Raw genomic sequence first — 54,852 nt, 5'->3', positions numbered from 1 at the left:
CTTCGATCGGCGCGAGCCAGGTCTGGACGAGCACGAAGATCGTGAACGCGATCTGGATCGATGCACGTTCCCAGCCGAAGGTCTGCTGGATTTCAGGAACGAAGAGGGTCCAGGCGTACTGAATGTTGGCCGTCGCGATCATGCAGACGACGCCGACGACGAGCTGGAGCCAGCGGGTGCTTTCGGACACCTGCGGGCGCAGAGAGGGATCGGATTTTTCACTCACGGACGTTTCTCCTAGTCTTGGGATGCGGAAATGCCGCGCTCTGTGGCCGGCTTATTGGTCTTGGAAGCTCAGTAGAGCGTCTGGAAAAGCTCGAGCGCCGCGAATTCCAGCGGCTGTCGAGGAAGATCTGCGGTCAGCGCGTAGGTGTCGGATACGAGCTGCCAGTAAGCGGTGGGTTCTGCGGTGTTCTTCGCGATCGTCGGCAGCACGATGCCGACGTCACGGGTATGGCGGGCCAGCAGGGACAGCCGGCCGAACTCGGGCGTCTCGAAGGTCATCTGCACCCCGGTGCCGCCACCGGACTGGACGATCTCGGCGCCGACGACCTTCCAGCCGGCCGGCACGCGCGGCAGCTTCACGTCGAGCGCCTGGCCCAGCTTGGCCGGGTCGAAGCTCATCGCGACGTGGTTGAGGCCATGCGCGGCGGGAGTGACGGAGCTCGACGACTGCGTGCTGACGGTCTGCGCCGACGGCTTCTTCAACTCGGTCCAGCCGGTATGCGCGCTCCATCCGAGCGCGAATATGGCAACCGCCGCTGCGAGGCGCTGCAGCGGAACCGCGAAACGACGGAAGTTCAGAGCCTTCGACAGACGGTCGGCGGCCACGATGTTGCGCGGCTCGACCACCGTACGCTGGTTGGTGAAGGCCAGGCGGAGCGCATCGCGCGCCCGCATGTCGGACATCACGCGGGCGGCGAGTTCCGGATGCCGGGACAAATGGTCCTCGACCTCGAGCCGGCCCGCGACATCGAGCTGACCGTCGACATACGCATGAAGTTCGGCATCACCCACGCGTTCAACGCTCGTCATCGCTACCTCCAACAAGCCGCAGGGGAACGACCTTCGCATCGGCGCTTTCGAGGGCGCGGAGCGCGGCACGGGCGCGGCCTAGACGCGACATCAGCGTGCCAAGGGGAATGGAGAGAGTGGCAGCAGCCTCCTGGTAGGCCATGCCTTCGATCGCCACGAGGTGAAGGACCTCGCGCTGATCGGCCGGCAGTGCCGTGAAGGCGGTGCGGATCTGCGCAAGCCGAAGCCGCGCTTCCTGCTCCGGCTCGACCTGCGTGTCGGCGAGTTCGGCCACATGGCCGATCCGCGCATCGTAGGCCCGGCGACTGCGGATCTTGGAAATGAAGGTGTTGTGCAGGACCGAGAACAGCCAGGTCTTCAGGTCGCCATCGGCCTTGAAGCTCGCTCGGCCCTCATAGGCGCGCACCAGCGTGTCGTGAACGAGGTCTTCTGCCTCGTGCTCGTCACGCGTCAGCGACCAGGCATAGCGCTTGAGCGCTCCCAGTTCGCCGGCGACATCGAAGGTCTGATCTTTCCCCATTGGTCCGTATACGTAGCGACGTAAAACTTTAATCCCGACGTCATGGAAATTTTTTTCCGGCGTCGCGTTAACCGGTTCCGCGGCCTACGATTCGCGGTTGCGCCGCCTTTGCCGTATCTTGGAGCGTTTCCAAGACAAGACTGGGCAAATGCCTGAACTGACCGTCCGGCACGTCACGACCTATCGCTACCGTCATCCGGTGGCGTTTGGCGAGCATCGCATGATGTTCCGGCCGATGGAGAGCTACGACCAGCGCCTGCTCGACATCCGGGTCGACATCGATCCGAAGCCGGTCGACCTGCGCTGGATCCACGACACGTTCGGTAATTGTGTGGCCATCGCCCGGTTCGGCGAGCACTCAGATCAATTGCGTTTCGAGAGCAATGTCCGGCTCGAGCATCTGCCGCAGAACACGCCCGACTTTCGAATGGAGACCTACGCCCGGACCTATCCCTTCACCTACGGCCCGGAGGAGATGCCCGATCTCGCGAGGTCGATCGAGCGGCATTATTTCGATCCGGACCACGAGGTCGATCACTGGGTCCGCCAGTTCCTCGACCGCGACGCCGAGACGCCGACCGGCGAACTCCTGATGACGATCACCCACGCCATCAAGGAGAGTTTCACCTACGTCCATCGCTATGAGCTAGGTTCGCAGGATCCGATCACCACGCTGACGAGCGGAAGAGGCACCTGCCGGGACTTCGCGGTGCTGATGATGGAGGCGGTGAGGGCGCTCGGTCTCGCCGCGCGCTTCGTCTCCGGCTACCTCTATTCGCCGGTCGAGGGCGGCCGTTTCGGCGGCGGCAATACCCATGCTTGGGTTCAGATCTATCTGCCAGGTGCCGGCTGGGTCGAGTTCGATCCCACCAACGGTATCATCGGCAATCGCGATCTGATCCGGGTTGCGGTCGCGCGCGATCCGCGGCAGGCGGTTCCGCTCTACGGCACCTGGGTCGGCTCGCGTTCCGACAGCCTTGGAATGACCGTCGAGGTCGAGGTGCGAGACGTCAGTGACGAAAGCGAGACGAGCTACGCCGCTGAATAGGAACGCCTAACGGCCAACCGCGTTCTCAGAACTGCCGATCGCTTCGGCACCCGTCTTGCTTCTACCGGAATGTCCGGCCGCAAGGATCGGGCAGTGGATCTCAGAGAGGCCTAGATGAAAATACGCTGCGGGTTCGACATCGCCTTCGAGCACCCCCAGCCGACGCCCATGCTCTTGATGCTGAGCGTCCACCCAACCCGGCTGAAGGATCTCCTGTCGCCACAGCATTTCTCCTACAGCCCGCAGGTGAACGCCGCCGATTATCGCGACAGTTTCGGCAATATCTGCACCCGCGTTCTGGCGCCCGCCGGCCGCTTCGAAATCAGGACCGACTTTCTGATCCACGATTCCGGCGAACTTGACGAATACGCGCCGGATGCCGAGCAGCACCGCGTCGAGGATCTTCCCGACGAGGTGCTCGTCTACCTGCTCGGCAGCCGCTACTGCGACACCGAGCACTTGCTGAACATCGCCTGGAACCTGTTCGGGAATACGCCGCCGGGCTGGCCGCGTGTGCAGGCGATCGTCGACTACGTCCACACCCGCATCAAGTTCAACTACAAGGACGCCTGCGCCACGCGCACGGCGTGGAACGGCTATAACGAGCAGATCGGCGTTTGCCGCGATTTCGCGCACTTGGCCGTCACGCTCTGCCGCTGCATGAACATCCCTGCGCGTTACGCGACCGGCTATCTCGGGGATATCGGCGTTCCGAAAGACCCGGCGCCGATGGATTTCTCGGCCTGGTTCGAGGTCTTCCTCGGCGGACGCTGGTACACGTTCGACGCACGCCACAACAAACCGCGCATCGGCCGCATCGTCATGGCTCGGGGCCGCGACGCGACCGATTGTGCGCTATCGACGATCTTCGGACCCTCGAATCTAGTGAAGTTCGAGGTGATCACCGACGAGGTGCTGGACGACGCGGCCTAGTGAGGCTGCGGCCCGGGTTCCTCGTAGCGGACGTGGAGCCGCCGCGACCAGGTGTCGACCTCCTTCTCGGCCTGCTCCCTCGCACAGCCGTATCGTTCCTGGATCTTGCCGACGAGCCGATCCCGCCTGCCTTCGAGCACATCGAGATCGTCGTCCGTCAGCTTGCCCCAGGTTTCCTTGGCATTGCCTTTGAACTGCTTCCAACGGCCTTGGACCATGTCCCAATCCATGCGGACCTCCTCGTTCTCTTTTGAAGCAACGTCTTGTTTCCGTAGGGGTTCCTGGAATACCAGGCATGCTGTGCGGTCAGTCTCCGCGTTGCTTTCCAAGAGGAGCTTAGCCTTCCGCGCTGGAAAGTGAATGCAGAATTCAGTTTTCCCCGTGCACGAAACGTCAACGACTCACGGTTTAGCTCGCTATGTTCGATATGCTCAGGGGGCTGGGTCTCGGGCAGGGGGCTGCGATGGCCATCGGCGGCAGCGGGCTCGCTTTCGCGGCGAGTCTCAGGGCGCGTGTGATCATTCTGACGATTGTGGCCATGACGTTGGTCGCAGTGCCGGCGGCGTTCGCTTTCGTCTGGATCGTCAACACGACCGTGGTGAAGATCGGTACTCTGTTCGCCGAGAACCAGATCCTCTTCGATCGCTATCGCGGCCTCGAATCCCTCATGCGGGAAGTTTCGCTGGCCGAAACCCTGGCCCGCTCGCCGACCATCGTGGAATGGGCCAAGAACCCGTCGTCGATCTCGGCGGAGAACCGTGGCGTCGCGGAGCTGGAGCACTTCCGGATATCATTCCGCGACAAAAGCTATTTCGCGGTCATCGGCTCGACCGGTGACTATTATTTCAATGACAAGGACGCGACCTATCTCGGCAACCAGAAGCGCTACACGGTCTCAGCCGACAATCCGCGCGACGGCTGGTACTTCAAGACGGCGGGATATGGTTCCGGCTGCCATCTGAACGTGGACCGCGACGACAACCTGAACGTCACCAAGGTCTGGATCAATTGCATCATCAGCGAGGGCGGCCGGGTCCTTGGCATCATCGGCACCGGCGTCGATCTCAGCTGGTTCATTCGCGAGGTCGTCGACTTTCCGCAGAACGGCGTCCAGAGCATGTTCGTCGATCGCGCCGGCGCCGTGCAGGCCCACCGCGATCCCCGCTTCGTCGACTTCCACAGCCTGACCAAGGACATCAAGGCCAAGAAGACGATCTACGGGCTGATCGACGACGACGAGGGCCGGAATGCGCTGTCCGGCATGATGCAGGACGTCGCCGACGGCCGCGCGCTCGTGAAATCGAGCTATCTGCGCATCGGCGGGCACGATTATCTCGTTGGCGTCGGCTATCTCGACCGCCTCGGCTGGTTCAACGTCACGCTTATGGACATCGACGAGATCGTCGACTGGCGGATGTTCGCGCCGATCGCGCTGCTTCTCGCCGCGATCCTCATCGGCGTCGTGGCGCTCTTATCCCTGCTGTTCCGCCGCAGCGTCCTCGACCGCCTGGAGCGGGTCGAGCGCGGAATCCGCTTCATGCAGGCGGGCGATTTCTCAAATCCGATCCGTGACGACAGCCCCGACGAGATCGGGCGTCTATCGCGAGCCTTCGGCGACCTTGCGGAATCAATCGGTACCCAGACGGGCGTTCTCGAAAAGCTCGTCTGCGAGCGCACCGAGAAACTCGAACATCTCGCCTCGCTCGACCCGCTGACCGAGATTTCCAACCGCCGCGGCTTCATCCGCCGGTTCGGCCAGGAGAAGAAGCGGCGCCTGCGCCGCGGCCGCCATCTGGGTCTGCTCCTGATCGACGTCGATCATTTCAAGACGATCAACGACAGTCTCGGCCACGAAATCGGCGATCGTGTCCTGCTTGAATTCTCCCGTCGGATTTCTTCGGCGCTGTCGAGTTACGACATCTGCGCGCGCTGGGGTGGCGACGAGTTCATAGTGCTGCTTGCCGACTGCAATGCGAAGTCGCTGGAGACGATGGCCGAGCGCCTGCTCAACGCTTTCCGTCAGGCCTCGCTGCCGATTCATGACGGCGGCACCCTGTCGTTGACCGCGAGCATCGGCGGCTATCTCGTCACGGCCGAGGACGAACTGCCGAAAGCGGCCGAACGGGCCGACGCCGCTCTTTATGCCGCCAAACGGGAAGGGCGGAACCGCTTTGCCCTCTATTGCCCGTCCCACGCGCTCCGCATGGTCGTCTAGCTGCCACAGGCTTCCGCCCTTTCGAGAAGGAAGGCCTTCTCGCGGTCGTTGCGGGTAAGCTCCGCCGCACGTTCGAATTGGCCCCTGGCTTCCGCCAGCCGGCCGGCCCGGAACAGGAAATCTCCCTTGGCGGCGGGCAGGGGCGCGTAGTTCCGCAAGGCCGCGACCCCGGCGATCTCGTCGACGAGCTTAAGTCCGGCCTCCGGACCGAAGGCCATGCTGTAGGCGACTGCCCGGTTCAGATCGACGATAGGCGATGGCATCGCCTCGCGCAGCGTGTCGTAAAGCACCGCGATCTTGTTCCAGTCCGTATCCTCCACCTTGCGCGCCCTCGCATGACAGGCGGCGAGCGCCGCCTGTAGCGTATATGGGCCCTTGGCCCCTCCCAGCGCTTCGGCACGTTCCAGGGCGGCGAGCCCGCGGCGGATCAGGAACTGGTCCCAGCGGGCACGGTTCTGCTCGGTCAGTGACACGAAAGAGCCGTCCGCCGCCGTGCGGGCGGCCAGCCGCGAGGCCTGGATTTCCATCAGCGCAAGGAGACCGAAGACCTCGGGCTCGTCGCGCGCCAGCCCGGCAAGGATCCGGCCCAGGCGCTGGGCCTCGGCGCACAATGCCGGGCGGATCAGGTCCTCGCCGGCCGTGGCCGCATAACCCTCGTTGAAAATCAGATAAACGACCTCCAGCACCGAAGCGAGGCGCTGCTTCCGCTCCTTGCCACGTGGCACCTCGAAGGTCAGTCCGGCGTTGCCGATCGTCTTCTTCGCCCGGACGATGCGCTGGGCGATGGTCGGCTCGGCCGACAGAAAGGCACGGGCGATCTCTTCCGTGGTCAGCCCGCCGATCAGGCGCAGAGTGAGGGCCGCGCGCGCCTCCGCCGACAGGATCGGATGGCAGGCGGTGAAGATGAGACTCAGAAGCTCGTCGCCCACATCGTCGTCCATGGCGGCCTCGATGTCCCCGACCGGATCGATCTCCTCGTCGAGTTCTTGGGCGATCTGGGAATGCTTTCGCGCGAGCATCTTGTCGCGGCGCAGCCCGTCGATGGCCCGGCGCTTGGCGGCAGCCATCAACCAGGCGCCGGGGTTTAGGGGAACGCCGGTCTTCGGCCATTCGGAGAGGGCCATCAGGAGGGCGTCCTGCGCCAGCTCCTCCGCCCGATCTAGATCGCGTACGACGCGAGTCAGGCCGCCGATGAGCCTCGCCCGCTCGATCCGGAAGACCGCCTCGATCGCCTGATGTGTTTCGGTCGCCGCCACGCTTCCCGCTTAAGGAAGCGAACTCCTACAGGCAAGCTGTGGCGGCGACCGACGCATGTCAGCGATCGGAAAGCTTTTCGCGAAGCTCTTCTTCCTGCGCGACGATCTCCGGCGTCACGATCCCTTCGAAGTCGGCCATCTCATAGATCGGCCGGATTTCGATCTCGCTCGGCCCGAACATCGGATTGGGGCAGCGCTTCACCCACTCGACGGCTTCGGCCATGTCCTTGACCTCCCAGAGCCAGTAGCCGGCGACAAGCTCACGGGTTTCGGCGAAGGGACCATCGATGACGGTGCGGCTCGGGCCGTCGAACGCCACGCGCTTGCCTTCCGAAGAGGGCTTCAGGCCCTCGCCGGCCAGCATGACGCCGGCTTTGACCAGTTCCTCGTTGAACTTGCCCATGGCCTCGAACATTTCGGTCAGTTTGGCCGAGGGCTTCATTCCCTCTTCGCTGTCCGCCGTCGCCTTCACGAAAACCATCACGCGCATTGTCTTGCTCCTATGATCGTGGAGACCTCTCTGGTCCCATACCAAGGCGACGAACGAGGTTTGCCAGGATCGACATCGCGCCGAAATTTTTTGCGATCGTTCAGCGGCCCGCCTGTTTCACCATGTCCGCATCGGGATAGCAGGTCGCCGCGCGGCCGTTCGCCTGCTGCCAGACGCCGATCGCGACACGCGTGCGGAAGCCGACCAGTCCGTCGGCGGTGCCGACATCCTGTCCCTTCTTCTCGAGCCGAAGCTGCATCTCGCGGACATCGTTGCGGGTGAAGCCGCTGAGCGTGTTCCACGGCGCCCGGATCGTCGCATCGCCGCGCAGCTTGTCGGCGAGGTGGCCGATGAACAGCGCGTACATATCTGACTCGTTGTAGCTCTTGAGAACGTAGAAGTTCTCCGACACCAGGAAGGCCGGTCCCTGCCGCCCGGCGGGCATCAGGAGATGGCCGGCGAGGTCGGGGGTCTTGGACATCACCGCCGAGACGGGTTTCACGCCCATTCCGAGCCATTCCTTCACCGGTCGCGGCTTGTCCGGTCCCTCATAGGTGCAGGACGCCGCCTGCGGCGCGTCGATCTCGGTGCCCCACCAGCGCCCTCGTACCCAGCCATGAGCCGCGAGGAAATTGCCGATCGAGCCCAAAGTGTCCGGTACGGATTTCCAGATGTCGCGCTTGCCGTCGCCGTCCTGGTCCACGGCATAGGCGAGGAACTTCGAGGGCAGGAATTGCGGCTGGCCCATCGCGCCGGCCCATGAGCTTTTGAGGTCGGCAAGGGCGATGTGGTCGCCTTCGAGGATCTCCAGCGCCGCGATCAGCTCTGGATAGAAGTAGTTCTTCCGCGCGCCGATATAGCCGAGCGTCGCCAGCGCTTGGATGGCGTTCTTGTTGGGCTTCGCCGCGCCGAACCCGGATTCCCGGCCCCAGATCGCGACGATGATCTCGCGCGGCACGCCGGATTTCTTCTCCACGGCGTCGAGGGTCCTGGCGTACTGCTGGAGTAGCGCCCGGCCTTTCGGCACGAGTGGAGCGAACTTGGTCTCGGCGACATACGCGCCCGGCGTCTGGAATTCCGGCTGGCGCTGTTCCTTCGCCGGCGGCGCGCCCGGCGCGGCGAGGTCGGGCAGGGTCCAGTCGAGCGTCACGCCCGAGAAAGCGGTGTCGAACGTCGCCTTCGACACCTTCTTCTTCTGCGCGTCGGGCCAGACCTTTGTCGTCAGCCATGTCCGGAAACCGGCCTCGATCGCGGCCTTGTCCTGCGCGAAAGCGGGAAGGGAGGTTGCGGCGAGTACGAAAAGGGCAAGCAGAAGGGCCGGCACGAAGACCTCGAATCCGAAGAATTATTGAACCGCGCTTTGGCCGGACATTGCCGCCGGAATTATGGCTTCGCCAAGCAAAGCGTGCAGGTCCTGCACATATCCGCTACCGCGTTCATAGTGGCCGGTGTCCGACATCATCACGACGGTTAGCCCGATATCCGGAACGACGTAGAGCATCTGGCCGCCGAATCCCCAGCCGTAGTGCACCTTGTGGCCGCCGATGTCGGTCTCGAACCAGCCATAGCCATAGCCGTGCCCGGTGAAGAAGCTCTGCGTCACCGGCGTCCACGACGCGTCGATCCACCCTTTCGACAGCACCCTTCTGCCGCCGGCCATGCCGCCGTTCCGGTACATCTCGCCGATCTTCACCAGCGCATGCGGCGAGAGCGACATGTTGTTGCCACCGAGATAGATGCCCTGCGGATCGCGGTCCCAAGACGGGATAGCGATGCCGAGCGGCCCGCCCAGCCAGTCGCGGGCGAGCTGCAGCGTGGTCTTGCCGGAGGCCTTGGTCAGGATCGCCGAGAGAAGATGCGTGTTGCCGGTCGAATAGAGCATCCGCCCGCCGGGCTGGTCGACGAACGGCCGATCCAGCGCGTCGCGCACCCAGTTCGCGCTCGAAATCCACGTCCCGTAGTTCTGCCCGGATGTCCGCTCCAGCCCGGAACGCATGGTCAGGAGATCACCGACGGTAATCTCGTTCAGCCGCGGATCGCCGTTCTTCGGCAGGCTCGAGGACAGGATCGGCGCGATCTTCTCGTCAGGTCCGCTCAGCACGCCTTTGTCGACCGCGATGCCGACCAGCGCCGAGATGACCGATTTTGACAGCGACTTGATGTTCGTCGGCCGATCGACCGGACCGCGCTCATAGACGATGGTTCCATTCTGAGAGACGACCACGCTTTCGAGCCGCTTCAGATCCTCAGCCCGCTGCTCGACCGCGACGAAGCGTGGGTCGATGCCCGCACGTGCGGCAAGGGGCAAGAGGAAGATCAGGCAGGCGAGGGGGAGGATTCGTCGGAGCATCCCGACGAATTTGGCGATCCCGGCTCGTTTTGCAATCCGTGATGTTCGGGTGGGCGGAGCCGAGGCCCCGCCCACGAAATGTCAGGCCAGGGCCTCAGCTGACGAGCAGAAGCGCGCGATCTCCCGCACATGGCGGTGGTCGGTGCCGCAACAGCCGCCCAGCATGGTGAGATGCCCGAAACTCCGACGCAGATCGCGATATTGCCGGCCGAGTTCGATCGGATCGCCAGCATCGAGATCCGGCGAGGAATCGAGTTCGGCATGGCTCCGCCTCGATGCATTCGCTCGCAAGCCGCGAATGCGCTGGGTCCAGGCGGCGTTGGCCTTGAGCGCGTCCTCGAAATGGGTCGGGTGCGCGCAGTTGATCATGAAGTAGGCCGCCGCGCCGCCGGTCTCCGCATCGGTTGTCTCGATCGCCTCCTGCAGCGTCTGCCCGGTCGGCAGCCTGCCGTCGGTCTCCAGCGTGAACGAGATCACGGACGGGACCTCCAGGCGCTTCGCCGCGCGTACGATGCCGACCGCCTCCGGGACGTTGTTGATGGTGAAGCCGGAGATGAAATCGGCCTCGGTCCAGGACAGGGTATCGATCTGGGTGCAGTGATAATCCTCGGCTTCGGCCGCGCTCATCAGCCTGCCGGGGTCATAGCCGTCGCCGCGCGGGCCGAGATTGCCGGAGATCACCATGGGCGAGGCCGGCGTCTCGAACTCTCTGCGGATGTCGACCAGCATGTCGATCGCGTCGCGGTTGGCGAAGGCGAGCGAACGCGCATCGTAACCGAGTTTCTTCGCCCAATCGGGATTGGCGCGCCAAGTCACGCTTTCGAGCACGAAACCCATGCGGTTCTCGACCGCCGTGCGGGCATGCAATTCGTAATAGTCGCGCAACCGCTTGCGTCCGGCCGCTGTCTTCAGAAGGTCGAAGCTCGCGAAATGTGGCAGCTCCATCCCGTCATGGAAGATCAGGGTAGTCTCAAGGCCGCTGTCGGTCAGGAACAGCGTGTCGCCGAGCTGCGGCAGGTCATTTCTGTATTTGGGCATTTTTGCTCCGTTCGGGTTTCCCCTCCCGGCGCGGACCCTAGGTCGGTGGTCCATCTTCAGCTAGAAAGCGCACGGTGCGGTTTGTCATATTTATAAATTGACGTTGGATATCAAGTGCTTGAAACAGGTTCCTTGGCAATCTGGTTCAGCCGGATCGCCAGACATGTGGGGGAGGACTGCACTCGTGGTACAGTTGCGTATGATCGAGGCTCCCACACGCAAGGGTTCGGATACACGCGAACGCCTGCTCGCTACTGCCGAGATGGCAGTGCTGGCGAAGGGTTTCGCCTCGACCTCGATCGAGGAACTGATCGCCGAGGTCGGTATCACCAAGTCCGGCTTCTTCTACCATTTCAAGGACAAGACCGAACTCGCCCGCGCCCTGATGGAGCGATACATGATCCACGATCGGGAAGTGCTCGATGAGCTCTTCCGCCGTGGCGACGAACTGAACGACGATCCGCTGCACGGCTTCCTCGTCGGCCTGCGTCTCTTCGCCGAGATGATGGGGCAATTGCCCGAAGCGCATCCGGGCTGCCTGGCCGCAAGCTTCTGCTATCAGGACCAACTCTTCGATCAGCAGATTCGCGATCTCAACGCCGAGGCGCTGCTGGTCTGGCGTCGCCGCTTCCGCGCCCGGTTCGATCAAATTTCGGAGCGCTATCCGCCTCGTCACAAAGTCGATCTGGACGCGCTTTCGGACATGGCCTCGACGCTTGTCGAGGGTGGTCTGATCCTCGGTCGTGCCCTCAAGGACGTGACCATTTTGCCGCGCCAGATTCTCCTCTATCGCGACTTGGTCAGGTTCACTTTCCAGCCCTGATGGGGCATTTCCCGTAGGTTTACGATCCTTGCCAATCCGGCCCGACTGCTCCATTTAAAGGCAGTCGGGGCGCTGATTTGCCGATGTTGTGAGCGGCCCCCGCGAGTAGAATTTGGACTGCCTTACTGCCGTACCCGAGTTTGGGATGTGCGTTCAGGTTCCCAAATTCCAGAGAGCGGCACGCGCCTGTCGGGTGCGTTTTTGAGGAGGCCAGTTCATGGCTACCGTTGGTACTGTTAAGTTCTACAATTCCCAGAAGGGTTTCGGCTTCATCCAGCCCGAGACGGGCGGCCCGGACGTATTTGTCCACGCCACCGCTCTTGAGGCGGCCGGCCTTTATACCCTCAACGAGGGCCAGAAGGTTGAATTCGACGTCGTTCCGGATCGCGGCAAGAGCAAGGCTGCGAACCTGAAGACCGTCTGATCCTGTCAGGGATCGAGGACTGAAAAGCCCGGCTCAGCCGGGCTTTTTTTGTTTCGGCAAGAACCTTGCAGGTTTATAGGCAAGCGCGGGCGTAAAGCCCGTGTTTGACTCGTAGTTCCGGCGACAACAGACTGGAACTGGAGTTCGCAGCGGAGAGTGTGTCCTGGCGTCGTCCAATGCTGTTCCGGCCCTGCAGGCCAAAGGTATCAAGAAGAGATATGGCAACCTGGAAGTCCTGAAGGGCATCGATATCGAGGCCCACACAGGCGAAGTGATTGCCATCATCGGCACGTCCGGTTCCGGCAAAAGCACACTGCTTCGTTGCCTCAATCTGCTCGACAATCCGGACGAGGGCGAGATCACCGTCCACGGCGAATCCATCCGCATGAAGCGCCAGCGCAATGGTACGCTCTGCGCCGCGGACTCGAAGCAGATTTCGCGGCTGCGATCCGATATTGGCTTCGTCTTCCAGAGCTTCAATCTCTGGCCGCACATGACGGTGATGGAGAACATTATCGAGGCGCCGATTCAGGTGCTTGGCCTGAGCTATCCCGAGGCGGTCGCCCGGGCCGAAAAGCTCCTGATGAAGGTTGGCATCGCCGGGAAGGCCGAGAGCTATCCGATGATGTTGTCGGGCGGCCAGCAGCAGCGTGCGGCCATCGCGCGCACGCTCGCCATGGAGCCCAAGGTCATACTCTTCGACGAGCCGACATCCGCGCTCGACCCCGAAATGGTCGGCGAGGTCCTGGGCGTCATCCAGCAACTCGCCCAGGAAGGGCGCACGATGCTCCTCGTGACGCATGAGATGCGGTTCGCGCGGAATGTCTCGACGAGAGCGATTTTTCTCGATGCGGGCCGCATCGAGCAGCAGGGAACCCCGGCGGAAGTCTTCGACCACCCCACCTCGGCTCGCTGCCGTCAGTTCATGGCCAGTCAAAATCATCAAGACAGGGAGTACCAACCGCAATGACCGTTCGCATGCTCGCCAAAGCCGTTCTGGCTGCCGCGCTCGCGCTTGGCGCCGTTTCCGCGGCCCACGCGGACAAGCTCCGCATCGGCACCGAGGGTGCCTATGCCCCCTTCAACATGAAGGACTCAAAAGGTGAGGTCGTCGGGTTCGACATAGACATCGCCAAGGCGCTCTGCGCCGAAATGAAGGCCGAGTGCACCATCGTCACCCAGGACTGGGACGGCATCATCCCGGCTCTGCAGAACAAGAAGTTCGACTTCATCGCCGCCTCGATGTCGATCACCGAGGAGCGTTCGAAGGTCGTCAGCTTCACCGACCCGTACTACCGCAACAAGCTTCAGTTCATCGGCAAGAAGGGCGTCGACCTCGATACCTCGGTCGACGCGCTGAAGAAGAAGACGATCGGTGCCCAGCGCGCGACCATCGCTTCCGAATGGCTCGAGAAGAATCTCGGCACCACCGACAACGTCAAGCTCTATGACACCCAGGAGAACGCCTGGCTCGACCTGAGCTCGGGCCGCACCGATGTCGTGCTCGCCGACTCCTTCCTCGCCTATGACTGGCTGCAGGGCGACGCCGGCAAGGGTTTCGAGTTCAAGAACAAGCCGGTGTTCGATGACGACAAGATCGGTATCGCCGTCCGCAAGAGCGACACCCAGCTCCTGGCTCGTCTCAATACGGCGCTGAAGACGATCATCGACAACGGCACCTACGACAAGATCAACGCAAAATACTTCCCCTTCAGCATCCGCTGATCAACAGTGAAGGGGCCGCCGCCGAGGCGGCCCTTTTTCTATCCCCATGATCGATCTTCAAGGTTTCGGAGCGCAGCTCGCGCTCGGCACATGGATGACGGTGCGCATCGCGTTCGCCGCGCTGATGCTCGGCCTCGCTTTGGGTCTGCTCGGCGCGATGGCGAAGGTGTCGCCGATCCGCTGGGTGCGCTGGCTTGGCGACATCTATTCCACGATCTTCCGTGGCGTCCCCGAACTCGTCATCATCCTGCTCGTCTATTTTGGCTCTGCCGCCGTGCTGAACGGCATCGGCGAGATGTTCGATCTCGACTACATGGAGCTCAACCCGTTCGCGGCGGGCACGCTCGCGCTCGGCTCCACCTTTGGCGCCTATGCGACCGAGGTCTTCCGCGGCGCGCTCCTGACCATCCCGCCCGGCCATATCGAAGCGGGAATGGCGCTCGGGCTCTCGAAAGGCCGCATCTTCCGCCGCATCGTGCTCCCGCAGATGTGGCGCATCGCACTGCCTGGCCTCGGCAATCTCTTCATGGTGCTGATGAAGGACACCGCGCTCGTCTCGGTCATCGGGCTCGAGGAGGTGATGCGCAAGGCGCAGATCGCGACCAGCGTCACCAAGCAGCCCTTCACCTTCTATTTCGCGGCGGCGGCGATCTATCTCTGCATCACCATAGTGTCGATGACGGCGCTCCAGTTCATGGAGAAGCGGGCCAATCGCGGCATCCGGCGGTCGCGCGCATGATCAATCTCGAACTGATCCTGCATTCGCTGCCTCAGCTTCTCTGGGGCGCGCTCCTCAGCATCCAGCTCGTCATCGTCTCGGGCATTCTCGGGCTCATCATCGCGATTCCGCTCGCGCTCGCCCGCGTCTCGCCGAACCCGCTGATCTCGGCCGGCCCCTATGCCTATGCCTTCTTCTTCCGTGGCACGCCGCTGCTCGTGCAGCTCTTCCTCGTCTATTACGGCCTCGGCCAGTTCGAGTTCATCAGGAACAGCGTGCTCTGGCCCTTCCTGCGCGAGCCGTACTATTGCGCGATCCTGACCATGGGCCTGCACACGGGCGGCTACATCGCCGAGATCCTGCGCGGCGCGATCCAGGCCGTTCCGGTGGGGGAGGTGGAAGCCGCGCGCACGCTCGGAATGTCGATGTCCAAGGCCTATCGCCGCATCATCCTGCCTCGTGCCGCCCGGATCGCACTGCCTGCCTACAGCAACGAGGTCATCCTGATGCTGAAGGGCTCCTCGCTCGCATCGACGATCACGCTGCTCGATCTGACGGGCATGTCGCGAACAATCATCGCGCGCACCTACGATCCGATCTCGATCTTCTTCGCGGCTGGTGTTCTCTACCTCATCATTTCGTTCATCCTGGTCCAGGGCTTCAGGCTGCTGGAGAGGCGCTGGAACAAGCATCTCGTTAGGGCGTGAGGCTCAGTCGTTGCTTTCGGGACGCCAGCTGAACAACTCGCCCCCGCGATCATCCAATATTCTCAAGCCATCCGGTTTCTGCGGTAGGTCGGCCGTTTCGAAGAAACGCTTGGCCCTCGGGATGACCTTCTGGAGGTCGTCGGCGGCCAGCGGAATGCGATCGAGAACGGCACGAGCGCCATCGCTCTCGCGCACCCGGATCAGTTCGACCGTTAAGTCGAAGCCGCTGTTCGCTGGATCGAGATTATTCGTGAAGCGGCGGACCTGTCGCAGGCCTTTGTAGAAGCCCTTGCCGGTGCCGCGGGGGCCCGTTCCTCCATACCGATATTGCCCATCCTCCCAGACCTCGAAGAGCTCGAACTCCGGAGACAGGGCCAACATTACGAAATCGAAGGCTCCTTGTGGGTCGTCGAAATGGGCATGAACGCCAGCGTCGCCACAATAAGCGATCCACTCATCGCATTCGAAAGTCACTTCGATCGAGAAGCCCGTCGGATCGGTCGGCCGTATGCGAAGGCGTTCCGGTGAAATCTGGACAGAGAGCTCGACTTGGTGAGCCAGCTTCTCGTAAAGCGCCTTCATCGGATCCATTGTAGTTCGTGCGCCTGTGGAAAAGCCGGTCCGCCACCTTTCGGCTCGATCCTACGCTATAACCATACTATGGCCTTCACACCCGACTTTCTTGACGAGATCCGCGCACGCCTGCCGGTGTCGGACGTCGTCGGCCGCCGGGTGAAGCTGAAGAAGCAGGGCCGCGAATGGGCCGGCCTGTCTCCCTTCAACAAGGAGAAGACGCCGAGCTTCTTCGTCAACGACCAGAAGGGCTTCTATCACTGCTTCTCCAGCGGCAAGCACGGCGACATCTTCCGCTTCCTGATGGAGACTGAGGGCGTCACGTTTCCTGAAGCGGTGGAGCGTCTGGCCGGAATGGCCGGCCTCGAAGTCCCGAAATCCGCGCCGCAGGAGATCGAGCGCGCCCAGCGCCGCGCCAGCCTAAACGACGTCATGGACATGGCCGCGGCCTTCTTTCAGGCGAGCCTCGCGGGACGGGCAGGGACCAATGCCCGCGCCTATCTCGACAAGCGCGGACTGAGCCAAGAGACGCGCACCAATTTCCGCCTCGGTTACGCGCCTTCCGACCGCACCGCACTGAAATCGCACCTCGCCGCGCAGAACGTGTCCGTCGGCGATATGATCGAGGCCGGGCTTCTTGTCCACGGCGATGACGTCGCCGAGCCGTTCGACCGCTTCCGCGACCGCATCATGTTCCCGATCCACGATGTGCGCGGGCGGATCATCGCCTTCGGCGGCCGTGCCATGCAGGCCGACGCCCCGGCGAAATATCTCAACTCGCCCGAGACCTCGCTCTTCCACAAGGGCGCGGTTCTCTTCAACCACCACCGCGCCCGCGCCGCCGTCCACCAAACCGATACCGTCATCGCAGTCGAGGGCTATATGGACGTGATCGCTCTGGCCCAGGCCGGCATCGCCAACGTGGTCGCCTCGCTGGGGACCGCGCTCACCGAGAGCCAGTTCGATATTCTCTGGAAGATGGCGCCCGAGCCGATCCTCTGCCTGGACGGCGACAAAGCCGGCCAGCGCGCCGCCCACCGCGCCATCGACGTCGCCCTGCCGCATCTCAAGCCCGGCCGTTCACTTCGCTTCGCGTTCCTGCCGGATGGGCAGGATCCAGACGATCTCGTCCGCTCGTCAGGGCGTGAGGCGGTCGACATGGTGCTGTCGCGCGCCCGCCCGCTGGTCGAGGTGCTGTGGGAGCGCGAGATCGACGCCCAGCCGGTCGATACGCCGGAGCGCCGTGCCGCCCTTGAGTCACGTCTGCGCGAATTGGTCCGCGCCATCTCCGACGAAAGCGTGCGCCGCCATTACGGCAATGCCATCGCCGAGAAGCTGCAGATATTCGCGCCGCCGGTGCCGGTGGCTTATCAGCGACGTGGTGGACCGCGCGGGCAGGGCGGTTTTTCCGACCGCCGCCCTTCGCGTGTCGGTCATCGAGTCGAGCCGCTCCGCGCAAGTTCGAGCCTGCGCCAGAGCCCGCAATTCTCGGGAGCCATCACCAAGGTCCGCGAGGCGGCGCTGCTCATCGCGCTGATCCGCCATCCACGTCTGCTCGACCGTCACGCCGAAACCCTATCGGAACTCGAACTGACCTCGCCCGAACTCGATCGTCTGCGGCGCGTCGCCATCGATGCCGCGGCCCACGACGAGGCCCAGAGTTCCGAAATGATGGAGGGCGCGGTTGCCCGCGCCGGCCTCTCGGCCTCGCTCGCGCGCGCCGAGGCCGCGCTGACGCCGGGCCTTTGGTGGGCGGCCGCCACAGCGGATGATCTGGACGCGGAGACCGGCTTCCTGCATAGCCTCGCCTTGCACCAGAAGGCCCATGCGCTACATAAGGAGCTGCGAGCGGCCGAGGCCGCTCTGGGGCAGGATACGACCGAGGAGAATTTTTCCCACCTCGTCGATATTCAAAACCAATTGAGCAAAGTCGAAGGCACCGAAGCCGCTATCGAGGGTTTCGGCGCTGCATCAGGGCGGCCTGCACGGAGTCTCTGATGTGGCTTGCGTTTTCGGCACGGTTAATTCGCGCTTAACGCAGCCGGCGGACAGTCGGATATAGTGATTCGCTGCGGATGTTTCCGAGCGCGGTTCGCGCTATATAGCTGAACGGTACATGAACGCCGGGCACCCCCGCGCCCCGCGAGAGATACGGACGACATGGTAGCAAACAAAGTCGCGACCAAGGAAGAAACGCAGGAAGCCCCGGCCGCTGATGCGCCCGATGGTGCTGTCCTCGACCTCAACGATCAGTCGGTACGTCGGATGATCAAAGCCGCGAAGAAGCGCGGCTATGTCACCCATGACGAACTGAACGAGGTCCTTCCTTCCGACCAGACGGACCCCGACAAGATCGAAGACATCATGTCGATGCTCAACGAGATGGGCATCAATGTCGTCGACGCCGAAGAGGCGGAAGCCGAGGAAGCCGCCGAGCGGAGCAGTGACGACGACGACGACGATGACGGCGGCGATATCGTCGAGGCGTCGCCGCGCGCTGTCGCGACGTCCAGTGCCAAAGAACCGTCCGATCGCACCGACGATCCGGTCCGCATGTATCTGCGCGAGATGGGCTCGGTCGAGCTGCTGTCTCGCGAGGGCGAGATCGCGATCGCCAAGCGCATCGAGGCCGGTCGCGAGGCGATGATCGCGGGTCTCTGCGAAAGCCCTCTGACCTTCCAGGCCATCATCATCTGGCGCGACGAATTGGCGGAAGCCAAGATCCTGCTGCGCGACATCATCGATCTCGAGGCCACCTATGCGGGCCCAGAGGGCAAGGCCATCCCGGCTCCCGTCGGTGGCGATGCCATGGCCGAAGAGGCGCTGCCGGAAGCCGACGCGCCACCGATCGACGGCGACATGGACGAGGATGAGGAGGGCAATCCCTCGCTCGCCGCCATGGAAGCCGAGCTGAAGCCGCAGGTCGTCGAGACTTTCGATAGCATCGCCGACAACTACAAGAAGCTCCGCCGCCTGCAGGACCAGAACGTCGAGCAGCGCATGCTCAATGCGCGCCTGACGCCGGCCCAGGAGCGGAAGTACAAGACGCTCAAGGATCAGATCGTCGTCGACGTGAAGTCCCTGTCGCTGAATAACAACCGCATCGAAGCGCTCGTCGAGCAGCTTTACGACATCAACAAGCGCCTCGTGTCGCTCGAAGGCCGGCTGATGCGTCTAGCCGACAGCTACGGCGTCGACCGCGTCCAGTTCCTCAAGGAGCATCAGGGCTCCGAGCTCGATCCGAACTGGCTTCGCCGCGTCGGCAAGCTGGGCGGTCGCGGCTGGAAGGAATTCGTCGCCGGCGACAAGGACGTCATCAAGGACATCCGTGGCGAGGTGCAGACTCTCGCGGCCGAGACCGGTCTCGAGATCGCCGAGTTCCGCAAGATCGTCCAGATGGTGCAGAAGGGCGAAAAGGAAGCCCGTCAGGCCAAGAAGGAAATGGTCGAGGCGAACCTCCGCCTCGTCATCTCGATCGCCAAGAAGTACACCAACCGCGGCCTGCAGTTCCTGGATCTCATCCAGGAAGGCAATATCGGCCTGATGAAGGCCGTCGATAAGTTCGAATACCGTCGCGGCTACAAGTTCTCGACGTACGCCACTTGGTGGATCCGGCAGGCCATCACCCGCTCGATCGCCGACCAGGCGCGTACGATCCGCATCCCGGTGCACATGATCGAGACGATCAACAAGATCGTCCGCACCTCGCGCCAGATGCTGCACGAGATCGGCCGCGAGCCGACTCCGGAAGAGCTGGCCGAGAAGTTGGCCATGCCGCTGGAGAAGGTGCGGAAGGTCCTGAAGATCGCCAAGGAGCCGATCTCCCTCGAAACGCCGATCGGCGACGAGGAGGATTCACACCTCGGCGACTTCATTGAGGACAAGAACGCGATCCTGCCGATCGACGCCGCGATCCAGTCGAATCTGCGCGAGACGACGACCCGCGTGCTGGCGACGCTCACGCCGCGCGAAGAGCGCGTGCTGCGCATGCGCTTTGGCATCGGCATGAACACCGACCACACGCTGGAAGAAGTCGGCCAGCAGTTCTCGGTGACGCGCGAACGCATTCGTCAGATCGAGGCAAAGGCGCTGCGCAAGCTGAAGCACCCGTCGCGCTCGCGTAAGCTCCGCAGCTTCCTCGACAATTGATTTGAGCGTCGTCCTCCGGCTTGACCGGAGGACGCATCCACCGTCCGATGCGCGCTCCGGTCCCACCGGAGCATGACGGCCCCAATGCTCACCCGCTTCGAACGCAGCAATCAGAAAGTCATCACCCGCCGCCAGTTCGCCAATCGCATGGCGAAGGCGGTCGGTATCTGGTTCGGGCTGACAGCGTTCGGCCTCGCGATAGGCATCGCCGGCTACATGCTGTCGGAAGGCATGTCGCTCATCGACGCCTTCGTGAACGCGGCGATGATCCTGTCCCGCATGGGCCCGGTCGGCGAACTCCACACCGAAGCCGGCAAGATATTCGCCGGCTGCTACGCCATCTTCTCCGGCCTGATGATCGTCATCGCCACTGGCTTCGTCCTGTCGCCGATCTTCCACCGGGTGCTGCACCACTTCCATGTGGAGATGAAGGGCGAGGATTGAGCCGATCCGTGTTGCGGCGGCTCTATTCGAATCGACGCCATCTCTGTCCATGATCTGGGTTGGTGTTGAGGCTGCGGCCTAGGGAGGGGACGCCGTCATGTCGCTGCCGCTCAGGCTTGGCTATCTCGGTTGGGTCCTCGCGGTCATCGGGGCCGGCCTGTTGCTTCGTAACGGCTATTTTGATCTGAGCCTGTCCGTCGAGAGGTGGGGCGGCTCGGTTATGTGGGGCGCGCTCTTCCTGCTCATCCTGCTGGTCATTGTGCCGAACGGCCGGCTGATCATCCTGGGTTTCGTCGCGCTTATTCTCGCCGCCGTGGTCGAGCTGAGCCAACTCTGGCATCTGCCCATGCTGGAAGCGGTCCGCGCCACCAAGGTCGGCGCGATCATGCTCGGCCGTACTTTCTCCTGGTGGGACATCGTCTGCTACTGGATCGGCATCGCGGTGGTCTGGTTCGTCGACAGTCGGGTGCGCTGACTGGAGATGTTTGCAGATGACGATCATCCGCCGAAATCGCTCCAATCGCGTCGGCGTCGCCGGGGGACTTCTCGATCGAGGACTGTGATGGCGGCGTCGACTCTCTCAGCGGGCGGCGAGGTTACAATTTCCTCGACCTCCATCGCGCGGGCCGCGTGGCAACTGCAGCGCTGGACACGGATGGCCGCCACGCAGTCCAGGGGAAGCGTGGCGGCCCGCCTGCTCGACGGGGATGCTTGAGGGGTCAGCAGGCAATTTGCGCCCGTCAGCAGAGCCTCTCAGACCAACGGGTTAAGCCAAAGCCTCATTTCTTATCGCGCGTTTAACCACACGAAGTTGGTCCGCTCTTTATCGTCCACCGTTGAAGGTAGAGGCGCATTGGATGCCAACGCCGGCTTTGCATGTGAGGGTGGCGGAAATCGCTAGCGAAGAGCGCGGCCGGCATCGTGGTTCAAGACAGCACGCGTCGGCTGGCCGGAGGCATCGGCAATTCCGAGGGTGTGAGTCCGGACGATAGATCGTCCGCAGACCAGCGGAGGAGAGTGAGGGCGGCTTGAACGAGGTTCACTCCTCAAACATCACCGGAACGCCCTTCTTCACCATTCCCGCCAGTTCCTCGACGTCCCAGTTCGTCAGGCGCACGCAGCCGCTCGACTGGTTCTTGCCGACTTTCTCGGGTTCAGGCGTGCCGTGGATGCCGAAATGATCCCGGTCGAGCGCGATCCACACAACGCCGACCGGATTGTTCGGACCGGGCTTCACCGTCATCGGCTCGTCGGGGCGGTCCTTTTCGCCTTCGAGCTTCAGCTTCGGGTCGTAGTTCCAGGTCGGCACTCTGGCGACGCGAGTGATCTTGGTCTCGCCGTCCGGTGCCGGGTTGTCCTTGCTGCCGATGGTCGCGGGGAAGAGGGCGATCAGCTTGTTGTCCTTGCCGAAGACACGAAGCGTCCGCTCGCTCTTGTCGACGACGAGGCGTTCGGCCGCGGCCTCGGAACTGGAGGCGCGGCCCTCTTGTTTTTCGACGGAGACCACATCGATCTCGGTGCCGTCCTTGCCGAAATCGGCGTCAGGATTCAGAGCCTTGAGAAGTTCCTCGTCCATGTGGAAGCGTTCGGCCAGCTCTTCCCGCAGGCTCGTGTAGGAGAGGCGATCCAGTTTCGCCTTCTCGGCGATGTCGTCGGGAATTTTCTCGGCGAACGGGCCCTTCAAGTCCTGGGCGGTGATCGTGTAACGCATCATAATCGGGGCGGAGTCGGCCTCCGTCAGCTTGCCGAGCGTGTCGGCATCGAGCTTGCCGGTCGGCTTCAATTCTTTGTCGACCTGAAATGCTTTCAGGGCGATCTCGGTGGCGTCGCCGCTGATCCCGTCGATCGCGCCGGGCGAATAGCGTGCCCGGTCGAGCAGGACCTGCGCCTTCAGGATGGCGGCCTTCGACGGCTCGCCGTTCTCCAGGCTGGCGCCGTTCACGTCGTCGGGCGACAGCCCCTTTGCCACGGCTGGCGAAGCCAAGGCCGCGAGAACCGCAATTCCCAATCCGAGATGTCTCATCGCATTCTCCCGTGCCGGAAAGAACGGCGCGGCGGGCAAACGGTTGCGTGTATAAGCGCGTGATGTTTCCGCTCTTTGTCTACGACCCCGATGACCCCCGCATTTCAGCCTTCCGCGCCGTGCGCGAGCGCGACCTCGTTGGCCGCGAGGGCCAGTTCATCGCAGAGGGCGAGGTTGTGCTTCGCATGCTCATCCGTTCGACGCGCCACAAGCCAAAGGCGGTTCTGATCGACGGCAAGAGGATCGAAAAGCTCGCGGCCCTTCTGTCCGAGCTTCCTTATGACGTCCCGGTCTATGCCGGGACTCAGGCAGTCCTCGACGCCATCGCGGGCTTCCATCTCCACCGCGGAATCCTCGCAATCGCAGAGCGCGGACTTCAGCCGACCACTGTCGAGCTACTGTCGACTCTGAGCGACAATGCGCTTGTCGTTGTCGCCATAGGAATCGCCAACCATGACAATATCGGCGGCATCTTTCGAAACGCTGCCGCCTTCGGCGCGGACGCGGTCCTACTCGATCCGGAAAGCTGCGATCCGTTCTACCGCAAGGCGATCCGCGTCTCGGTCGGCGCCGTGCTCAGCGTCCCGTCGGCCCGCTTCTTGTCGAACGATGAATTGTTCGAGGCATTGGGGCAGGGCAGTTTCACTCCGTTCGCTCTGTCGCCCTCGGGAAATCTAACGCTAACCGAGCTCAAACCGCCCGCACGCTCCGCCGTCCTCATGGGCGCCGAAGGCCCCGGACTGCCCGCCGAAGTCCTCGCCCGTTCCACGACCGTCCGCATATCGATGGCGGAAGGCTTCGACTCCCTCAACGTCGGGACCGCGTGCGGGATAGTGCTGCATCATCTGCGGTCTAGGCCTAATTGCTAGGGCATCAGGTCGCGGTGCAGAGCGGACCCTGACGGGGTTTTTCGCGTTTAGCGATCATGACAAAAGTCGCTTCCATTTCCTCCGCCACTCTCCTTTTCACCGCCGCCCTCACGGCAACCTCGAGCATATCCCCGGCCTACGCCGCCTCGGATTGCGAGACGCCTGATGGCCGCCGCGCCTTCACGCTAGAAGAACAGGATCAGGCCACGTATCCGAGCATTCCGGATGCGCGCTTCTTCGGCGACGATGAGAAGGCCTTCCTCAATGCCGTGCCGAAGCAGCCCGGCCCATGGCTCGTCATGTCAGGCGGGGGGGCAGACGGCGCTTATGCCGCCGGCATCCTCAATGGCTGGAGCGAGCGCGACGACCGTCCGCAATTCTCCGTGGTCACCGGAGCCTCGACGGGCGCGCTAATCGCGCCCTTCGCCTTCCTCGGCAAGGACTACGACCAGCATCTGCGCGAGAGCTACACGACGATCAATGCCGGGGACGTCTTCGAGGATGCGGCGACCCCGCAGAGCCTCCTCGACACCTGGCCACTCAAGGACACGATCGCGAAGCAGGTCACACCTGAACTGCTCGAAGCCATCGCGAAGGAATATGACAAGGGCCGCCGTCTGTTCGTCACGACGGTCAGCCTCGATTCCGAGCGCACCACGGTCTGGAACATGGGCGCGATCGCCAAGCACGGCGGCGAGGACGGACTCGCCCTGTTCCGCAACGTCCTGCTCGCATCCACGTCGGTACCGGGCCTGTTCCCACCGGTCACCTTCGACTTCGAGGCGAACGGCCATTGCGTCCGCGAAGTGCATCTCGACGGCAGCGTCGGCGGGCCATTCTATCTGGCTCCAGACGGGTGGATGGACGGTTCGAGCTTCATGCATCTGCCGTCCGAGGGCGTCTATCTCATCCTGAACAGCCAGATCGTGCGCCATTTCGAGATGACGCAGCCGAACACTTTGTCGGTTCTCGGCCGCGCCATCGGCATCGCGCTCAAAACGACCGGCCGCGCGGATGTCGAGCGGGTCTTCCAGTCGGCGCAACGTGACGCGATTCCGATCAATTTCGCCCATATCGGCGGCGATTTCGCCCAGCTTTCGCAGGGCGCCTTCGACGACGTCTACATGAAGGCGCTGTTCGAGCGCGGCGAGACCGAGGCACGTAAGGGCAGGGCATTCCGCCAGAACCCGCCGAGCTTCGATGCCGCGCCGCAGGATGCCGAAGTCCGCTAGTTCGCGGAAAATCCGCAGGTTGTGCTAAGAGGGCCGACGATTTTCGTCGGTCCTCTCCATGCTCATTCGCCAGCTCCACTATCTCACCGCGCTCGCACGTGAACGGCACTTCGCCCGGGCGGCTGCGTCCTGCAACGTCACCCAGCCGACCTTGTCGGCCGGCATCAAGCAGATTGAGGAGACGCTCGGCGTCCTCGTCGTCGAGCGCGGCCATCGCTTCATCGGCTTCACCGCCGAAGGCGAGCGCGTCCTTGCATGGGCGCAGCGTGTGCTGGCCGATTACGAGGGCCTGACCCAGGATCTCGGCGGCCTTCGCGAAGGTCTGGTCGGTCGCCTGCAGATCGGTGTCATCCCCGTCGCGCTCCCGCTCGTGCACTGGTTGACCGAGGCGTTCGCGGAAGCTCACCCGCGCACCACGATCCAGGTCCTGTCGCAGACCTCGGCCGAGATCCAGCGTGGCCTCGATGCCTTCGAGCTTGATGCCGGCGTCACCTATCTCGACAACGAACCCTTGGCCCGAGTCCGCACGTTCCCGCTCTACGAGGAACACTATGTGCTCGTCACGCCGGCTGGAGGCGCGTTCGACGACCGCGATAAGGTGACCTGGGAGGAGGCGGCGGGCATCCCGCTTGGGCTCCTCACCAACGACATGCAGAACCGCCGCATCCTCGACATGCATTTCCGCGAGGCGGGGCAGGTCGTCCGTCCGGTGTTCGAGACCAATTCGCCTTTCGCGCTGCTCCAGCACCTGACGACCATGCGCTGGTCGACGGTCCTTCCTCACACCTACCTAGCGGTCATAGGTGAATTGAGCGGAATGCGGACGCTCAAACTCGTCGAGCCGGACGCCAGCCATCAGGTCGGCCTTGTTGTGGCGGAGCGGGAGCCGCTTCAACCTCTCGCCCGCGCGCTTCGCGCCGTGGCAGCCCAGCCGAGCGTGCGACAGCGTCTGGAACTCGACATCCTGAATTGATAGGCCGAGCCTATCAAAAAACAAAAACAATCAGTTTGAAGGCTGCGCGAGGGGTCGCCATGTTCTCTCGCAGAAGCTGATGCCACGTGGGCGTCAGCAGATGTTCGCAACAACTGCCGCTTTCCAGATTTGGAGCTATTCCAGAGAAGAGGATAGCTTTGTCTGTACTTGCAGAGCAGCGCGAACGGTATCCTCTGGGAGGAGGAAAGCATGGCGAAGGTTGTTGCTGTACTTTATGACGATCCGGAAACCGGGTTCCCGCCGAAATATGCCCGTGACAGCATTCCGGAAATCAAGGTCTATTCGGACGGCCAGACGGCTCCGACGCCGAAGGCCATCGATTTCAAGCCCGGCGAAATGCTCGGTTCGGTCTCCGGCAACCTCGGCCTCGCCAAGTGGCTCAAGAGCCTCGGCCATGAACTCGTCGTTACGTCCTCGAAGGACGGCCCGGATTCCGAACTGGAAAAGCATCTGCACGATGCTGAGGTCATCATCTCGCAGCCGTTCTGGCCGGCCTATCTCACCGCGGAGCGCATCGCCAAGGCGCCGAAGCTGAAGCTGGCGCTGACGGCCGGCATCGGTTCGGACCATGTCGACCTTCAGGCCGCGATGGAGCGCAACATCACCGTTGCCGAAGTCACGTTCTGCAACTCGATCTCGGTCGCCGAGCACGTGGTGATGATGATCCTCGGCCTCGTGCGCAACTACATCCCGGCCCACGACATCGTCCGCAAGGGCGGCTGGAATATCGCCGACGCCGTCAAGCAGTCCTATGACCTTGAGGGCATGCATGTCGGCACGGTCGCAGCTGGCCGCATCGGCCTCGCGGTGCTCCGCCGCCTCGCTCCGTTCGACGTCAAGCTCCACTACACCGATCGTCACCGTCTGCCGGAGTCGGTCGAAAAGGAGCTCAACCTGATCTGGCATGCGAAGCGCGAGGATATGTATCCGGTCTGCGACGTGGTCACGCTGAACTGCCCGCTTCATCCCGAAACCGAGCACATGATCAACGACGAGACGCTCAAGCTGTTCAAGCGCGGCGCCTACATCGTCAACACGGCGCGCGGCAAGCTTTGCGACCGTGACGCCATCGTGCGGGCCATGGAATCCGGCCGTCTCGCCGGTTACGCGGGCGACGTGTGGTTCCCGCAGCCGGCCCCGAACGACCATCCGTGGCGCACGATGCCGAATGAGGGCATGACGCCGCATATGTCCGGCACCTCGCTTTCGGCCCAGACGCGCTATGCGGCGGGCACGCGCGAAATCCTCGAATGCTTCTTCGAGGGCCGTCCGATCCGCGACGAATACCTGATCGTCCAGGGCGGCGGTCTGGCCGGCGTCGGCGCGCATTCCTACTCGAAGGGCAACGCCACGGGCGGGTCGGAAGAAGCGGCCAAGTACAAGAAGGCCACCGTCAAGGCGTAAGGCTTCGCAAGGTTCGAAGGCCCCGGCGGCGCGCCCTCCACACAGTCGCGCCGCCGTTCGAGCCGACGACCAAGCGAACCAAGGTGCGGGCGCCGCAACGCCCGCACCTTTTTGTTTGTAAAAAGCCGGTGCGTCAGGCCGCCGGTGTCTTGGCCTCCTGTTCGAGTTTCTCCTCGAACAGGGCTGCGATGACGTCCGATTGGGTAATGATGCCGACAAGGCGCCCCTGGTCGTTCACGACCGGCAGGTGGTGGAGGCCACCATCCGCCATCAGGGGAAGCAGGTCGGCGACCGGCATGTTCGGCGTGGCTGTGCGGACCGGCGTCGTCATCACGTCGGAGACCACGTCCTGCGGCGCCGGTTTCATCCGCGCCGCGTTGCCGAGCCGCTGGCCAAACCGGACCGAGGGGCCACCATTGCCCCAGGATGTCTTGGTGAGGAGGTCGGTCTGGGTCAGGATGCCGATCACACGCGCGTCCTCGTCCGTCACCGGCAGGACCTTGATATGATGCTCGCGCAGCATGTGAAGCGCCTCGCGCAATGTCTCGCCGGGCGAGACCGCCAGCACGTCGCGTGACATGATGTCGGCGCAGCGCAGTTCGCCCGAGCGACGGCGGAAGGCCCGCAATTCAGCACTGCGCATCACCGCTTCGAGGTCGGCCCGGTCTACGTCGAGCAACTGGCCATATTCCATGAGCGCCGCCTCGATATCCGCGGATGTGAAGCCAATGCGCGACATTGGCGGCACGTCTCTGGTTCCGTGGCCTGGAGACGTCGTCGCCGGCATCACCGAATGCGGGTAGCTGCGGCCGGTGAGATTATTGAACACGAGCGCGGCCAGGACGATCAGCAGCGTATTCGCTCCGAGCGGCCAAAGCAGGAAATGATAGCCAGCGGCGTGGATCACCGGGCCGCCGAGCACGGCGGTCAGTGCGACGGCGCCGCTCGGGGGATGCAGGCAGCGCAGGCTGAGCATCGCCGGGATGGCGAACGCGATGGCAATCGCAGCCGCGATGGCTGGATCGTCGATCCATTGGGCCGCGGTGACGCCGATCAGCGCCGAGACCATATTGCCGCCGATGATCGACCAGGGCTGGGCGAGGGGGCTCGCCGGCACACCGAACAACAGAACAGCCGACGCGCCCATTGGCGGGAGCAGATAGGGCAGTTCGTTGAACGAGCCGAAGGCGAGGCGCGCGACGAGACCGGTGATCAGAATGCCGATCAGGGCGCCGATGCCGGCTCGAAATCGTTCCAGCCCGCTCACCGGCGGAGAACCGTGGAAGAGCCGCTTCAGCATATCGGAGTTCTGGGCCATCGAGTGCGCACATCCTCGCTGGCAGACTCAACCTGCGCCTGCCTAAGTTCTGTGCAGTTCGATCATGCCCGTTACGCGCCAGTCAACCCGACCCAAGGTCGCTGCCGTCATTGGTGCGCTAGTGTTCGCCATAGCGGAGTTCACACCACCACGCTCAACCGCTTCGCCGCCCGCGTGATCCCGGTATAGAGCCACCGTGCCCGGCTGTCGGGGAAGGCGAAGCTCTCGTCGAAGAGCACCACGTCGTCCCATTGCGAGCCCTGGGATTTGTGCACCGTCAGCACATAGCCGAAATCGAACTCGTCATAGGCCCGACGCTCCTCCCAGCTCAGATCCTCGATCGCGCCGAGGAAGCATTCCGGACGCACCGTCACCTTCACTTCGCGGCGTCCGCCTTCCTCTTCTGGCTTGATCCGCATGGTTACGAGCTTGGACTTGGATGTCCGGTTTTCGGTCACAGTCCAGAGGCCGCCGTTGAACAGCGCCTTCCTTCGGTTGTTTCGAAGGCAGACCAGCTTGTCGCCGGTCATCGGCAGTTCCTCGGTGAAGCCACGCCGTTCGCGCATGCGCTTGTTGTAGGCCTTACGGGTGTTGTTTCGTCCGACCAGCACTTGCTCCGCGCCAAGCACACGGGCGGGATCAAGTTGCGACTTCGGCACGACCTCGGTCTCGCCATAGACGCCCGGCTCCAGCGTCCGGCCCTCGCGCACCTGCATCGACAGCCGTACGATCGGATCGTCCTGCGCCTGACGGTGGACCTCGGTCAGCATCACGTCCGGCTCGGAATTCGTGAAGAACCCGCCACCCTGAACCGGCGGAAGCTGCGCCGGATCGCCGAGGACGAGCAGGGGAACGTCGAACGACAGCAGGTCGCGGCCGAGTTCCTGGTCCACCATCGAGCACTCGTCGACGACGATCAGCTTGGCGCGGGAGGCGGGGGCTTCGTCCCAGAGCTCGAAATTTGGCGTTTCCTCGCCGCTCTCCTTCGCCTTGTAGATCAGGCTGTGAATCGTCGACGCGCCCTCGCACCCCCGGGATCGCATCACCAGAGCTGCCTTGCCGGTGAACGCGGCATATTTCACCACGCCGTCGATGCCCTCGGCCAGATGCCGGGCAAGCGTCGTCTTTCCCGTTCCGGCATAGCCGAACAGGCGGAAGATCTGGGGCGTCGAGCCGCGTCCTGGTCTGGCCTTGAGCCAGTCGCCGACGGCCTTCAGCGCATCGTCCTGATGGGGAGTGAACTTCGGCATGGGATTCGCGGGAACAATACCAGAACTAAAAACGGAAGTCTGTCCCCCGGACCGCCCACGGTGCCGCCGTGTCGCGTGATCCGGGGCCCAGCACGTGAGTGCGCCGCAGGCGCTCTTTGGACATTGAGCTTCGCGAATATGCGCTGGGACCCGGTTCTCGTGATGCGCTATCGCGCACACGGACCGGGACACGGTTGTTCCATCAACCGCAATCCGCTATCTGACCGCGCTCCCTGACAACCTGAAGACGAGGCACGCGATGAACGTCACCATGATGAAGGGCAAGATCCACCGTGCGACCGTCACCGAAGCCGACCTCCATTACGAAGGCTCGATCTCGATCGACCGTGATCTGTCGGAGGCGGCGGGCTTCTTCATCAACGAGCGCGTCGAGATCTACAACATCGACACCGGTGCGCGCTTCGCGACCTACGTCATCGAGGGCAAGCGGGGCTCGGGCGTGATCGGCCTGAACGGCGCCGCCGCCCGTCTGGCCATGCCGGGCGACAAGGTCATCATCGTCGCCTATGCCGACATGAGCGCCGAGGAAGCCCGGACGCACGTTCCAAGCGTCGTCATGGTCGACGGCGACAACCGGATCCAGCCAAAAGCAGCCTAGGTCGTGGGTACAGCTCTCGTCTTGACGTCGAGCGCCGCGATGGCCTGCTCCAGCAGCCGCCGCGTTCTGTCCGCGGCAGCCGGATCCATCGCGTCGAAGTCGAGGAACACCTCGACGCCCTTGGCCTGTTCGCTCAACACCATCGGCCGGGTTTCCTCGTCGCCGGTCAGGCCGTCGACGGCATAGGGAATCACCTCGCGGCTGATGCCCTTCATGTGGATCGGCTCCAGCGGGTGAGCGCGGACGAGATCGCGAACCAGCGCGTAGGTCTCATAGCTCAGCACGATGCCGCCCGGTTCCGCCGTGGTCTGTAGGCGGGCCGCGAGGTTCGCCTCGGCACCGATGATCGTGTAGTCCATGCGGTCTTCCGAGCCGAAATTGCCGACATTGCAGAAGCCGGTATTGATGCCCATCCTCGCCTGGAAGGGCCGTTCGACACCGCGCCGCCGCCACTCACCGTTTAGCGTCACGAGCCGCTTCTGCATCTCGACCGCCATCCGGAGACAGGCATTTGCGTCCTCGGCTGCGCCCTTGGTTTCCGGGTCGCCGAAGAACACGAGCATCGCGTCGCCGATGAACTTGTCGACAGTCGCGCCGTGCTTCAGCGCGATGTTGGACATCTCGGTGAAATACTCGTTCAGCAGCGCCGTCAGGTCCTCCGGCTGCAGCCGCTCGGTTGTCGCGGTGAAGTCCTTGATGTCGGAGAAGAAGATCGTCAGCCGCTTGCGCTCAGTTGCGATCGCGACGTCGCGCTGTCCGGAGAAGATCGATTTGTATATCTGCGGCGAAAGGTATTTCGCGATCTTCATCGAGATCGCCGCGAGGAAGTCGTTCGCCTCGCTTAGCTCGCGGTTCATGCCAGCCATTGCGAGCGACTGGCGGCGCTGGAACAGCACGAACGAGATGCCGATGATAGCCGCCAGCGCGAAATAGCCGAGCAGGAACTTGAACGCGAAGACGTTCGCCGCGATCGGCTGATGGATCGTGATTTCCTGGATGCCGCGAACATCGCCGACCTTCCAGTCCTTCTTCGGACTTTCCGGATGCGTGTTGTGGCAGACCACGCAGGCGGCGGCCATCCGGACGGGACTGGCCATTCGGATCTCGCGATCGAACACCGATCCCGAGACGGAGATGATCGGCTGGCTCGGATCGTTCCTGAGGCGCTGGATCGCTGTCGTTTCGAAGAGATCGAGATCGCGCGGCCCGCGGCCGGAGAATGGGTAATCGGAGACGAAGCGGTATTTCACCGAGTCGTTTCGCTTGCTGATCAGGTTGCCGAGTTCGATCGACAAGGTCGCCGGGATCGGGATGCCGCCAATCACGGCATGGAAGTCATGCGTTGGCTTGATCGTCTGGCCATTGGCGGCAAGGACGCGGCCGACCACCTCGGCGGAATAGAAGCCGCGCATGTCGTCGATGATGCGGCTGATCTCGCCGCCCTGACGGCGCAATAGATCCTCGGACAGCGCACGCAGGTCGAGCAGTGCGGCTACGGGAAGGCCGGCGAGCAGCAAGAGAACCATGCCGGCGATCCACCATACCGACGTCGTCCGCCCGGTCGCGACTTCACCATCATCCGCCATGTCAGCCTCCATCCCCGAAACCCTTATAGCCGGGTTTCAGGGACGCGCCATGGGCGAACGCTAGGGGGCGATTTCCCAGGTCGCCGTGATGTTGATCTGGACGTCCTGCTCTCCTTCCGCGACCGGTACAGAGTCGGCCTTGGCCGCCATTTGCGGGCGCATGACCATCGGCCGTGGCGGGATGAAGCCGCCACCCTGTTCGGAAAGATCGCGCAACTTTCCTAACTTCACGCCGGCCGCCTCTGCATAGATCTCGGCCTTGCGCTTGGCATCGGCGAACGCTTCCTTGCGGGCTTCGTCCTGCAGCGGCGCTTTCTTGTCGATGTCGAAGCTGAGCCCATTGATCTGGTTGGAGCCGTCGGTCACCGCCTTGTCCAGGATCGTGCCGAGCTTCGAGAGATCGCGGATTTTTACCGATAGCGTATTCGTAACCGTGTAGCCGATGATGCGCGGATCACCGGTTCGGTTCGGCTGGTAATCGTATTTTGGCTGGACCGAGAAACCCGACGTCGAGAGATCCTTGTCCTCGATGCCGGAGGACTTGAAGCTGGCGAGCAGCGTTTCCATCGCCTTCGAATTGGCTGCGAGTGCGTCGCCAGCCGTCTTGGCCTCGGTGACTACGCCCGACGACAAGGTAGCCATGTCGGGCTTGGCCGAGACGCTGCCTTCGCCGGAGACGGTGATCGACGGTGGCAGAGGGGGGACCGGTTGGGCGAGCGCGGGAACGGCCAGAACGAGGAACGCGGCGGCAAGCGCGAGGCGCATTGAAAGACTCCAGTTTGCGGGAGGCGAACAGGAGCGGTGAAAGCAGGCGGGATGAAGGCATACGATCTTGCGCGAGCGGGCCGCCTCATGCGAGTGCTCGGTTTGCGTGGGCCTGTAGCTCAATGGTTAGAGCCGACCGCTCATAACGGTCTGGTTGCAGGTTCGAGTCCTGCCGGGCCCACCACGCCTTTCACCAGGCGGCCACTCTCCCACGATCGCGCTCCTGTCACTTCGGCGGGGCGTTTGCCTGTTCGAGCGCGACGAGCGGTTTGCCTTTTTCGACGATGTAGGTGGCGAGTTCGGCGGCATTGCCGGTGCCAACATTCTTCGCCGTATGGATCATGCCGGCCGGAATAAACAAGGACTCGCCTTGCTTGAGCATTACCGGCGGCTTGCCGTCGAGCTGATATTCAAGCAGGCCTTCGATGACATAGGCGATCTCCTCGCCCGGATGCTTGTGCGCCGGAAACGCGACCCCAGGGGCGAAGTCGACACGCACCTGGACGACGTCGCGTCCCGGTATGCTGAGGTCGTGACGCAGCAGATCGGTGCGTTTGACGCCGGGCTGCTGCGACTGCGCCATATCGAGGGTCAGGCCGCCGACGATGAGGACCGCTGTCGCGATAAACTGGACCGCTTTCATGTCGTACGCTCCGTGCTTCGGTGAAACTCGGCGATCAGTGCATATTGCGAAGTGTTCGGAAGGCCGCGCGGAGTTCGGCCGCGAATAGCTCGGGCTGCTCCCAGGCAGCGAAGTGCCCCCCTCGGTCGACCTCGTTGAAATAGATGAGATTACGGTAGGCCTTCCGCGCCCATGTCTCCGGTGCGCGATAGACCTCGTCCGGAAAGACCGTGATCGCCACCGGAAGGGCGATTTCGGAGGTCTTTTGTGCGGACGAGAGAATGACGCTCTGACCGCTTGTCTCCCAATAGAGCCGCGCTGCGGACGCCGCGCTGTTCGTCAGCCAGTACAGCGAAACGTTGTCCAGGAAGTCGTCTTTGCGGAGCAGACGTTCCGGCTCGCCGTTGTTGTAGTCGTACATGAAGACCGCGAGACCGGCCGGAGAGTCCGTGATGGTCTGGCCGATCACCTGCGGTCGCGTTCCCATGAGCGCTGCATAGGCCCGGTACATCTTGTAGAACCTGTCGAGCGCTTCGAACGCCGCGCGCTCCTTGTCGGACAGTCCTTCCGGTGGAGGCGCGCCACGGGCGAGGAGGGCCGCGATGTCGGGTGGCACCGTCGCCGGCAGGTTGATGTGAATGCCGAGCAATCCTGCCGACGCCTGACGCGCCATCGCGCTGGAGACGGGTGAGCCCCAGTCGCCGCCCTGTGCGACGTATCGGGTGTATCCGAGGCGGCTCATTAGTTCGGCCCAGGCTCGGGCAATGCGGTCCGGACCCCAGCCGGTACTCGTGGGTTTGCCGGAGAATCCGTAGCCCGGCATCGAGGGCAGGACGAGATCCAAGGCATCCTCGGCGCTTCCGCCGTGCGAGACCGGGTCCGTGAGTGGACCAACGGTGCCGAGCAGCTCGAAAACGGAGCCGGGCCAGCCATGCGTCATGATCAGGGGCAGGGCATTCGCATGACGGGAACGGACGTGAACGAAGTGAATGTCGAGCCCGTCGATCTCGGTGATGAATTGCGGGAGGGCATTCAGCTTCGCCTCACCCTTGCGCCAGTCGTATTCGGTTCCCCAATAGGCGATGAGCTGCTGCAACGCCGCGAGCTGTATGCCCTGCGATCGGTCGGTGACCGTCTCCTTGTCCGGCCATCGGGTCGCGGCGAGGCGCCTGCGGAGATCCGCGATCTGATCTACCGGGACGTCAACGCGGAAGGGGCGGAGCGTGGCGTCTCCCTCGGCCTCGGCCGGCCGGCTCCGGAATGGAATGAGGGCACCAACCGCCGCCAAGCCGGCCAGAATGCCACGTCTCGTGGACCAGAAGGTCGCATTCATGCTGCTCTCCCCCGGTGGCAGGAACCTTTGTCCTGGCGTGTTGAGGGCGCGCCTGCTCCGCACATTAGCGACTTCCGGTGATTAGTCGACTGATCGTGCGGACATCGAGACGCAGCTTAAGGGAGTGCAGAATGCTCGGCTTGCCGTGCTAGGCTCTTGTCCGCAGGTGATGAAAGCTTTCCTCCGCTTCCGCTCGAAACCGAAGGTTCTGCTGCTGCAGACATCGGACGCGGAAATCTACGCCCCGATGCTGGCGATCGGCGAGCGGGCGAACCGCGCCTATTGCGAAAGCCACGGCTTCGAATACCGGTCCTTCGTCGGGCTGAAGCGCGGTCATTATTCCTGGCACGCCACCTATAATCGCATCCCGCTGATCAAGGAGATCATGGACGAGGGCTATAGGGGCTGGGTGCTCTATCTCGACGCCGATGCCTATGTGCACGATCTCGGGTTTGATATCCGGGAGATCATCGGCTGGAGGTCCGAGCCGCTGATCGCCGATACAGCCGGCCGCGACGATTACTGGGCGATCAATGCCGGCGTCTTCCTGCTCAATCTCGGGGATCGCCGGGGCCGGAAGATCGCGGCGACCTGGTACTCCGATTTCATGGCGATTTCAGATGACGATCTCATCAAGGCAAGGCGGTGGTATTCGATCGCGAGCGATCAGGGTCTGTTGCACAACCTTCTTCGCCGCGACGTCAAGTATCGCAACGCGGTCAGGCGAGCGCCTCCCCAGCTGCTGAATTATCACAACGGCACATTCGTCCGTCAGTATCTCCGCGAGTTTGGCCCGCTCTCGAAACGGGTGGCGGTGATGGAGCAGGATATCGCCGAGATCCTGACCCGATGGGAACTGTCGCGAGACGAATAGGCAGGATCACTCGAGCAGGGTCGACGGATCGAACGGCAAGGTCTTCGGGTGGCTCGGCACCTTGCCGTCGCGCCACATCTCGTCATGAACGCGGGTGCCCTCGTCGGTGAGGCGGTAGAGCTGTTCGCCGTGTTCGTTGCGGCCGCGCTTTTCGAGAAGAGCGGAACTGATCAGCGCGGTGATGTCCGCGCTGCCGAGTTCCGGCCAGTGACTGGCCGGTGCTTCCAGGTCATGCGAACGGGCGAAGCGGTCGAGCGCGCGGCGCTGGGCCGTGGTCAGTTTGCGGTAAGTCAGCATCGCAAGCGACATAGGCCGCCGCGGGGCAACTGACCAGAAGGATCGTCTCTAATTCACGAGCTCCGCGACCTCGACTTCCATCATATCGACGAGGAAGTGAGGCGTGCGATGCGTCGTCGTCATTTCCGTGCGTGCCATGTCGATTGCCGCCTCGGACGAGGCGGCGGCCGGCACGTGGATGGTGCGCTGCAGGACTTTGGCTTCTCGGCCGACATCGTTGCAGACGCGCTTGAAGAAATGGACGGAATACGGAGTCGTGGCGGTTTTGCTGCCAAGCATCAGGGCCTCCCACTGAACCCACGCACCTTGAGGCGCTGTTTGGGCGTTGTCTTTGACCCTAATCAATGCCCCGATTATGCCGCCTTTGGGGCGAGACCGCCCGCTTTCTCAATAAAACTTGCGATCACGTCGACTCCGATGCCTGCGCGGATGTTCGAGAAGACATAGGGACGGGTGCCGCGCATGCGTTTGGTGTCGGCTTCCATGATCGAGAGATCGGCGCCGACATAGGGAGCGAGGTCGATCTTGTTGACGACGAGGAGGTCCGACCGGGTGATGCCTGGGCCGCCCTTGCGCGGGATCTTCTCTCCGCCGGCGACGTCGATGACGTAGATCGTGATGTCCGCAAGCTCCGGCGAAAAGGTCGCCGCGAGATTGTCGCCGCCGGACTCGATCAGGACGACGTCGAGGTTCGGAAATTTGCGGCGCATGTCGGCGACTGCGGCCAAGTTGATCGAGGCGTCTTCGCGGATCGCGGTATGCGGGCAGCCGCCAGTCTCGACTCCCATGATGCGTTCGACGGGCAGGGCGTCGGCGACCGTCAGGAGGCGGGCATCCTCCTTGGTGTAGATGTCGTTCGTGATGGCGCAGATGTCGTAGCGGTCGCGCAGGGTCTTGCAGAGCTGCTCCATCAGAGCCGTCTTGCCGGAGCCGACGGGGCCGCCGATTCCGACGCGGAGGGGGCCGTGTTCACTCATGAGCGGAAGAGCCTCGTGTATTGGGTTTCGTGGCGGAACGAGCCGAGATCGGCACGGAAGACCGCGCTGCCGACATCGTCGAGCGAGAGATTTTCGGCGGTTCCGGCCAGTTCGGTCACCAGCGGAGTGAGGGCGGACAGGACGCGCATTCCGGTCGTCTGACCGATCGGCGCGGAGCGGATCGCGGCTGAGACGAGGTTCTGCGCGAAAGCCAGAAGGAAGGCCGGCAGAGTGGCCTGCCGCGCGATGCCGTGGGCCGAGGCGGCAAGCCCGACCGCGACCGGATAGGCGATTTCGTCAATGCCCTTCGCGGCGTCAGTCAGGCTATCGTGCGGCCAGGCCGCAAGCACGGCGTCGAGGAAGCTGCGGCCCTGCTGGGCGGTTTCGAGGCGAAGTTCCTGCGATGGTGCAAAGGCCAGTGCCAGCTCGTTGATTTCATTTATTTTGGTGAGGTCGCCGAATGCTAGAGCTCGGTGCGTCGCCGCCAGGAAAATCGCGTCGTTCCGGCCAGCGCCGTGGGTCAAGGTATCCCTTAGCCAGTCGAGCAGGCTTGCCTCGTCACGGACATCGCCGTCTTCGACAGCCCATTCCAGGCCATGGGAGTAGGCATAGGCGCCGACCGGGAAGGTGGGCGACAACCAGGCGAAGAGGGGTAGGGTGGTCATCTGACCTCATCCTGAGCCGCGAGCGGAGCTCGCGTGTCGAAGAATGGCCGCAAGCTCAGAGGTCGTGACGATCCTTCGACGCGGACGCTTCGCGCCCGGCTCAGGATGAGGTCGGGATCAATGATGATGGTCATGGCCACACCCGCAGTCCGGGCCGTGGTCGTGATGATGATGGTCGTGATCGTGGCCATGCGAATGTGCACCGCCATGTGCATGACCATGGGAACCGGTGTGCACTTCCGCGCCGTTGTGCCCGTGTTCGCCGTGCTCATGATAGGCACCCTGTTCCGGCCGGAACGGACGCTTCACCGCAATTGCCTTGGCGCCGAGGCCGCGGACCATGTCGGCCAACACGTGGTCGGGCTGGATATAGAGCGCTTCCTTGGTGATCTCCGCCGGGGTGTGGCGGTTGCCGAGATGCCAGGCAATCTTCATCAGCCGCAGCGGATTCTCGGTCGTGATCTCGATCAGGTCTTCCGGCGCCGCGACGACGCGGATGAGCTTGCCGTCGTCGAGCTTCAGCGCGTCGCCGTCTTCCAGTATGGCGGCCGCGCCGAGATCGAGCAGGAATTCGAGGCCGTTGTCGGCGGTCATCGTCACCCGGCGGCGGTGGCGGGCCTGATGGTCGAGCGTGATCGTGTCGACGACCAGTTCCGGTTTGACCGCCAGGCGGCGGACGATGAGGGCGGCGCGGTTCATGCGGCGATCCTTTTGTCGGTGCGGCGGGTATAGGCCGTCGTCATCGTGTAGTTCTTGTTCGGGCCGGTGACCCGGTGGCGGATGGTGAACCCATCGCCCGCGAAGCGATAGGTGGTCAGATACATGTCGCGACCGCAAGGATGCGTCGCCTCTCCGGTCAGCGAGCCGTCCTCGGAGCGGATCAGGGCGATCTTGTGGAAGAGGCGGAGCGGCTCGGCGTCGAACCACACCGCGAAGCCGTTGGTCAGGGGTTCGAACAGGTAGCGCCGCTCGGCCGGATAGCTGCCGCCCGCAACCTTCAACTCGCCACGCTCGAAATAGGCGAGCCACCCGTCGGTCCGGCGGAAGAAGGTAGCGACGCCAGCAAGCGATCCTTCCGGGTCGATGGTGCGCGCAATCGACCAGTTACCTTCCAGGCCCTCTACAACGTCCAGCATCAGACCACTCAGAACATGAAATAGCGCTGCGCCATCGGCAGGCGCTCGGCCGGCTCGCAGACCAGAAGCTCGCCGTCCGCGCGAACGTCGTAGGTCTCCGCATCGATCTCGATGACCGGAGTGGCGTCATTGTGGATCATGCTCTTCTTGCCAATGCCCGAGCGGGTGTTGTCCACCGCCACGAACTCCTTCACCGAGCCGAGCCTGTCGCGAAGGCCGTTCTGAAGGGCGGATTTCGAGACGAAGGTCAGAGCGGTCGACTGTACGGCGCGGCCATAGGCGCCGAACATCGGGCGGTAGTGGACCGGCTGCGGCGTCGGGATCGAGGCGTTGGGATCGCCCATCGGGGCGGCCGCGATGGCACCGCCCTTGATGATCAGGTCCGGCTTCACGCCGAAGAATGCCGGCGTCCAGAGCACGAGGTCGGCCAGCTTGCCGGGCTCGATCGAGCCGATATGCGCCGATACGCCGTGTGCGATGGCCGGGTTGATCGTGTATTTCGCGATGTAGCGGCGGGCGCGCAGATTGTCGTTGTCGCCCTTCTCGCCGGGCAGGGCGCCGCGCTGCTGCTTCATCTTGTCGGCGGTCTGCCAGGTCCGGATGATCACCTCGCCGACGCGGCCCATGGCCTGGCTGTCTGACGACATCATCGAGAGCGCGCCGAGATCGTGGAGGATGTCCTCCGCGGCGATCGTCTCCTTGCGGATGCGGCTCTCGGCGAAGGCGAGATCTTCCGGGATCGACGGCGACAGGTGATGGCAGACCATCAGCATGTCGAGATGCTCGTCGAGCGTGTTCTTGGTGAACGGCCTGGTCGGGTTGGTGGAGGAGGGCAGGACGTTGGCGAGCCCTGCCACCTTCATGATGTCCGGTGCATGGCCGCCGCCCGCGCCCTCGGTGTGGAAGGCATGGATCGTGCGGCCCTTGAAGGCGGCGATCGTGTCCTCGACGAAGCCCGACTCGTTCAGCGTGTCGGTGTGGATCATCACCTGCACGTCGTGCTCGTCGGCGACCGAGAGGCAGCAGTCGATCGCGGCGGGCGTCGTGCCCCAGTCCTCGTGGAGCTTGAGCGCGCAGGCGCCGGCCAGCACCATCTCGTTCAGCGCGCCGGGCAGCGAGGCATTGCCCTTGCCTGCGAAGCCGAGATTCATCGGGAAGCTGTCGGCCGCCTCGATCATCCGGGCGAGATGCCACGGGCCAGGCGTGCAGGTCGTGGCGAAAGTGCCGGTCGCAGGACCCGTGCCGCCACCGAGCATGGAGGTGACGCCGGACATCAGCGCTTCCTCGATCTGCTGCGGGCAGATGAAATGGATGTGGGTGTCGAAACCGCCGGCCGTGAGGATCTTGCCTTCACCGGCGATGACCTCGGTGCCCGGGCCGACAATGATGTCGACGCCCGGCTGGACGTCCGGATTGCCTGCCTTGCCGATCTTGAAGATGCGGCCGTTCCTGAGCCCGACATCGGCTTTTACGATGCCCCAGTGATCCAGCACCACCGCATTGGTGATGACGGTATCGACCGCGCCGTCGGCATTGGTGATCTGGCTCTGGCCCATCCCGTCGCGGATGACCTTGCCGCCGCCGAACTTCACCTCCTCGCCGTAGGTGGTGAAATCCTTCTCGACTTCGATGACAAGGGAAGTGTCGGCAAGACGGATCTTGTCGCCGGTGGTCGGGCCGAACATGTCGGCATAAGCCTGGCGGGGCAGCGATGCGGGCTGGCGGGCGTTGGACATCTGAACCTCGGATCAGGCCGCGCGGCCGTTGTATTGCATCGGTGAAAGCGTCTCGATCTCGATGCCGTCGAGGCAGCGGACATTGATCGCCGCCATTTTCGTGCCATCGGGCATTTCGGCGCGCGCAAAGCTCTCGATGCCGCAGATCTTGCAGAAGAGATGCGAGATGACGTTGCGGTTGAAGCGGTATTCGGTGAGCTGGTCCTCGCCCTGAAGGAGCGTGAACTGCTCGGCCGGCGCGAAGGCGAGGATCGAGCCAAGCTTGCCGCAACGCGAGCAATTGCAGCTGATCGTCTTGTCGATGTCGGCGGTGACCTCGTAGCGGACCGCGCCGCATTGGCAGCCGCCGGTGTAGTGCTGCGCCGCCATCAGAGCGTCCCCATCACGTCACCACGGAAGCCATAGACTTCGCGCTTGCCGCTGAGCGGAACGAGCGTCACTTCGCGGCTTGAGCCGGGCTCGAAGCGGACGGCAGTGCCGGGGGCGATGTCGAGGCGCATGCCGCGTGCCTTGTCGCGCTCGAATTTGAGGCCGGGGTTCGCTTCGAAGAAGTGGTAGTGGCTGCCGATCTGGATCGGCCGGTCGCCGATATTGGCGACCTCGATGGTCACGCGCGTCGCGCCCTCGTTGAAGACGATCTCGCCGGGCAGGGCAGTTACCTCGCCGGGCACGCTCTTCGACGCCGCGCCCCGGATGGGATGGTGCACGGTGACGAGCTTGGTGCCGTCCGGAAACGTGGCCTCGACCTGGATGTCGTGGATCATCTCGGAGATGCCTTCCATGACCTGATCGGTGGTCAAAACGTGGGCACCACCTTCCATCAGGTCGGCAACTGAGCGGCCGTCGCGGGCGCCCTCGACCACATAGTCGGTGATCAGTGCGACCGCCTCCGGATGGTTCAGCTTGACGCCGCGCGACAATCTTTTGCGCGCGACTTCGGCCGCCATGGCAATGAGAAGCTTGTCCTTCTCGCGAGGTGTGAGGTTCACCGTTCAAGTCCCTCTCAGGAATGCCAGACGCGGGGCAGGGGAGCGCCCCGGAAGCGGGTCAGAATATCGATGGCGGCACGGCGCAGCGAGCCGATGTCCGGTGCCAGAAAACGTAGCACGAGCATGCCGTTCCAGGAGCTTGCGGCGCAGTCGCAGGATGCGTTTTCCATCAGTTCCCGAACAGGTTCGAGCCGGTTTTCGGCGTCGGGTGCCACATGCAGGAATGTTGCCAGCGCGCGGGAGCCCTTGGCGATCGACGGCTTGTCGAGGAGGTCCGCGATGGGGCCTTCGAGGCGGAGCGTGTCGGCGTAGATCAGCTTTCCGTCGCGGCGGATGCGCCAGCGGTCCTCCAGCAGCCCCTCGGCAATGCGTTCACCATGCGCGGCGCGTCCGAAGACGATGGATTCGAACATGCTGAAGCTCGCCGAGCCCGCGATCTCGGCCGAGAAGCTGCGGCGAAGTCGGGCACGGTCATAGAGGATCGTTTCCTGTGGCAGCCATGAGAAGACGGCGTCTTTCTCGACCCGGATCGAGACGTCGACCGTAGCGACGGGGCCGTCCGATTTGTAGACGCGCTCCGCCGCCGGCGTCGTCATGACCGTGTGCGTATCGGGGCCGGCATTGGCGGCGACCTCGAACCGGTCGCCGCAGGCAACGCCGCCGCCGGTGTTCATGATGACGGCTTCTAGCTCGCCTGTCGGGACATTCGGCAAGCGGATGCGCGACGGCCCGCTCTCGGCGATGCGCGCCGGGCGGGTGAGACCGTTGATGGAGGTTACGTCGAAGGAGAGCTGACCGTGGGAGCGCTGCCGGCGTGGGGCCTCGGCGCGGGGCGAGACATCAGAAGACCAGTCGCTGACGTACATCATCCCCCTCGAGCGCCTTCTGATCGCCCGACGCGACGACCTCGCCACGATCCAGCACGATGAACCGGTCGGCAAGCTCTTTCGCGAACTCGAAATACTGCTCGACCAGCACGATCGCCATATCGCCCCGGTCGCGCAAATAGGTGATCGCGCGGCCGATATCCTTGATGATCGAGGGCTGGATACCCTCGGTCGGCTCGTCGAGGACGAGCAGTTTGGGGCGGGTGACGAGCGCACGGCCGATCGCGAGCTGCTGCTGCTGTCCGCCGGAGAGATCGCCACCCCGGCGGTGGAGCATGCTCTTCAGCACCGGGAAGAGGTGGAAGATTTCGTCCGGCACGTTGCGCAGACTGCGGGGCAGCGGCGCGTAGCCGGTTTCGAGATTTTCGCGGACCGTGAGGAGAGGGAAGATCTCGCGGCCCTGCGGCACATAGGCGATGCCGAGCTTGGCGCGCTCATAGGTGCGGGTCTTCGTGATGTCGGTGCCGTCGAGCGAGATCGAGCCGGCGGAGATGGCGCGGTGGCCGACGATGGCGCGCATCAGCGATGTCTTGCCGACGCCGTTCCTGCCGAGCACGCAGGTGACCTCGCCGGGCTTCGCAATGAGCGAAACCGAGGAGAGGGCCTGGGCGGCACCGTAATAAAGCGAGAGTTTGTCGACGGTCAGCATGAAGACCTCATCCTGAGCCGCGCGCAAAGCGCGCGTGTCGAAGGATGGCGGCAGGCTCCGAGTTCGCGTCCGTCCTTCGACACGGGCCTTTGGCCCGGCTCAGGATGAGGGCGGTGGAATACGGTTACGCTCATTCCTCACCTCCCCAGATACACTTCGATGACGCGCTCGTCGGACGAGACCTGATCGAGCGTGCCTTCGGCTAGCACCGAGCCCTCATGCAGGCAGGTGACCTTCACGTCGAGATCGCGGACGAAGACCATGTCGTGCTCGACCACGACCACCGAGCGCGTCTGGGCGATTTCGCGGAGGAGATCGGCGGTGTCGGCGGTCTCCTGGTCGGTCATGCCGGCTGCCGGCTCGTCGACTAGGAGGAGCTTGGGCTCCTGCGCCAACAGCATGCCGATCTCCAGCCATTGCTTCTGGCCGTGGCTGAGCTCGGACGCCTTGCGACGGCGATGGTCCTTCAGACGGATACGCTCGAGGAGGGCGTCCATACGTTCCTTCTCCTGCGCGGTGCGGCGGGAGAACAAGGCGCGGAATGGCCGGCGGTCCGCCTTCAGCGCGAGGAGGATGTTGTCCTCGACCGTGTGCATCTCGAACACCGTTGGCGTCTGGAACTTGCGGCCGATGCCGAGCGTCGCGATCGATGCCTCGTCGAGGCGGGTCAAATCGTGATGGCCCTCGAACAGGGCCTCGCCGTCCGTCGGCCGGGTCTTGCCGGTAATGACGTCCATCATGGTCGTCTTGCCGGCGCCGTTCGGGCCGATGATGGCGCGCATCTCGGCCTGGTCGATGGCGAGTGACAACGCGTTCAGCGCCCGGAAGCCATCGAACGAGACGGTGACGTTGTTGAGATACAGAAGCGTCGGGGTGAGGCTTGGAATGGTCATTCCGCTCACTCCGCCGCGTTCGGGACGGGGGCAGGCACCGAGCCGTCCGAGCGGAAGCGGCGCTGGGTGCGCTGCCAGCCGTCAGTGATGACGCCAAGAATGCCCTTCGGCAGGAAGAGCGTGACCAGCACGAAGAGCAGGCCGAGCGCGAACAGCCAGGCGTCGGGCAGGACGCCGGTGAACCAGGTCTTGCCGGCGTTGACGACGAGCGCTCCGAGCGCCGCACCGACCAGCGTGCCGCGGCCGCCGACGGCGACCCAGATGACCATTTCGATCGAGGCCGCCGGCGCGAATTCGGACGGGTTGATGATGCCGATCTGCGGTACGTACAGCGCACCGGCGACGCCCGCGATCATCGCCGAGATGACGAAGACCGCGAGCTTATAGTTCTCGACGCGGTAGCCGATGAAGCGGGTGCGGCTTTCGGCATCGCGGATGGCGACGAGGACCTTGCCGAGCTTCGATGAGACGATGAAGCGGCAGAGGATATAGCCGCCGGCGAGCGCAAGGCCGGACAGCAGGAACAGGACGGCGCGCGTCTCTCCCGACTGGATGTTGTAGCCGAGGATGTCCTTGAAGTCGGTCAGGCCGTTATTGCCGCCGAAGCCCATATCGTTGCGAAAGAAGGCGAGCATCAGGGCGAAGGTCATCGCCTGCGTAATGATCGACAGATAGACGCCGGTGACGCGCGAGCGGAACGCGAACCAGCCAAAGACGAAGGCGAGCAGGCCGGGCACCACCACGACCATGATCGCGGCGAACCAGAACATGTCGAAGCCGTGCCAGAACCAGGGCAGTTCCTTGTAGTTCAGGAAGACCATGAAGTCGGGCAGGATCGGGTCGGCGTAGACGCCGCGCGTGCCGATCTGGCGCATCAGGTACATGCCCATCGCGTAGCCGCCGAGCGCGAAGAAGGCGCCGTGGCCAAGCGAGAGGATGCCGCAATAGCCCCAGATCAAGTCGATCGAGAGGGCGAGCAGAGCGAAGCAGAGATACTTGCCGAGCAGCGGAACGAGGTAGTCGGGCACGCGGAACGGCGATCCCGCCGGCAGGAAGAGGTTTGAGGCTGGGACGAGCACGGCGACGGCGAGGACGATCGCGAGGAAGATCCAGCCGGTGCGGTCGATGAAGAGCGAGCGGGTCATGCTTCCACCGCCCGGCCCTTGAGGGCGAACAGGCCACGTGGCCGCTTCTGGATGAACAGGATGATCGCCACGAGAAGCAGAATCTTGCCGAGCACGGCGCCCGCATAGGGTTCGAGGAATTTGTTGGCGATGCCGAGTGTCATCGCGCCGACGAGCGTGCCCCAGAGATTTCCGACACCTCCGAATACGACGACCATGAAGCTGTCGATGATGTAACCCTGGCCGAGATTCGGCGAGACGTTGTCGATCTGGCTGAGAGCGACGCCGGCGATGCCGGCGACGCCCGAGCCGAGGCCGAAGGTCATGGCGTCGATCCAGTCGGTGCGGATGCCCATCGCGGCGGCCATGCGCCGGTTCTGGGTGACGGCGCGGACCTGAAGGCCGAGCGAGGTGCGCCGCAGCACGAGCAACAAGGCAAAGAACACCATCAGCGAAAAGACGACGATTGCGACGCGGCTGTAGGTGAGGCTGATGCCGCCGACGTCGAAGGCGCCGCTCATCCATGACGGCGCGCTGACCGGCTGGTTGGTCGGGCCGAAGATCGAGCGGATCGTCTGCTGCAGGATCAGCGAAATGCCCCAGGTGGCGAGCAGCGTTTCCAGCGGTCGGCCGTAGAGGAAGCGGATGACGCAACGCTCGATGGCGACGCCGATCGCGCCGGCGACGAGGAAGGCGAGGGGGATCGCGATCAGGAGCGAGCCCTCGGACAGGCCGGGCGCGTAGGCGGCGATAACCTGCTGGACCACGAAGGTGGTGTAGGCGCCGATCATGACCATCTCGCCATGCGCCATGTTGATGACGCCCATCTGGCCGAAGGTGATCGCCAGGCCGACGGCCGCCAGCAGCAGCACCGAGCCGAGCGAGATGCCGTAGGCGACGTTCTGCAGCGCGGCCCAGAGCGCAAGCTTGTGCTCGATCGTGGTGACCGCGCCTTCCGCGTGGGTTTTCACCGCCTCCGGCGTATCGGCCGGAAGCGAGCGGAGCAGGGCGGCGGCCTCCTGGTCGGCACGAGAAGCGATCTTGTCGACGGCGGCGATCTTGTCGGCGTCGGATGCTCCCGGAAAGGTGACGATGATCGCGGCGCGCGCGACCTCCATCGCCTGCTTGACCCGCGTGTCCTTCTCGTTGGCAAGCGCGGTGTCGAGGGAGGGGAGAGCGGCCTGGTCGCGGGATTTGAAGATGGCCTCGGCGGCTCCGATGCGCTTGCCGGGATCGGGCGAGATCAAATCGGCCGAGCCGAGCGATGCCTCGACGACGCGGCGGAGACGGTTGTTGAGCCGCACCGTTTTCAGGGTCGCGGCGTCGACGGTCGAGGGCGCGCCGTAGCGGGCGTCTCGCAGCGTGCCGGACGCATCGCGGTAGAAGATCATCCTGTCGGCAGGGTTGAAGAACAGCTTGCCGCCCGCAAGCGCGGTCAGGATGTCGGCGGTACCGGGATGGCCGGACTTCGCCAGTTCCTCCACGCCTTTCTGCGTATCGTCGAACTTGTCGGTGGCGAACAGCGCCAGCGCATCATCGACGGGTTCGGCACGAACGGGGCCGGCGATCGCGACGAATGCGATCAGGACAATCGGCGCCACGCGGCGCAGCAATGCGAGGATCATCAGCCCTGGTGCCATCTGGAGTGAAAAGCGGGAGGCGGCCGCACGCCGCCTCCCGGCCTGGGGTCAGTTCAGCCTGGGAGAATTAAGAGGCCTGACCACCGCACTTCTTGGTCTTGGTGTTGTAGTTTCCGCACTTGAGCTTGACCCAGTCGGAATCGAGGTCCTTCGAACCATCGAGGAAATCGGACCACGCATCGCCCGGGACGAGGCCGTCGGTCTTCCACACGACGTCGAACTGGCCGGTTTCGTTCACTTCGCCGATGAAGACCGGCTTGGTGATATGGTGGTTCGAAAGCATGACGGAGGTGCCGCCCGTGAGATTCGGCGCCTCGGTGCCCGGCAGCGCGTCGATGACCTTGTCCGGATCGATGGTGCCGGCCTTCTCGACCGCCTTCACCCACATGGCAAAGCCAATGACGTGGGCTTCCATCGGGTCGTTGGTCACGCGCTTCGGATTCTTGGTGTAGGCCTGCCACTTCTCGATGAAGGCCTTGTTCTCCGGCGTGTCGATCGACTGGAAGTAATTCCAGGCGGCGAGATGGCCGACGAGCGGCTTGGTGTCGATGCCGGCGAGTTCTTCCTCACCGACCGAGAACGCCACGACCGGGATGTCGGTCGCCTTGACGCCCTGGTTGCCGAGTTCCTTATAGAACGGGACGTTGGCGTCGCCGTTGATGGTGGAGACCACGGCGGTCTTCTTGCCGGCCGAGCCGAACTTCTTGATGTCCGAGACGATCGTCTGCCAGTCGGAGTGACCGAACGGCGTGTAGTTGATCATGATGTCGTCGGCGGCGACGCCCTTGGCCTTGAGGTAGGCCTCCAGGATCTTGTTGGTCGTGCGCGGATAAACGTAGTCGGTGCCGGCGAGCACCCAGCGCTTCACGCCTTCTTCCTTCATCAGGTAGTCGACCGCCGGGATGGCCTGCTGGTTCGGAGCGGCGCCGGTGTAGAAGACATTGCGCTCGCTCTCCTCACCCTCGTACTGGACGGGGTAGAAGAGGATGGAATTCAGCTCCTTGAAGACCGGGAGCACGGATTTGCGGGAGACCGAGGTCCAGCAGCCGAACACGACCGAAACCTTGTCCTGGGCGATCAGCTCCTTGGCCTTTTCGGCGAAGAGCGGCCAGTTGGAAGCGGGGTCGACGACGACGGCTTCGAGTTTCTTGCCGAGAACGCCGCCCTTCTTGTTCTGCTCGTCGATGAGGAAGAGCATCGTGTCCTTCAGCGTCGTCTCGCTGATGGCCATCGTGCCCGACAGCGAATGCAGCACGCCCACCTTGATCGTGTCCTCCGCCGCGGCCGCAGCATTGAGCCCGCCCGCGACCATGGCCGCCGCGGCGAGTGTGCTCGCCGTCTTCGCCAGGGTTCCGAATAGTTTTTGCATCACGCCTCTCCGTATTCTGGGTTCGGCTGCCAGCAGCCCCCGGAGAACGGTCAGCAAAGCGCGTGCCAGCGTTTTCTGCACGCTAGGCGATCAAGGAAAGCCGTGTTCATTCAATGAGTTTGCTCGGGTCGCGTGACCCGCCCGCGACGGCCTGCGCTTTCGCACAAAATTAAGCCTCTTGTCGCGATTTGCTATATTTTTAGGCAGTTTCATGTGCGTCAGACTGTCCATCTACGCCTTTTTGCGTAGTTTATGACGGCATGTGGCTCTGCATATAGCGATTGTATAGTCTTTAGTATAATGCGAAGATACATGTTATATTTACTTGAAGTACTCTCTACATTCGAGTTATTCTAAATAAAATCAAAGATCATTTCATTGACAGTCCTGTCCGGATGGGCTTTGCCGTGTCTGTCCAGAGGCGGGCGCCGCGCCGCCCCCTTTGGCCCACGATTCCGCCCAGCCGCTCCGGCGGCGACAGGAGAAAACGATGATTTCGCTCCGCACCATGATCTCGGCCGCCGCGCTGTCGCTGGCCATTGCTGGTCCGAGCTTCGCCGCGACGAAGCCGGCCGACATCATGACCAACTACGCCAATGTCGCCGAAGCGATCTATTCGGACAGTCTCGCCAAGGCGAAGGATCTGCAGACCGCCATCGATGCCTTCCTCGCCAAGCCGAACGCGGACACGTTGAAGGCCGCTCGTACCGCCTGGAAGGCGGCGCGCGTTCCCTACCAGCAGAGCGAGGGCTACCGCTTCGGCAATGCCATCGTCGACGAATGGGAAGGCAAGGTGAACGCCTGGCCGCTCGACGAAGGCCTGATCGACTATGTCGACAAGGGCTCCTACGGCGAGACCTCGGACGAGAACCCGGCCTATACCGCCAACGTGATCGCCAACAAGACGATCCGCATCGGCAAGGACGAGATCGACGCCTCGACGATCAACAAGGAACTGCTGCTGAAGCTGCAGGAAGCCGGCGGCATCGAGTCGAACGTCGCGATCGGCTACCACGCCATCGAGTTTCTGCTGTGGGGCCAGGACCTGCACGGCACCGAGAAGGGCTCGGGCGAGCGCAAGGCGACCGACTACGACACATCGGCCTGCACCAATGACAATTGCGACCGCCGTCGCGACTACCTGAAGGCCGCGACCGATCTTCTGGTCGACGACCTGACCGAGATGGCGGGCAATTGGGGCGCCGACGGCGCTGCCCGCAAGGACGTGACGGGCAAGGACGAAAAGGCCGGCCTCGCCACGATCCTGACCGGCCTGGGCTCGCTCTCCTACGGCGAGCTCGCCGGCGAGCGCATCAAGCTCGGCCTCATCCTGCACGATCCAGAGGAGGAGCATGACTGCTTCTCCGACAACACCCACAACTCGCACTACTATGACCAAGTGGGCATGATCGCGATCTACAAGGGCGAGTACAAAGGCACCGACGGCAAGGTGACCAAGGGTGCGAGCCTCGCGGCCTATGCCGCCGAGAAGGCCCCGAAGGAAGCCAAGGCCGTCGACGCCGCGATGAAGAAGGCGGAAGCGGCTCTCGACGCGATCAAGAAGCGCGCCGACAGCGGCAAGGAAGCCTACGACCAGATGATCGGCGAAGGTAACAAGCAGGGCAACAAGATGGTGCAGGCGGCCGTCGACGGTCTCGTCGGCCAGGCCCGTGCGATCGAGGCGCTGGTCGCCAAGCTCGGCCTCGAGATCACCGTTGAAGGTTCGGACAGCCTGGACAATCCGTCGGCCGTCCAGTGATCCAATGCTGACGCGGCGCGCATTGCTCGGCGGCGTGGGAGGGGCGGCGGCTTTCGCCACCATCTCCCACCTTCCGGGAGTGCGTGCCGCGGCTGCGGGTTCGACATTGCCGCCGGCGCCTGTGGTGCCGGCCGGCGTACTGCACGAAATCGATCTCGTCGCGGCGGTCCAAAGCGGCAAAAGTATCGCGGGGGCCGCAGTCGACGCTCCGTTCTGGCTCTACAACGACGAGTTGTTCCCGACTTTTCGTGTGAAGCTCGGCGATAAGATTCGGGCGAAGCTCCAGAACAAACTTCCCGAACACACGTCGATCCACTGGCACGGCATCCGCCTGCCGAATGCGATGGACGGGGTGCAGTACATCACCCAGCCGCCGGTCGAGCCGGGTGAGAGCTTCACCTACGAATTCACCCCGCCCGACACCGGCACCTTCTTCTTCCATTCGCATTGCAACGGCGTCAGCCAGATCGGGCATGGCCTCGCGGGCCTGCTGATCGTCGAAGGCGACGAACTGGAACCGTTCGACGCCGAGCACACGCTGGCGATGAAGGACTGGCGACTGTCGCCCGAGGGGGAGTGGCTGCCCTTCTTCACCACCGAGGGCGCCGGCAGGGCAGGGACGTTCGGGACGGTTCGTACGGTCAACGGCTCGGCCGCATACAATGCCGACGTGCCGGCCGGCGCCGACATCCGCGTTCGCATCTTCAATCTCGATCCTACACGCATGGTCGATGTCGGTCTCGACGGCGCGGACGGCTTCGTGATCGCGACCGACGGCAACGCCATCGAGCCGATCCCGCTGCACACGTGGCGTCTCGGCGCGGCGATGCGGGTCGACCTCCACATCCGCGTCCCGAAGTCGGGCAGCGTCTTCCGTGTGCTCGACTATTTCTCGGCCACTCCCTGGCCGCTCGCGACCTTCAGCGCGACCGGCGAGGACCTGCCGGAGCGTCCGCTGGTCGCTCATTCGCTCTACGCGCCGCATGTGCCGCGTGCCGAGCCCGAGGCAGCGGAACATGTAAAATTCCAGTTCAGCGCCGCGAGCGGGGCTGCCGCCTCGATCGCCCAGAATTTCTCGCCGGACGATCCGCTGGCGAAGGAATTGCTCGACAGCCTCTGTGTCGGCAGTCGCGGCATGTGGGCGATCAACAAGCAGCAATGGCCGACCGGCGATCATCGCAATCTGCCGCCGCCGCTGGCGGAGCTTACACCCGGCAGGAACTACGTGTTCGAACTGATGAACGCGACGCCGCATCCGCACCCGATCCATCTGCACGGGCATACGTTCGAGGTGCTTTCGGCCTCGCGACAGAAACTGCCGCGCTTTCTGGCGGACACCGTCGTTGTCCAGCCGAAGGAGCGCATCGAGATCGCGTTCGTCGCGGCCGAGGGGAACTGGATGTTCCACTGCCATATCCTGGAGCATCAGGAGAACGGCATGATGGGCTGGTTGAGGATCGCCTGATGCGTGCCTGGCTTGCCCTCACGGCCGGTCTCGTAGTGACGAGCGCCTGCGGCGCCGTCGCAAGCGACGCGCGGCTCGGCCGCGCCATCGGCAAGGCGCTGTTCGACCGCGCCTGGGTCGCCGCGCCATCGTCGACGAAAGCCAATGACGGGCTTGGCCCGGTCTTCAACGCGCGGGCCTGCGTGTTCTGCCATCAGAGTCTCGGCAGGGCGGGTTCGGACGTCGGGCCGGACGGGCGGTTCGTCCACGACGGCATGGTGCTGAAGCTGAGCGATGCCGCCGGACGGTTCGATCCCGGCTATGGGGGGCAGTTGCAGACCTCGGCGGTCTCCGGGATCAAGCCGGAGGGCCGGGCGGTGATGACGCCGGCTGGGGCCGAGGCGAAGGATCTTGCCTATGGTCCGTTCGGCAAGGACACGCGGATCGGAGTCCGCGCGGCGCCGGCTTTGCGAGGGCTGGGCTTGCTGGCGGAGGTTCCCGACGAGGCCATCGTCGCGCTGGCCGATCCGGACGACAGGAACGGCGACGGGATTTCCGGCCGGGTGAACTGGATCGTCGGCCCGGACGGCAAACAGCATGTCGGCCGTTTCGGGCTCAAGGCGTCGGGGGCAACGCTAACACATCAGATCGAGACGGCGTTCTCGATGGATATCGGCCTATCGACCGACGGGATGCCGAAGGTCGAGGGCGACTGCCCGCAGAAAGCCTGCCGGAATGCTCCGAATGGCTCGGAGGCGGGACAGCCCGAAATCCGGCATGATCTCGTCGCGATGCTCGCCGATTACCTTGCCAACGTTCCACCACCCCCGGCGCCCGTTGCCGATCCCGAAGGAGAGCGGCTGTTCGCGGCGACGGGCTGCGCTTCCTGCCACGTGCCGTCGATGCCGACGGCGAAAGGCCAGGCGCGCGCCTTCACCGACCTCCTGCTGCACGATCTTGGCGCCGGCCTCGACGGCGGTGCGACTGAACCGGGCGTGGCGGCGACGGAATGGCGGACCGCGCCGCTATGGGGGGTATCTCGGGCGCTGGCGGCACATGCCGGTTTGCTGCATGACGGGCGGGCGGCGACTGTGGCCGATGCGGTTGCGCTGCATGGCGGCGAGGCCGCGGGAGCGCTGGCCAGGTTCGACGCGCTGAATGACGAGGACCGCAATCGGTTGCTCGCTTACGTCGAGGGTCTGTGATGCTGCGTTTCCTGTCTGCCGCCCTCATTCTTTTCTTGGTGCTTCCCGCGGCCGCGCAAGAATACGTGCCGGTCAACCAGAACCCTGACTTCAAAGCCGAGGCGGTGAGAATCGCCGAGCAGTTCGTCGTGCCGCGCTACGAGGCGCTGGCAGCGCGCTTCCTGACACAGAACGAGGCCTGGAAGACCTATTGCGGCAAGCCGGACGACCGGGGTTTCGAGCAGCTTGGTGTGCAGTTCCGTGAGGCGGCGGAGGCGTGGGCAGCGGTCGAACTCGTTCGCTACGGGCCGATCTCCGAGGATTTCCGGTACGAGCGGATCGCGTATTGGCCGGAGCGGAAAAACGATGTGGCGCGTGGCCTTGCGCGGCTTCTCTCAAGCAATGATGCACTGACGGAAGATTCGATGTACGACCGCAGCGTTGCGGTGCAGGGCATGAGCGCGCTCGAGCGGTTGCTCTACGACGAGGGAGCGGCGGCGGCGCTGAAAGCGGGCGATCTCGGGGCCAAGCGGCGCTGCGCGGCGGGGCAAGCGATCTCGTTCAATCTCACGCGCGTCTCCAAGGACGTGCTGACGGATTGGAAACCGCTGATCCAGAAGCTCAAGACCGGCGACGAGGGCCCGGCGCGCGAAGCGGTAACGCGCTTTGGGACGGACCTCCTGATGCTGTTCCAGGTCGTCGGCGACCAGAAACTCGATGTGCCAGTCGGCACGACTTCGGGAGAGGCCAAGCCGCAAGCGGCCCAATGGTGGCGGAGCGGGCTTTCGAACGCGACGATCGCGACCAATCTCAAATCGGCGGCTGACCTGAGCTACATGATCCTTGGCAGTGGCGGGCCGGGCATCAACACGGTGGGCGCCACAGAAACGGCGCAGAGCCTTGCGGAATCCCTGCCGGCGCCGCTGCCGGACATGATCAAGGACGGTTCGCAGCGCTCGAAACTGCTTCTCCTGCGCAATGCGGTGCGCGGCGCGCGGGACCTGACGACCGCCTATGTGCCGGCGGCACTCGGCATCGTGGTTGGCTTCAACAGCCTCGACGGAGACTGACGATGCAGATCGACCGCCGCTCCTTCATGCTGGCGCTGGCGAGTTCGTTCGTCGCCGGCGGCATGCCGGCCTTTGCCCGCGAGCGGCTGTACGTATCGGCCTGCAACGACGCGGCCGGCGTCTCGAACCTCGCAGTGTTCACCGCCGACGGCGGCACCCTGTTCAAGACGCAGCTGCCCGATCGCGGCCATGATATCGCATTGAGCCCGGCGAGCCCGGACCTTGTCGTCTTCGCTAGGCGACCGGGCGACTGGATGGCGGTGATCGACCGCCGCAACGGCGCCGTGAAAGTGGTTGTCCGAAGCCCCGAAGGCCGTCATTTCTACGGCCACGGCACCTATTCCGGCGACGGGACGCTTCTCTACGCGACCGAGAACAATCTGGAGACCGGGCAAGGCGTGCTCGGCGTCTATGATACGGCGGCAAACTATCGCCGCATCGGCGAGCAGCCGACGCATGGCATCGGCCCGCATGACGTCGCCTTCATGCCGGGCAAGGAGCTTCTGCTCGTCGCCAATGGTGGCGCACGTACGGACCCCGCATCCGGGCGCGAGATCCTGAACAAGCACCGCATGGAGCCGAGCCTCGCGCTGGTCGATCCGCGTTCCGGCGAGGCGAGGTATAAGGTTGATTTCGGGTCGGACCTGACGGGCTTGTCCGTACGGCATCTCGCGGTCGCCTCGGACGGCGAGGCGGCGTTCGCCTGCCAGTACGAGGGCGATCCGGAAGAGGCGCCGCCTTTGGTCGGCCTGGTCTCGAAGGATGGCAGGACCCGCATGCTGGGAATGCCGGACGAGGATCTCTACCGGCTCAACAATTATCTCGGCGCAATCTGTCTCGACGGTTCGGAGCGGCTGATCGCGGCGACGAGCCCGCGCGGTGGCATGGCGGCATTCTGGGATCGCTCGACCGGCCGCTATCTCGGCCTCGCACCCATGCCGGACGTCTGCGGTGTCGCGGCGGCGCCGGAAGCGGGGACTTTCATCGTCTCCTCGGGTAATGCCGGCGTGAAGATCGCCCGTGCCGAAACGCACGATCTGGCCCGCGTCGGCGGCAGCGATCTGGATCGATATATGTGGGACAACCACATCGAGATCGTCACCTGAAAATCACACTATTCCACCCTCGTTTGGCTGCGTGTGTAAGTCCCGAGACTGTCGTCAGTCCTTCATCCGGTGTCGTTTAGATCGCGTCCCGGGGCGGCCCCTTCGGCCGGATGGGGTGACAGGATATGTCCGAGGCCGCGGCCTGGTTCGCAGGACTGGAACGGTTCGCGAGAACCCGTCCTCTCGGCTTTCTCCTCGTTGCCATCCTCGCGATCAGCGTCCCTGTCATGCTCGTTCCCGGCATCGATATCGCGATCAGCCGCCTGTTCTATGTGCCCGGCGTCGGCTTTGCCGCCGGCAAGGCGCCGGGGCCGGTGGCCTTGCGCTCGATTGGACAGTGGGTCACCGGCCTGCTCGCCGTTTTCGTCCTCGTATCCTTGATCGCCAGTGCATTCGGACGCTTCCGTTATCTGCTGGGCGTGCGCGCCGCGTGCTTCCTCGCGCTCAGCCTGCTTCTCGGCCCGGCACTGCTCGTCAATGGCATCATGAAGGAGCTATGGGGGCGCGTCCGACCGCGAGATATCGTCGAGTTCGGCGGCACGCTCGATTTCACGCCGGCTTGGCAGGTCTACGGCCACTGCACTTCGAAC

General features: G+C 63.7%; 57 protein-coding genes and 1 tRNA gene (2 of these 58 running past the window's edge). 26 read left to right on the top strand and 32 right to left on the bottom strand.

The genetic code is table 11. The features are described 5' to 3' along the window. The 3 genes from oxlT to ACFPFW_RS15265 form a co-directional block, all read right to left on the bottom strand. Positions 1 to 226: the beginning of an oxalate/formate MFS antiporter gene (oxlT, locus tag ACFPFW_RS15275; protein WP_114958031.1), read on the bottom strand. It extends 1,103 nt beyond the left edge of the window; only the first 226 of its 1,329 coding nucleotides appear in the window; it begins with the start codon at positions 224 to 226; its stop codon lies off the left edge, out of view. A gap of 68 nt (positions 227 to 294) precedes the next feature. Beyond that, complete coding sequence (locus tag ACFPFW_RS15270) at positions 295 to 1,035, bottom strand: anti-sigma factor family protein (RefSeq protein WP_114958032.1); 741 nt, start codon at positions 1,033 to 1,035, stop codon at positions 295 to 297. Then, entirely contained in the window at positions 1,022 to 1,555 is a 534-nt protein-coding gene (locus ACFPFW_RS15265) for a sigma-70 family RNA polymerase sigma factor (protein ID WP_114958033.1), read from the bottom strand. The genes ACFPFW_RS15270 and ACFPFW_RS15265 overlap by 14 nt, the downstream gene beginning before the upstream one ends. 148 nt (positions 1,556 to 1,703) lie before the next feature. On the opposite strand from ACFPFW_RS15265, the gene ACFPFW_RS15260 reads away from it, so the two are divergent. Together ACFPFW_RS15260 and ACFPFW_RS15255 are read left to right on the top strand one after the other, a co-directional pair. Next, positions 1,704 to 2,603: a transglutaminase family protein gene (locus tag ACFPFW_RS15260; protein WP_114958034.1), complete on the top strand. Its 900-nt coding sequence runs from the start codon at positions 1,704 to 1,706 to the stop codon at positions 2,601 to 2,603. Between the two features lie 114 nt (positions 2,604 to 2,717). Next, positions 2,718 to 3,536 carry a transglutaminase-like domain-containing protein gene (locus tag ACFPFW_RS15255; RefSeq protein ID WP_114958035.1) on the top strand — a complete coding sequence of 273 codons (819 nt, stop codon included), beginning with the start codon at positions 2,718 to 2,720 and terminating at the stop codon, positions 3,534 to 3,536. On the opposite strand, the gene ACFPFW_RS15250 is transcribed toward ACFPFW_RS15255, so the two are convergent. Next, positions 3,533 to 3,766, bottom strand: a complete 234-nt coding sequence (locus ACFPFW_RS15250) for a CsbD family protein (RefSeq protein WP_114958036.1) — start codon at positions 3,764 to 3,766, stop codon at positions 3,533 to 3,535. The two genes, ACFPFW_RS15255 and ACFPFW_RS15250, sit on opposite strands and share 4 nt — an antisense overlap. 188 nt (positions 3,767 to 3,954) lie before the next feature. Here ACFPFW_RS15250 and ACFPFW_RS15245 point away from each other — a divergent pair, with 188 nt between their 5' ends. Then, positions 3,955 to 5,751 (top strand): sensor domain-containing diguanylate cyclase, encoded by a 1,797-nt coding sequence (locus ACFPFW_RS15245; protein ID WP_379771361.1) that lies wholly within the window; start codon positions 3,955 to 3,957, stop codon positions 5,749 to 5,751. Here ACFPFW_RS15245 and ACFPFW_RS15240 read toward each other — a convergent pair. The 5 genes from ACFPFW_RS15240 to ACFPFW_RS15220 all read right to left on the bottom strand — a co-directional run bounded on the left by ACFPFW_RS15240 (position 5,748) and on the right by ACFPFW_RS15220 (position 10,885). Next, positions 5,748 to 7,007, bottom strand: coding sequence for an RNA polymerase sigma factor (locus ACFPFW_RS15240; protein ID WP_114958037.1), 1,260 nt, complete (start codon positions 7,005 to 7,007; stop codon positions 5,748 to 5,750). The two genes, ACFPFW_RS15245 and ACFPFW_RS15240, sit on opposite strands and share 4 nt — an antisense overlap. Positions 7,008 to 7,065: 58 nt before the next feature. Continuing rightward, positions 7,066 to 7,497: a YciI family protein gene (locus tag ACFPFW_RS15235; protein WP_114958038.1), complete on the bottom strand. Its 432-nt coding sequence runs from the start codon at positions 7,495 to 7,497 to the stop codon at positions 7,066 to 7,068. 100 nt (positions 7,498 to 7,597) lie between these two features. Beyond that, positions 7,598 to 8,821: a lytic murein transglycosylase gene (locus tag ACFPFW_RS15230; RefSeq protein WP_114958039.1), complete on the bottom strand. Its 1,224-nt coding sequence runs from the start codon at positions 8,819 to 8,821 to the stop codon at positions 7,598 to 7,600. A 21-nt stretch (positions 8,822 to 8,842) separates the two neighbouring features. Continuing rightward, positions 8,843 to 9,847: a serine hydrolase domain-containing protein gene (locus ACFPFW_RS15225; RefSeq protein WP_114958040.1), complete on the bottom strand. Its 1,005-nt coding sequence runs from the start codon at positions 9,845 to 9,847 to the stop codon at positions 8,843 to 8,845. Between the two features lie 81 nt (positions 9,848 to 9,928). Next, entirely contained in the window at positions 9,929 to 10,885 is a 957-nt protein-coding gene (locus ACFPFW_RS15220) for a homocysteine S-methyltransferase family protein (protein WP_114958041.1), read from the bottom strand. Positions 10,886 to 11,084: 199 nt separating this feature from the next. On the opposite strand from ACFPFW_RS15220, the gene ACFPFW_RS15215 reads away from it, so the two are divergent. The 6 genes from ACFPFW_RS15215 (at position 11,085) to ACFPFW_RS15190 (ending at position 15,282) form a co-directional block, all read left to right on the top strand. After that, complete coding sequence (locus tag ACFPFW_RS15215; RefSeq protein WP_114958042.1) at positions 11,085 to 11,708, top strand: TetR/AcrR family transcriptional regulator; 624 nt, start codon at positions 11,085 to 11,087, stop codon at positions 11,706 to 11,708. Positions 11,709 to 11,925: 217 nt separating this feature from the next. Beyond that, positions 11,926 to 12,132, top strand: a complete 207-nt coding sequence (locus ACFPFW_RS15210) for a cold-shock protein (RefSeq protein ID WP_114958043.1) — start codon at positions 11,926 to 11,928, stop codon at positions 12,130 to 12,132. A 163-nt stretch (positions 12,133 to 12,295) separates the two neighbouring features. Continuing rightward, positions 12,296 to 13,102: an ABC transporter ATP-binding protein gene (locus ACFPFW_RS15205; RefSeq protein WP_114958044.1), complete on the top strand. Its 807-nt coding sequence runs from the start codon at positions 12,296 to 12,298 to the stop codon at positions 13,100 to 13,102. Continuing rightward, positions 13,099 to 13,857 carry an ABC transporter substrate-binding protein gene (locus tag ACFPFW_RS15200; protein ID WP_114958045.1) on the top strand — a complete coding sequence of 253 codons (759 nt, stop codon included), beginning with the start codon at positions 13,099 to 13,101 and terminating at the stop codon, positions 13,855 to 13,857. Before ACFPFW_RS15205 ends, ACFPFW_RS15200 begins: the two co-directional genes overlap by 4 nt. 46 nt (positions 13,858 to 13,903) lie before the next feature. Continuing rightward, on the top strand, positions 13,904 to 14,596 hold the full coding sequence (locus ACFPFW_RS15195) for an ABC transporter permease (RefSeq protein WP_114958046.1): 693 nt from the start codon (positions 13,904 to 13,906) through the stop codon (positions 14,594 to 14,596). Next, on the top strand, positions 14,593 to 15,282 hold the full coding sequence (locus tag ACFPFW_RS15190; protein ID WP_379771354.1) for an ABC transporter permease: 690 nt from the start codon (positions 14,593 to 14,595) through the stop codon (positions 15,280 to 15,282). Before ACFPFW_RS15195 ends, ACFPFW_RS15190 begins: the two co-directional genes overlap by 4 nt. A gap of 3 nt (positions 15,283 to 15,285) precedes the next feature. Here the strand turns inward: ACFPFW_RS15190 and ACFPFW_RS15185 are convergent, their stop codons facing one another. Further along, a complete protein-coding gene (locus tag ACFPFW_RS15185; RefSeq protein WP_114958047.1) occupies positions 15,286 to 15,873 on the bottom strand; it encodes a hypothetical protein in 588 nt (195 codons plus the stop codon). Between the two features lie 69 nt (positions 15,874 to 15,942). Here ACFPFW_RS15185 and dnaG point away from each other — a divergent pair, with 69 nt between their 5' ends. From dnaG to ACFPFW_RS15165, 4 genes are all read left to right on the top strand, one after another. Further along, on the top strand, positions 15,943 to 17,853 hold the full coding sequence (dnaG, locus tag ACFPFW_RS15180; RefSeq protein ID WP_114958048.1) for a DNA primase: 1,911 nt from the start codon (positions 15,943 to 15,945) through the stop codon (positions 17,851 to 17,853). A gap of 162 nt (positions 17,854 to 18,015) precedes the next feature. Further along, the gene (gene rpoD / locus ACFPFW_RS15175; RefSeq protein ID WP_114958049.1) at positions 18,016 to 20,004 is read left to right on the top strand and encodes an RNA polymerase sigma factor RpoD; all 1,989 of its coding nucleotides are present in this window, start codon (positions 18,016 to 18,018) and stop codon (positions 20,002 to 20,004) included. A gap of 84 nt (positions 20,005 to 20,088) precedes the next feature. Next, positions 20,089 to 20,448, top strand: coding sequence for a hypothetical protein (locus ACFPFW_RS15170; protein WP_114958050.1), 360 nt, complete (start codon positions 20,089 to 20,091; stop codon positions 20,446 to 20,448). Positions 20,449 to 20,545: 97 nt separating this feature from the next. Continuing rightward, positions 20,546 to 20,923 (top strand): ribosomal maturation YjgA family protein, encoded by a 378-nt coding sequence (locus ACFPFW_RS15165; protein ID WP_114958051.1) that lies wholly within the window; start codon positions 20,546 to 20,548, stop codon positions 20,921 to 20,923. A 564-nt stretch (positions 20,924 to 21,487) separates the two neighbouring features. On the opposite strand, the gene ACFPFW_RS15160 is transcribed toward ACFPFW_RS15165, so the two are convergent. Continuing rightward, positions 21,488 to 22,471 (bottom strand): L,D-transpeptidase family protein, encoded by a 984-nt coding sequence (locus ACFPFW_RS15160; protein WP_114958052.1) that lies wholly within the window; start codon positions 22,469 to 22,471, stop codon positions 21,488 to 21,490. A gap of 62 nt (positions 22,472 to 22,533) precedes the next feature. On the opposite strand from ACFPFW_RS15160, the gene ACFPFW_RS15155 reads away from it, so the two are divergent. The 4 genes from ACFPFW_RS15155 to ACFPFW_RS15140 all read left to right on the top strand — a co-directional run bounded on the left by ACFPFW_RS15155 (position 22,534) and on the right by ACFPFW_RS15140 (position 26,970). Further along, positions 22,534 to 23,340 carry a TrmH family RNA methyltransferase gene (locus tag ACFPFW_RS15155; RefSeq protein ID WP_114958106.1) on the top strand — a complete coding sequence of 269 codons (807 nt, stop codon included), beginning with the start codon at positions 22,534 to 22,536 and terminating at the stop codon, positions 23,338 to 23,340. A 56-nt stretch (positions 23,341 to 23,396) separates the two neighbouring features. Next, complete coding sequence (locus ACFPFW_RS15150; RefSeq protein WP_114958053.1) at positions 23,397 to 24,572, top strand: patatin-like phospholipase family protein; 1,176 nt, start codon at positions 23,397 to 23,399, stop codon at positions 24,570 to 24,572. A 58-nt stretch (positions 24,573 to 24,630) separates the two neighbouring features. Further along, positions 24,631 to 25,545: a LysR family transcriptional regulator gene (locus ACFPFW_RS15145; protein WP_114958054.1), complete on the top strand. Its 915-nt coding sequence runs from the start codon at positions 24,631 to 24,633 to the stop codon at positions 25,543 to 25,545. Between the two features lie 210 nt (positions 25,546 to 25,755). Next, positions 25,756 to 26,970, top strand: a complete 1,215-nt coding sequence (locus ACFPFW_RS15140) for an NAD-dependent formate dehydrogenase (RefSeq protein ID WP_114958055.1) — start codon at positions 25,756 to 25,758, stop codon at positions 26,968 to 26,970. Positions 26,971 to 27,103: 133 nt separating this feature from the next. Here ACFPFW_RS15140 and ACFPFW_RS15135 read toward each other — a convergent pair whose 3' ends face one another. Continuing rightward, positions 27,104 to 28,288 carry an HPP family protein gene (locus ACFPFW_RS15135; RefSeq protein WP_114958056.1) on the bottom strand — a complete coding sequence of 395 codons (1,185 nt, stop codon included), beginning with the start codon at positions 28,286 to 28,288 and terminating at the stop codon, positions 27,104 to 27,106. A gap of 140 nt (positions 28,289 to 28,428) precedes the next feature. Next, the gene (locus tag ACFPFW_RS15130; protein WP_114958057.1) at positions 28,429 to 29,538 is read right to left on the bottom strand and encodes an ATP-dependent DNA helicase; all 1,110 of its coding nucleotides are present in this window, start codon (positions 29,536 to 29,538) and stop codon (positions 28,429 to 28,431) included. A gap of 259 nt (positions 29,539 to 29,797) precedes the next feature. Here ACFPFW_RS15130 and panD point away from each other — a divergent pair, with 259 nt between their 5' ends. After that, positions 29,798 to 30,157, top strand: a complete 360-nt coding sequence (gene panD, locus ACFPFW_RS15125) for an aspartate 1-decarboxylase (RefSeq protein ID WP_114958058.1) — start codon at positions 29,798 to 29,800, stop codon at positions 30,155 to 30,157. Here panD and ACFPFW_RS15120 read toward each other — a convergent pair. Next, entirely contained in the window at positions 30,154 to 31,743 is a 1,590-nt protein-coding gene (locus ACFPFW_RS15120; protein ID WP_114958059.1) for an adenylate/guanylate cyclase domain-containing protein, read from the bottom strand. The two genes, panD and ACFPFW_RS15120, sit on opposite strands and share 4 nt — an antisense overlap. 60 nt (positions 31,744 to 31,803) lie before the next feature. Continuing rightward, positions 31,804 to 32,508: an SIMPL domain-containing protein gene (locus ACFPFW_RS15115; RefSeq protein WP_114958060.1), complete on the bottom strand. Its 705-nt coding sequence runs from the start codon at positions 32,506 to 32,508 to the stop codon at positions 31,804 to 31,806. Between the two features lie 108 nt (positions 32,509 to 32,616). Between ACFPFW_RS15115 and ACFPFW_RS15110 the strand changes: the two genes are divergently transcribed. Continuing rightward, a tRNA-Ile gene (locus ACFPFW_RS15110) sits at positions 32,617 to 32,692 on the top strand. A gap of 42 nt (positions 32,693 to 32,734) precedes the next feature. Here the strand turns inward: ACFPFW_RS15110 and ACFPFW_RS15105 are convergent. Together ACFPFW_RS15105 and ACFPFW_RS15100 are read right to left on the bottom strand one after the other, a co-directional pair. Continuing rightward, positions 32,735 to 33,151, bottom strand: a complete 417-nt coding sequence (locus ACFPFW_RS15105; RefSeq protein ID WP_114958061.1) for a cupin domain-containing protein — start codon at positions 33,149 to 33,151, stop codon at positions 32,735 to 32,737. Positions 33,152 to 33,185: 34 nt separating this feature from the next. Then, positions 33,186 to 34,463: an epoxide hydrolase family protein gene (locus ACFPFW_RS15100; protein WP_114958062.1), complete on the bottom strand. Its 1,278-nt coding sequence runs from the start codon at positions 34,461 to 34,463 to the stop codon at positions 33,186 to 33,188. 169 nt (positions 34,464 to 34,632) lie between these two features. Here ACFPFW_RS15100 and ACFPFW_RS15095 point away from each other — a divergent pair, with 169 nt between their 5' ends. Continuing rightward, on the top strand, positions 34,633 to 35,337 hold the full coding sequence (locus tag ACFPFW_RS15095) for a hypothetical protein (protein ID WP_114958063.1): 705 nt from the start codon (positions 34,633 to 34,635) through the stop codon (positions 35,335 to 35,337). 6 nt (positions 35,338 to 35,343) lie between these two features. Here ACFPFW_RS15095 and ACFPFW_RS15090 read toward each other — a convergent pair whose 3' ends face one another. From ACFPFW_RS15090 to urtA, 15 genes are all read right to left on the bottom strand, one after another. Beyond that, the gene (locus ACFPFW_RS15090) at positions 35,344 to 35,646 is read right to left on the bottom strand and encodes a hypothetical protein (RefSeq protein ID WP_114958064.1); all 303 of its coding nucleotides are present in this window, start codon (positions 35,644 to 35,646) and stop codon (positions 35,344 to 35,346) included. 36 nt (positions 35,647 to 35,682) lie between these two features. Next, positions 35,683 to 35,913, bottom strand: a complete 231-nt coding sequence (locus tag ACFPFW_RS15085; RefSeq protein ID WP_114958065.1) for a hypothetical protein — start codon at positions 35,911 to 35,913, stop codon at positions 35,683 to 35,685. Positions 35,914 to 35,987: 74 nt separating this feature from the next. Continuing rightward, entirely contained in the window at positions 35,988 to 36,611 is a 624-nt protein-coding gene (gene ureG / locus ACFPFW_RS15080) for an urease accessory protein UreG (RefSeq protein WP_114958066.1), read from the bottom strand. Next, a complete protein-coding gene (locus ACFPFW_RS15075) occupies positions 36,608 to 37,276 on the bottom strand; it encodes an urease accessory protein UreF (RefSeq protein WP_114958067.1) in 669 nt (222 codons plus the stop codon). The genes ureG and ACFPFW_RS15075 overlap by 4 nt, the downstream gene beginning before the upstream one ends. Before the next feature lie 117 nt (positions 37,277 to 37,393). Beyond that, positions 37,394 to 37,975, bottom strand: a complete 582-nt coding sequence (gene ureE, locus ACFPFW_RS15070; protein WP_114958068.1) for an urease accessory protein UreE — start codon at positions 37,973 to 37,975, stop codon at positions 37,394 to 37,396. After that, positions 37,972 to 38,412 carry a DUF6314 family protein gene (locus ACFPFW_RS15065; protein ID WP_114958069.1) on the bottom strand — a complete coding sequence of 147 codons (441 nt, stop codon included), beginning with the start codon at positions 38,410 to 38,412 and terminating at the stop codon, positions 37,972 to 37,974. Before ACFPFW_RS15065 ends, ureE begins: the two co-directional genes overlap by 4 nt. A gap of 8 nt (positions 38,413 to 38,420) precedes the next feature. Beyond that, complete coding sequence (ureC, locus tag ACFPFW_RS15060; protein WP_114958070.1) at positions 38,421 to 40,148, bottom strand: urease subunit alpha; 1,728 nt, start codon at positions 40,146 to 40,148, stop codon at positions 38,421 to 38,423. A gap of 12 nt (positions 40,149 to 40,160) precedes the next feature. Further along, positions 40,161 to 40,517: a GFA family protein gene (locus tag ACFPFW_RS15055; protein ID WP_114958071.1), complete on the bottom strand. Its 357-nt coding sequence runs from the start codon at positions 40,515 to 40,517 to the stop codon at positions 40,161 to 40,163. Beyond that, positions 40,517 to 41,137, bottom strand: coding sequence for an urease subunit gamma (locus ACFPFW_RS15050; protein WP_114958072.1), 621 nt, complete (start codon positions 41,135 to 41,137; stop codon positions 40,517 to 40,519). The genes ACFPFW_RS15055 and ACFPFW_RS15050 overlap by 1 nt, the downstream gene beginning before the upstream one ends. A 14-nt stretch (positions 41,138 to 41,151) precedes the next feature. Continuing rightward, positions 41,152 to 42,006: an urease accessory protein UreD gene (locus ACFPFW_RS15045; RefSeq protein ID WP_379771337.1), complete on the bottom strand. Its 855-nt coding sequence runs from the start codon at positions 42,004 to 42,006 to the stop codon at positions 41,152 to 41,154. Beyond that, positions 41,978 to 42,673, bottom strand: coding sequence for an urea ABC transporter ATP-binding subunit UrtE (gene urtE / locus ACFPFW_RS15040; protein WP_114958107.1), 696 nt, complete (start codon positions 42,671 to 42,673; stop codon positions 41,978 to 41,980). Before urtE ends, ACFPFW_RS15045 begins: the two co-directional genes overlap by 29 nt. A gap of 137 nt (positions 42,674 to 42,810) precedes the next feature. Further along, on the bottom strand, positions 42,811 to 43,566 hold the full coding sequence (gene urtD / locus ACFPFW_RS15035; RefSeq protein ID WP_114958074.1) for an urea ABC transporter ATP-binding protein UrtD: 756 nt from the start codon (positions 43,564 to 43,566) through the stop codon (positions 42,811 to 42,813). 5 nt (positions 43,567 to 43,571) lie between these two features. After that, positions 43,572 to 44,711: an urea ABC transporter permease subunit UrtC gene (gene urtC / locus ACFPFW_RS15030; protein ID WP_114958075.1), complete on the bottom strand. Its 1,140-nt coding sequence runs from the start codon at positions 44,709 to 44,711 to the stop codon at positions 43,572 to 43,574. Continuing rightward, complete coding sequence (gene urtB, locus ACFPFW_RS15025) at positions 44,708 to 46,315, bottom strand: urea ABC transporter permease subunit UrtB (RefSeq protein ID WP_114958108.1); 1,608 nt, start codon at positions 46,313 to 46,315, stop codon at positions 44,708 to 44,710. Before urtB ends, urtC begins: the two co-directional genes overlap by 4 nt. An 82-nt stretch (positions 46,316 to 46,397) precedes the next feature. Then, entirely contained in the window at positions 46,398 to 47,642 is a 1,245-nt protein-coding gene (gene urtA, locus ACFPFW_RS15020) for an urea ABC transporter substrate-binding protein (RefSeq protein WP_379771500.1), read from the bottom strand. Positions 47,643 to 48,189: 547 nt separating this feature from the next. Here urtA and ACFPFW_RS15015 point away from each other — a divergent pair. From ACFPFW_RS15015 to ACFPFW_RS14990, 6 genes are all read left to right on the top strand, one after another. Beyond that, entirely contained in the window at positions 48,190 to 49,458 is a 1,269-nt protein-coding gene (locus tag ACFPFW_RS15015) for an imelysin family protein (protein WP_114958077.1), read from the top strand. A gap of 4 nt (positions 49,459 to 49,462) precedes the next feature. Continuing rightward, complete coding sequence (locus ACFPFW_RS15010) at positions 49,463 to 50,923, top strand: multicopper oxidase family protein (RefSeq protein WP_114958078.1); 1,461 nt, start codon at positions 49,463 to 49,465, stop codon at positions 50,921 to 50,923. Further along, positions 50,923 to 52,107: a di-heme oxidoredictase family protein gene (locus ACFPFW_RS15005; protein WP_114958079.1), complete on the top strand. Its 1,185-nt coding sequence runs from the start codon at positions 50,923 to 50,925 to the stop codon at positions 52,105 to 52,107. Before ACFPFW_RS15010 ends, ACFPFW_RS15005 begins: the two co-directional genes overlap by 1 nt. After that, entirely contained in the window at positions 52,107 to 53,156 is a 1,050-nt protein-coding gene (locus tag ACFPFW_RS15000; protein WP_114958080.1) for an imelysin family protein, read from the top strand. The genes ACFPFW_RS15005 and ACFPFW_RS15000 overlap by 1 nt, the downstream gene beginning before the upstream one ends. Positions 53,157 to 53,158: 2 nt before the next feature. Further along, positions 53,159 to 54,262 carry a DUF1513 domain-containing protein gene (locus ACFPFW_RS14995; protein ID WP_114958081.1) on the top strand — a complete coding sequence of 368 codons (1,104 nt, stop codon included), beginning with the start codon at positions 53,159 to 53,161 and terminating at the stop codon, positions 54,260 to 54,262. Positions 54,263 to 54,387: 125 nt separating this feature from the next. After that, positions 54,388 to 54,852, top strand: partial view of a phosphatase PAP2 family protein gene (locus ACFPFW_RS14990; RefSeq protein WP_114958082.1) — the 5' portion only. Its footprint extends 348 nt past the window's final position; 465 of the gene's 813 nt are visible here — the first part of the coding sequence; the start codon lies at positions 54,388 to 54,390; the stop codon falls past the right edge of the window.

This window comes from Flaviflagellibacter deserti (assembly GCF_042652085.1).
Lineage (GTDB): Bacteria > Pseudomonadota > Alphaproteobacteria > Rhizobiales > Methylopilaceae > Flaviflagellibacter > Flaviflagellibacter deserti.
The sequence above is the reverse complement of the archived record's forward strand: the minus strand, read 5'-3'. Positions and strand labels throughout refer to the sequence as shown.

Bases quoted from the DNA above. Each gene is read 5' to 3' on its own strand.
- ACFPFW_RS15270 (WP_114958032.1), bottom strand. From the start codon at position 1,035: ATGACGAGCGTTGAACGCGTGGGTGATGCCGAACTTCATGCGTATGTC.
- ACFPFW_RS15265 (WP_114958033.1), bottom strand. From the start codon at position 1,555: ATGGGGAAAGATCAGACCTTCGATGTCGCCGGCGAACTGGGAGCGCTC.
- ACFPFW_RS15260 (WP_114958034.1), top strand. From the start codon at position 1,704: ATGCCTGAACTGACCGTCCGGCACGTCACGACCTATCGCTACCGTCAT.
- ACFPFW_RS15255 (WP_114958035.1), top strand. From the start codon at position 2,718: ATGAAAATACGCTGCGGGTTCGACATCGCCTTCGAGCACCCCCAGCCG.
- ACFPFW_RS15250 (WP_114958036.1), bottom strand. From the start codon at position 3,766: ATGGATTGGGACATGGTCCAAGGCCGTTGGAAGCAGTTCAAAGGCAAT.
- ACFPFW_RS15245 (WP_379771361.1), top strand. From the start codon at position 3,955: ATGTTCGATATGCTCAGGGGGCTGGGTCTCGGGCAGGGGGCTGCGATG.
- ACFPFW_RS15235 (WP_114958038.1), bottom strand. From the start codon at position 7,497: ATGCGCGTGATGGTTTTCGTGAAGGCGACGGCGGACAGCGAAGAGGGA.
- ACFPFW_RS15225 (WP_114958040.1), bottom strand. From the start codon at position 9,847: ATGCTCCGACGAATCCTCCCCCTCGCCTGCCTGATCTTCCTCTTGCCC.
- ACFPFW_RS15220 (WP_114958041.1), bottom strand. From the start codon at position 10,885: ATGCCCAAATACAGAAATGACCTGCCGCAGCTCGGCGACACGCTGTTC.
- ACFPFW_RS15215 (WP_114958042.1), top strand. From the start codon at position 11,085: ATGATCGAGGCTCCCACACGCAAGGGTTCGGATACACGCGAACGCCTG.
- ACFPFW_RS15210 (WP_114958043.1), top strand. From the start codon at position 11,926: ATGGCTACCGTTGGTACTGTTAAGTTCTACAATTCCCAGAAGGGTTTC.
- ACFPFW_RS15200 (WP_114958045.1), top strand. From the start codon at position 13,099: ATGACCGTTCGCATGCTCGCCAAAGCCGTTCTGGCTGCCGCGCTCGCG.
- ACFPFW_RS15195 (WP_114958046.1), top strand. From the start codon at position 13,904: ATGATCGATCTTCAAGGTTTCGGAGCGCAGCTCGCGCTCGGCACATGG.
- ACFPFW_RS15190 (WP_379771354.1), top strand. From the start codon at position 14,593: ATGATCAATCTCGAACTGATCCTGCATTCGCTGCCTCAGCTTCTCTGG.
- ACFPFW_RS15185 (WP_114958047.1), bottom strand. From the start codon at position 15,873: ATGGATCCGATGAAGGCGCTTTACGAGAAGCTGGCTCACCAAGTCGAG.
- dnaG (WP_114958048.1), top strand. From the start codon at position 15,943: ATGGCCTTCACACCCGACTTTCTTGACGAGATCCGCGCACGCCTGCCG.
- rpoD (WP_114958049.1), top strand. From the start codon at position 18,016: ATGGTAGCAAACAAAGTCGCGACCAAGGAAGAAACGCAGGAAGCCCCG.
- ACFPFW_RS15170 (WP_114958050.1), top strand. From the start codon at position 20,089: ATGCTCACCCGCTTCGAACGCAGCAATCAGAAAGTCATCACCCGCCGC.
- ACFPFW_RS15165 (WP_114958051.1), top strand. From the start codon at position 20,546: ATGTCGCTGCCGCTCAGGCTTGGCTATCTCGGTTGGGTCCTCGCGGTC.
- ACFPFW_RS15160 (WP_114958052.1), bottom strand. From the start codon at position 22,471: ATGAGACATCTCGGATTGGGAATTGCGGTTCTCGCGGCCTTGGCTTCG.
- ACFPFW_RS15155 (WP_114958106.1), top strand. From the start codon at position 22,534: ATGTTTCCGCTCTTTGTCTACGACCCCGATGACCCCCGCATTTCAGCC.
- ACFPFW_RS15150 (WP_114958053.1), top strand. From the start codon at position 23,397: ATGACAAAAGTCGCTTCCATTTCCTCCGCCACTCTCCTTTTCACCGCC.
- ACFPFW_RS15145 (WP_114958054.1), top strand. From the start codon at position 24,631: ATGCTCATTCGCCAGCTCCACTATCTCACCGCGCTCGCACGTGAACGG.
- ACFPFW_RS15140 (WP_114958055.1), top strand. From the start codon at position 25,756: ATGGCGAAGGTTGTTGCTGTACTTTATGACGATCCGGAAACCGGGTTC.
- ACFPFW_RS15135 (WP_114958056.1), bottom strand. From the start codon at position 28,288: ATGGCCCAGAACTCCGATATGCTGAAGCGGCTCTTCCACGGTTCTCCG.
- ACFPFW_RS15130 (WP_114958057.1), bottom strand. From the start codon at position 29,538: ATGCCGAAGTTCACTCCCCATCAGGACGATGCGCTGAAGGCCGTCGGC.
- panD (WP_114958058.1), top strand. From the start codon at position 29,798: ATGAACGTCACCATGATGAAGGGCAAGATCCACCGTGCGACCGTCACC.
- ACFPFW_RS15120 (WP_114958059.1), bottom strand. From the start codon at position 31,743: ATGGCGGATGATGGTGAAGTCGCGACCGGGCGGACGACGTCGGTATGG.
- ACFPFW_RS15115 (WP_114958060.1), bottom strand. From the start codon at position 32,508: ATGCGCCTCGCGCTTGCCGCCGCGTTCCTCGTTCTGGCCGTTCCCGCG.
- ACFPFW_RS15105 (WP_114958061.1), bottom strand. From the start codon at position 33,151: ATGAAAGCGGTCCAGTTTATCGCGACAGCGGTCCTCATCGTCGGCGGC.
- ACFPFW_RS15100 (WP_114958062.1), bottom strand. From the start codon at position 34,463: ATGAATGCGACCTTCTGGTCCACGAGACGTGGCATTCTGGCCGGCTTG.
- ACFPFW_RS15095 (WP_114958063.1), top strand. From the start codon at position 34,633: ATGAAAGCTTTCCTCCGCTTCCGCTCGAAACCGAAGGTTCTGCTGCTG.
- ACFPFW_RS15090 (WP_114958064.1), bottom strand. From the start codon at position 35,646: ATGTCGCTTGCGATGCTGACTTACCGCAAACTGACCACGGCCCAGCGC.
- ACFPFW_RS15085 (WP_114958065.1), bottom strand. From the start codon at position 35,913: ATGCTTGGCAGCAAAACCGCCACGACTCCGTATTCCGTCCATTTCTTC.
- ureG (WP_114958066.1), bottom strand. From the start codon at position 36,611: ATGAGTGAACACGGCCCCCTCCGCGTCGGAATCGGCGGCCCCGTCGGC.
- ACFPFW_RS15075 (WP_114958067.1), bottom strand. From the start codon at position 37,276: ATGACCACCCTACCCCTCTTCGCCTGGTTGTCGCCCACCTTCCCGGTC.
- ureE (WP_114958068.1), bottom strand. From the start codon at position 37,975: ATGAACCGCGCCGCCCTCATCGTCCGCCGCCTGGCGGTCAAACCGGAA.
- ACFPFW_RS15065 (WP_114958069.1), bottom strand. From the start codon at position 38,412: ATGCTGGACGTTGTAGAGGGCCTGGAAGGTAACTGGTCGATTGCGCGC.
- ureC (WP_114958070.1), bottom strand. From the start codon at position 40,148: ATGTCCAACGCCCGCCAGCCCGCATCGCTGCCCCGCCAGGCTTATGCC.
- ACFPFW_RS15055 (WP_114958071.1), bottom strand. From the start codon at position 40,517: ATGGCGGCGCAGCACTACACCGGCGGCTGCCAATGCGGCGCGGTCCGC.
- ACFPFW_RS15045 (WP_379771337.1), bottom strand. From the start codon at position 42,006: ATGATGTACGTCAGCGACTGGTCTTCTGATGTCTCGCCCCGCGCCGAG.
- urtE (WP_114958107.1), bottom strand. From the start codon at position 42,673: ATGCTGACCGTCGACAAACTCTCGCTTTATTACGGTGCCGCCCAGGCC.
- urtD (WP_114958074.1), bottom strand. From the start codon at position 43,566: ATGACCATTCCAAGCCTCACCCCGACGCTTCTGTATCTCAACAACGTC.
- urtC (WP_114958075.1), bottom strand. From the start codon at position 44,711: ATGACCCGCTCGCTCTTCATCGACCGCACCGGCTGGATCTTCCTCGCG.
- urtB (WP_114958108.1), bottom strand. From the start codon at position 46,315: ATGATCCTCGCATTGCTGCGCCGCGTGGCGCCGATTGTCCTGATCGCA.
- urtA (WP_379771500.1), bottom strand. From the start codon at position 47,642: ATGGTCGCGGGCGGGCTCAATGCTGCGGCCGCGGCGGAGGACACGATC.
- ACFPFW_RS15015 (WP_114958077.1), top strand. From the start codon at position 48,190: ATGATTTCGCTCCGCACCATGATCTCGGCCGCCGCGCTGTCGCTGGCC.
- ACFPFW_RS15010 (WP_114958078.1), top strand. From the start codon at position 49,463: ATGCTGACGCGGCGCGCATTGCTCGGCGGCGTGGGAGGGGCGGCGGCT.
- ACFPFW_RS15005 (WP_114958079.1), top strand. From the start codon at position 50,923: ATGCGTGCCTGGCTTGCCCTCACGGCCGGTCTCGTAGTGACGAGCGCC.
- ACFPFW_RS15000 (WP_114958080.1), top strand. From the start codon at position 52,107: ATGCTGCGTTTCCTGTCTGCCGCCCTCATTCTTTTCTTGGTGCTTCCC.
- ACFPFW_RS14995 (WP_114958081.1), top strand. From the start codon at position 53,159: ATGCAGATCGACCGCCGCTCCTTCATGCTGGCGCTGGCGAGTTCGTTC.